The organism is Corallincola platygyrae (genome assembly GCF_039544265.1).
GTDB classification, from domain to species: domain Bacteria; phylum Pseudomonadota; class Gammaproteobacteria; order Enterobacterales; family Neiellaceae; genus Corallincola; species Corallincola platygyrae.
This window is the reverse complement of the sequence record NZ_BAABLI010000011.1, coordinates 115343-173013: the sequence shown is the minus strand read 5'-3', so window position 1 is coordinate 173013 and position 57671 is coordinate 115343. Positions and strand designations below refer to the sequence as shown.

Genomic DNA, 57671 nt, shown 5'->3' with positions numbered 1-57671 from the left:
AGGAATAGCACCGCGACTTGGCTTCAAAGACGCCGTAGCAAGGGAGGTCAATGCAATCGCCTGTCTGTGCTCTGGTGAGGTCAGATTCAAATCGGTAAGTCGGTGCAGGTTACTGCGTTGCTCTTCGCTGACTCGCACCCGCACCGGCACTGTCTCTGTGGTTTCCAGGATAGAGCCACGCTCTGCACCAGTCAGACTGGTCTGCAATTGGTTGGCGATCTGGGCCAAGTTAAGCCCGCTCAGGCGGCTGCTATCTTCATCGACATCAAGCCAAACCTTGGGTGTTCCAGGCTGCAGTGTGGCGCGTGTATGAGTGACATAAGGCGTTGCTAGCATTATCGCGCGCGCTTGATCGCCCAGTTCTTTAAGGGTATCCAGATTGGGGCCAAACAGACGAAGCTCTACAGGCGCATTAAATGGAGGGCCCTGTTCCAGTTTGCGCACCAGGATCTGAGCCTGTGGGAAACGGTCATCCAGTTTATGTTGCAGTTGTGGGATCAGGCTATTGGCCGCGTCCATGTCTGTGGTTGTCACCATGGCTTGGGCATAATTCTGAGCACCTTGCTGGCGCGGCACCATGTTGTAGTAAAACGATGGAGCGTTCTGGCCGATAAACCAGTGCAGGCTCTTAATTCCTTGCTCCTCTTTAACGGCCTCTTTCACCGCTCTTGCCATGGTTGTTGTGGCATCAATACTGGCCTGCGCGGGCAAATAAAGCTCAATCTGGAACATATCCCGATCAGATGGCGGGAAGAACTGCTCGGTCAGTTTGCCTGCGGCATAAAAACCGGAAAATGGCAGCACGGATACAACAGCCAGTGTGATGACCGGGTGTTTAAGACTCCAGCTCAGAGAGTTCTTAAACCAGATACTGGTGCGGGTAAATGCCAGGCCATGTTGCCACCAATGTTGAGTGGTCTCGCCGCTGGTAATAAATCGGCCAGCCAAGCCTGCCACCAGGGTGTGAGAGATAATGTAAGAGCCGATAAGCGATAGGATAACGCTGTAAGCAATGCCGCCGACAAACTCTCCTGCTGGCCCTGGCATCAATACGATGGGGCTGAATGCCAATATCGTTGTGATCGTAGAGCCAAGCAGAGGCAGCCAGAAATGGGTGACAGATGTTTTCACTGCTTGCAGCGCGCTCATTCCCTGCTGACGTCGCTGCTGGACTGCATCTACGATCACAATAGCGTTGTCCACCATGATCCCAAGAGCCACTACCAACCCAGTAACCGACATCTGGTGGATCGGCAGGCCGATGTAGTTCATACAGGCCAGGGTAAACATAACGGTCAAGGGCAGGGCGGCTGCAACAATCATGGCGGCGCGGAAGCCTAGCGTCAGAAAGAGCACGAGCGAGATAATGACAAAGCCCTGCAACACATTGGTGAGCAGCTCTCCTAAGCGCCAGTCGGTATAACCCTGTTGCTCAAACAGGATCTCGGCTTTGATATTGCCGGGCAGTTGCGCTTCGAACTTAGCCAGTTGTTCTCTGACCGATTCGCTCCAATGGTCTACGCGCCATTCCGGCAGCATACGCACGGCTACGACTATCCCGCGTGTGCCATCCAGCAATACCCGTTCGGTATCGGGAACGCGCAACTGGCGGGTGACCTCTGCCAAGTCACCCAGGTGATAGATAAAGCCACGTTCATCGCTTCGCAGAGGAATGCGGCGGATACGCTCCAGTGAATCCAGAGCGCCTGTGAGTTCCACTTGAAGCTTGTTCTCCTCATTAACCAACTCACCTGCGGATATTTTTGCATCGGCAGCACCTATTAGCTCAGCAACTTCTGCGGTTGAATAGCGCATGGCCGAAGCAGTATAGGGGTCGATTTCAACCAGGATCTCTTCTTTTGGTTGACCATAGATTTCAACGTAATCTGTGCCTCTTAGATTACGCATCTGATCCTGCAGTTCTCGGGCATAGCGCTGCAGAAAGGCCAGGTTTGCCGGGCTATCGTCATCCCAGGTCAGGCCGATCTGTGTGGTAAAGGCGTAACCCTTGTCATCATCCAGGCTGGGCGGCTGCACCCCATCGGGTAAGGTCAGCGCGACTTCGCCGATTTCGTCTCTCACCAGGCTCCAAATGGAGGTGACTTCATAGATATCATCTCGGATCTTGAGCTTCACCACCGAAATACCGGGACGGGAGACACTGGTGATCTCATCCATTTCCGGCATGGTTTGCAGTCGATTTTCCAGAGGCTCGCTCACCAGCGCTTCGACCCGTTCGGCACTGGCACCAGGGAAATAGGTGATCACACTGGCTTGGCGGTTTGTGATACGTGGATCTTCGGTACGAGGAAGCTGGTTGATGGCACCCAGGCCTGCCACCACCAGCAATGCGATAGCAAGGGCGACAAAACGCCCGTTCTCAACCATTGCGCGGATCATAATGATGCTCCGCGTTGGTCATCGACGCGAACTTGCTGACCCGGCGCCAGCCTGTGCAAGCCTGCAGCAACAATCTTGTCTTTATCAGAGAGGGCTCCAGCGACATAGGCCTGAGTTTCATTGGCAAACAGCACGGTGACGTCGCGTTTTTCCAGTCGATAGGCGCCTTGCTCATTCACAAGCAAGTACACATTCCACATACCTCGAATGCCGTCAGTTAGAGCTGTTAGTGGGATCCAGAAACCCGTTTTGTTACGCTTTTCCTCTAAGGCCAGATAGGCCAATTGGCCGTTAACCACGCTGGCATCGTCGGGCAGTGCGTACCTCAGTTGCACTGTCCGACTGACGGGGTCGACCTGACCTCCGCGAGTGAGCAGTGTTGCCGGGAATTCCTGTTGTTGGATTTTAAGAGATGGAGTTTTCTTATCCAGAAGAGGCAGAAGTCTGACAGGTACACCGACTTTTACTTCCAGCCCACCTTGCTGCAGCAGCTCAAAAGCTGGACTGCCAGCCATCACCACTTCACCGCGAGAGACCAGACGCTTGTTAACGATGGCATCAAATGGTGCCGCCAGTTCACTCTTGTTTAGTCGACTTTGATTTGCTGCCAGACTGGCTTTTAGACGGCTGAGGCGAGATTTCAGCGCGTTCTTCTGAGAGGTGATTTCATCCAGGCTTTGTGCTGAAGCATAACCTTTGGGTGCAAGTGTTTGCAGACGTTCAAAGTTGGCATCTGCCAGCTCGATTTCTGCCTGGGTTTCAGCGACTTGAGCCTGGAGTTCTTGTCGTTGAATCGCAAGCAGTTCGGTGTCTAATGTCGCCAGTAGGTCGCCCGCTTTAACGCGATCTCCCTCGTTAAAATGCAGTGTTGCGATTTTTCCTGCTTGCTCAAAACCTACATTTGCCTCTTCGTTGTTACTGACCAGACCAACAAACTGGCGGGGGACATTAAATGACAATTGTTGCTGAACTTCGAAGGCTGCGACCTGATGAAGATAGGTCGAATCGGCTTCATCGGCACTGGATCGTCCGCAGCCAGAACTGAATTGGCTGAGTGCAATAACGACTAAAGCGGGAAGCAACCGGGAGCGCATGGCAGTAATTCCTTGGGCATCGATGAATATGATAAACTGGACTACTTAGTCTAGCTTAAGTTAACTAAACTAGACTGTATAGTTTGATTTGTTATGAGTGAGTAACAAAACGTGTGTTGTTGTGATTGTGGAGGTTGTATATGGCAGTAAAAGGGCGCGTTAAGAGTGAAGAGAAGCGCTTGCAGATATTACATGCCGCCATTGCCTTGTTTACCGAGCTGGGCTTCAGTAACACCAGTATGGATCGCATCGCCAAAGAGGCTGGTGTCTCTAAACAAACGGTATACAGTCACTACGAAAATAAGGAACAGTTGTTTGTTGCTGCCGTAGGGCATAAGTGTATCGCTCATGAATTAACCGACGAACTGTTTGATACCGACGCAGATCTTCGTGAGACTCTGGTTCAGGTAGCAATTCGTTTTAATCAACTGATCCTGTCTGAAGAGGCAGTAAAGACGTATCGAACATGTGTTGCACAAGCCGATACTCATCCTCAGTTGAGCCAGCTGTTTTTCGAAGCAGGCCCCAAAAGAGTGATTTCTCAAGTGAGTGGATACTTACTTCGTATGGTGCAAGTAGGTAAATTGAAGATTGATAATATCGACAATGCCTCATCTCAATTTTTGTTGATGGCGCAAAGCCGAGATCGTATGTGCTGTGAACTAGGGGTTCCGCTAGTCCAGAATGAGCAGGAGCGCATCGCTTACCTGCGCTCCTGTGTCGATCTGTTTTTACAGAGCTATGGGGTTTAATTGCTCTCTAAAAAGGGCATACCGCTAGGGACACGGATTAGGGTTATTGGTGTGCGCCTGTTCAATGGCTGCCATCACTTCGTCAGACAGTTCCAGGTCAACACTTTGGATATTCATCTTTAACTGAATCAAGTCAGTTGCACCAATGATATTACTCGCGACAAAAGGCCTTGAATTGACGTAGGCCAGTGCCATCTGCGCTGGATCCAAACCAAATCTTCGGGCGATATCAACATAGCTACGAGTGGCTTCTATGCCTTTGGCGGTAAAGTAGCGGGCAAAGCGTTTGTAAAGGGTCATACGGGCGCCTTCAGGCCAATGCTCTTCCAGATATTTTCCAGAAAGGGCGCCAAATGCCAACGGCGAATAGGCCAAAAGTTCAATACCTTCACGATGAGAAAACTCTGCCAGCCCAACTTCAAAGCTTCGGTTAAGCAGGTTATAGGGGTTTTGAATGGTTATGGCGCGCGGTAGGTCGTACATTTTTGCCAGATTCAGGTACTGCGCAACCCCCCAGGGCGTTTCATTGGATATACCGATGTGCCTGATTTTTCCCGTTTTAACCAAAGCATCAAGCGCTTCCAGCGTCTCTAATATCGAAGTGCCCTCCGCCTCTTGGCTGGCAACGTATCCAAGTTGTCCAAAAAAATTGGTGCTTCTTTCGGGCCAATGGATTTGATACAAGTCGATATAATCTGTATGTAGCCGTGTCAGGCTGTCGTCTATTGCGGCTCGGAGGTTCGACATATCCAACTTAAGGTTGGGACGAACATGGTCCGCCGGACCACCCGGGCCCGCAGCTTTGGTGGCTAAAATTACTTTCTCGCGATTGCCACGATTAGCAAGCCAGCTACCTATGTAGCTCTCTGTTCTCCCTTGTGTTTCTGGCTTGGGAGGTACCGGATACATTTCGGCGGCATCGATAAAATTAACACCGAGTTCCAGAGCCATGTCCAGCTGTTGGTGCGCTTCTTTCTCGTTGTTCTGCTCGCCATAAGTCATTGTACCCAGGCAGATTTTAGAAACGCGCAGATCTGTGTTAGGGAGTGTGTGGTATCGCATCATGTGTCCTTACTCGATTTTCACTTCTCGACACTTTCTCGACAGGAGTGTCGATAACTACGAATCGACTGCTTGATGATAACCCTAGCAAATGACGATGAGATGAATTGAGACACATCTAAGGTTTTTGCAGTCGCTGGTGATACTTGTTTGCTGCCAAAGGGCGAAAACACCTTTGAATTAGATTAGTTAGGACTGCAGAATAGACGCTCATGCTCACAAGTTGTCTGCAGCCGCTTGTTGTTTGGTGAGTATTTTTAACTCAAGGAGAGAAGAACAAGATGAAAATGAATAAAGGGTTTGTTTTGGTTGCAGGGTGTTTACTCAGCTCTGCTGTGATTGCCGAAGAGCTGAACAACATGCCTATGAGTGTAGGCGCGTCTTTGCGCTTTGCTGAAATGGATGATGATCGTGAGCATCAGGGCAACGCTTATGAAGAGGGTATTCTAGGTGGACTGATGTTCGGTATCGATCCATGGGAAGAGGTGGGTCTGCGCGCGCGTGCCGAATATGCCGACATGGATCTGAAAAACGGCCAAGACGATGAGGGCATGTGGTACGCGGCTGATGCGCTGTTCTACTTTGACGACAAGTCAAAATACATAATCACCGGTCTTGACTATATCGACCTTGACGACAGTAACACTGCTGCCCATCTGGGATTGGGGATGCGTCATTTATTTAGCCAGGACTGGGCTTTGGCTGGTGAGCTCATCTTGAATCAGGGCATTGATGAAAACTTCACCGATTTTACTTTGGGTGTGGGCCTGAGCTACCTGTTCGGAGGTGAGCCTGCAATTGTGCCCACAGCAGCACCAGAGCCAGCCCCTGAGCCTGTAGAAGAACCTGTTGCGGTTGTTGAACCACCAAAAGACAGTGACGGAGATGGTGTGTATGATGCGGACGACCAGTGTCCGGATACCCCATCAAACTTTGCAGTAGATGAATCCGGGTGCACTCTTTATCGTGACGAAGTTGTCAGCAAAACCTTGATGGTTAACTTCGACAACAACAAAGCTGTGGTGAAGGACGAGTATCTGCCTGAAATTGCGGAACTGGCTGAATTTATGAAGCAGTATCCTCAGCTGAGTGTCACCATCGAGGGCCATACCTCAAGCGCGGGCGCTGCAGATTACAACCAGATGTTGTCTGAAAAGCGGGCGAAAGCTGTTGCTGCAGAGCTTGTTGAACGATACGGCGTTGAAAGTAACCGTGTCAAAACAGTAGGTTATGGTGAGAGCCAGCCTCTAAATACCGACAACACTAAAGAAGCTGCCGCCGCGAACCGCCGTATTATGGCAACCTTGAGCGTGGTAGAGAAAAAAGAGATAGAGCGATAAGCTTACCCTATCAAAAGGCGGCCACCCGGCCGCCGCTAAGGGAATCATGTTGCGTCGATTACTCGTATTTGTGTTGGCAGCTCTAAGCCTCTCTGGGCTTTGGGCTGCGGCACCTCTCGACTTCACCAATTTGCTTGCACAGCTAAGGCAGGCTTTTGGTGACGACGCCTATGAACGAGGTCAGCGTTGGCAAAGTGCTGTTGAGCGCAGCCGCGACAAATCTCCCGAAGAGCAACTGACAATCATCAATGACTTTTTCAACCAGCTGACGTTCTCAAATGATATCGATGTTTGGGGCCAGGAAGATTATTGGGCCACGCCGATAGAGTTTATTGGTCGAGGCGCAGGAGATTGTGAAGATTTCGCTATCGCCAAGTACTACAGCCTGATTGAGGCCGGCTTTCCTGCTGAAAAGCTCCGGCTGATGTATGTTAAAGCCCTCGATTACAACCAACATCATATGGTGCTGACTTACTATGAGCGTCGGGGTGTTGAACCTCTGGTGCTTGATAATATTGACAAGAAAATCAGGCCCGCCGGTGAGCGGGATGATCTTTTGCCTATCTACAGCTTTAACGCGGACTTTCTCTGGTTAGCCAAAGCACGAAATAGCGGAAAGCACGTGGGTAAATCAGACCGCATCTCTTTATGGAGAGAGCTGCAGGAGCGCTTCTCCTCGCAGGTGAAGCAAGAAGGAAACGAGTGATGAGTTTATACCGCCAGGTCTTTATCGTACTGACGCTTACAATGCTGGCATCGCTGGCTATTGTGATGACGTTGAACCTTCGAAACAACGCTGACTACCTGGAGCAGCAGCTACAAGCCAGTACTGATAATGCTGTCACCAGTCTGGGGATGCGTCTGGCACCACTATTGAAACCACTGGATCGCGTATCTGCAGAAAGTACAGTGTACGCTGCATTTGACGGCACCATGCTTAAACGTATTGATGTTGAGCTGTTTGCGGACGAAAGCCATATCACCCGTGTTAGAGAAGAGATTGCACAGGGAGTGCCTGGGTGGTTTGTATCGCTGTTTGAGATAGACCCTGTCGTGACACAGGCGCCCTTAACTTTGGGCTGGACAGAGGTGGCGATGCTGACCGTCGAAGGGCACCCAGGTGTGGTATACCAGCAGCTGTGGCAGTTGGCGACACGGTTGTTGATGGTTTATGGGCTGCTGTTTGGTGCACTGGCTCTGTTATCTGCCTTGGCATTGAGAGTGTTGATCCGGCCATTGAAACAGATCGAGCACCAGGCACACGCCATTGAACAGCGAGATTATGAGTATCGTATTCCGCTGCCAAGTACTCGAGAGTTTCGTCGTGTTGTCATCGTACTTAATCAGTTAACCGCATTGCTCAAAGGACGTTTCCTGGAGAGTGCTAAGCAGTTGGAAGAGGTACGAAGTAAACTGCAAACCGACCCAGATTCAGGTGTTATGACACGACAAGCCCTGTTGGAAGCAATAAAAACCAAGCAGGAGCAAAACCTGCCTGGGACCATGGTTCTGCTTAAGTTTGGTAACCTTGACGGTGTTCGTAAGCATGCTGGTTTCTTTGCATGGCGAAATCTCATTAATGCCGCAACATCGCTTGTTCGCTCCCACTTTACCGACTCTCAGGGCGAGAGTAGCTTTAAGCTGGGCCGACTCTCCTCACAAGAGTTTGGTCTGGTTTTGGGGGCCGATGAGCTTGCTTACCCGAAAGAGCAGTTGCAAGCGTTGGCGGATGAACTGAATCGATTGACTGTAGACAGTGAACAGGAGCATGGTCTCGACTGTTTTATCGCAGGTGTCAGGTTTTCTATTGAGCCTATCGCCCAGCTGATGACTAGTCTGGATGAAGGCATACGAGGTACAGCAGGCAGTGCTGAGCGGGTTTTCTGGAGCAACCAGATTGTCGCTAACGAAACTTCGCGAACCGCAGAGCAATGGTTAGCTTTACTGAAGCAACGACTGGCAGAGCAGGCGATTGAGCTGAGGAGCCAGCCAGTTGTGGATCGTGATGGAAATAAGGTTCAACAAGAGATTTTTTCAGGATTGGTAGATGAGCAGGGCAAGTTGCTTCATGCGGGGCTGTTTGTGCCTGTCACTGAGCAATTTGAGCTGGGTGGAGTGCTTGACCAGGCTGTTGTTGATGCTGTACTCAACAAAGCTTACACGGTTAAAACCGCGGTTAACTTATCGCTTTCCGCAATGCGGGATACGCGTTTCATCGCTGCTTTATCACGGCTGCCAGAAGCAAAACGTAAGCTACTCTTGTTTGAGCTTTCTGAACTTAATTTGCAGCGTGAACCTGAAACGGTGAAGAACTTTGCACAAGTGCTCAAGCAACTCGGTTATGGCTATGGTGTCGACCAATGCGGTGCCAGTGGTATGAGCCTGGACTACCTGACGAAGGTGCGCCCTGATTACGTCAAGCTAACGCCAGCCTTGTGCAGGGAAGAAGAGGCCAACGAGTTGTTCACCGCAGTAGTGAATACCGTCACCAGTATTGGTGTTCCAGTGTATGCAACAGCCGTTGAAACCCTAGTCCAGGCGGAGCGCTTGTGGCAGCGCGAAATTAACGGTATTCAGGGATTCTTAACTGACGAGAACTAATAACACTTAAAGTTTTTTAGGGCACTACATCGAGCCCCAAAAAACTGTGCCTAAGGCTATGGCTACTCAGGCACTAGCACTTCACAGCGATAGTTACCCTGTCCATTGCTCCCAAGCTTGTCAGCCAACAGGGGCAAACAGGCTTTCATCTCTTTATGCAATGTCCAAGGGGGATTGATAACTATCATGCCCGCAGAAGTCATACCAAAAGCGTCGGAATCGTCAGTCTGAGACAGTTCAAATAGTTGAATGTTTCGGATCCCTGAATCAACCAGCTTTCTTTCTAGCTGGTCAATTCGGTTCCGGTCTACCACTGGGTACCAAAGGGCATAACATCCGGTACTGAATTTGCGGTGGGCCTTGATTAAGGTTTCGGCGCAGCGCTGGTAGTCTTCTTTCAGCTCGTAGGGAGGGTCGATCAATACCATGCCTCGCCGTTCCAGCGGTGGTAGTTTTGCGATAGCTCCCTTGAAGCCATCGGATTGTTCGCAACGAATGCGTCGCTGGTTTGCCACTTCCTGACGCAATATTTTGAAATCAGTAGGGTGGAGTTCGTAGAGCCACAGCTTATCTTCTTTTCGAGTCAGCGCTGCAGCAATGGCGGGGGAGCCTGGATAGTGCGTCAGCTTATCTGAACGGTTGAACTCTTTGATAACCTGCAGGTAATCCTGCAAAGGCTCCGGTAGATCCTCTAGCTCCCATAAACGCGCAACACCATCCAGATATTCTTGAGTTTTGTTTGCGTGTTCCCCGGTAAGTGAGTAACCACCAGCGCCTGCATGGGTATCCAGATAACAGAAAGGTTTTGGTTTTTTACTCAGGTATCTGAGCACTCTGATTTGGACCAGATGCTTTAGCACATCAGCGTAATTACCGGCGTGAAAAGAGTGGCGATAGCTAAGCAAGGGGGTAACTCCGAGTGTTGGGGATCGAGCGCGAGAATAACGCAAATGGGCTTTAGATGATAACTAAATAATCTATCAGTCAGCGCCAGGATTAAGTGTGTCTACTAGGTTTAAGGTTGCACGAAAGAATTGGAGTCAGCTTATGAAATCCAAGTTATCAACCAATAAGCGTGATCGCAGTGTTTCATTAGTAAACTCAGCGCTCCGGCCTAAGCGAACGGGTTCCAATATGCATGAAGGCATTGGAGATTGGTGTGATACCTGTGTTTGTGAAGCCGAGCCTTATTGGGCAGAGGTTGCTGATGAGCTGGGTATTAGCCTGAGTGATTATGAGGATGATGGCGTTTAGTTGAGCCATCATCCAGATAGCAGCGCGTTTTACTTGGGTTCCGCAGACCAGGTATAGGCTGCCTGCTCCGCTTTTGAGCCTTCTCTGGTGCAAGACCAGCACAACCCAGATTTACAATTTACACAGCGGTCATTTACCCACACTTTGTTTTTGAATACACGGCTTTTCCCGAAAGCCAAAGCCACCAAAGCAATAGCGATACAAAGTAGAAGAGGAATGGTGATGACTGTAACAAGTTCTGTTGCGATATCCATGGTACTTCCTTAGCCAGAGAAATCATTGGTGTGATTAATTTACGAACATAATAACTGGACCGACCAGGATTCTGTTGATTCAGATCAGGAAAAACAACACTGGTACGACGAGTTGGGCAGGCTTTTTAAAGAAACATGTAGTTAACTTACAACTTTAATGTTCGCTTTTGCGTCAATTGTTACCGCTTACCCGCGCTCAATGTTGCTTTATCAAGCTGGCTTAAATGCTGCTGAAACTCTTTAGCCCACTGCTGAGTTTCCTCATGCACAAGCTGTTGAGTTTCGTTGAGGTAATCCGTAACGAGCGGCAGTGCCGATTCACGTCCCTTCACCTGTTGCCAATTTAGGCAAAACTGCTGTTGTTTTTGGCGTAGCTGCTGCTCGACCAAGGTGTAACGGATCCAGCCACTGGTGTAACCAGATAATTTGTCTAGCGCAATCAATAGTGCCGCCAATGCCAGTGCGACGCTTGACCAGGCGGGGTGGAGCCAGCTATGGCTTTCAAGGCTGGGGATAGCAGACAGCATGGGAATGATGCCCGCGCCCGTGGTTAACAGGATCGCACCCAGACGGGTAAACAATGCCGCCTTTCTTTTGGTCTTTATCTTCCCCAGATACCAACTTCTAAACTGGTCGCTGCCATCGTTAGCATAGAAATAGAGCGCATTCAGCGATGCCTGCACCTGTTCCGGCTTATCCCAGCTTAATTCCTGAGGAAATCCCATGTCGTTCACGCTATCCATATTCGCTTAACTATTTTGTCGGTAGATAAAAAAACAGGACGCCTTAGCGTCCTGTTTAGATACTTAATTTAGAGATTAAGCGATAGCAGCCTTAGGGTTCGGGCCGTAATCGTTTTCTGCATCAGCACTATTCTGAACCATAAAGATCAGAAGAATGATTGGGCCTACCAGTGGAACCAATTGGATCCACCACCACCAGCCAGAGCGGCCAGTATCGTGAAGGCGACGCACACACACAGAGATGCTAGGAATAATCAGACCCAGCATAACGATGGCTGCGACAAAGCCAAGGCCAAGCAGTACATCAATTACTGCACCAGCGATGACGGACAGGAGGTAGAACAGTACGAAGTACCAGTATTCAGCGCGACGCGCACGCCCTGCAAAGGTTGCATAGTTTTTAAGTGCGGCAATAAACCAACTCATTGGAAAGTCCTTTCTTAAAATAGAGATAGTTAGCGAAAAGACTTTAAACAATCAGGGTTTCTGCATTCAATAGGGCTAATACAAGTGTGTGAACTACTACGCTAATTCAACCATTTTGCGACGCCTGTTGATGCATAAAAGACCGTTATTACCAGATGAGAGGCAACTCAATCGGGCCATTAGCACTATCAGTGCCAATCATTTCGTCGTACGCTGATTTAAAAACAAGCGTCGCTTTCTGGATCTCGACACCATTCAGCGCTTCTTTGGCTGACTCGATACTCTGAAAGTGGATAGGGCGTCCTTGGTCAGTGACCAGTCGACTGCGACCCTGATGGCAATCGAATTCCGCCTGGTACCAACCGCCTTCCAATGAGTGCAGTTCCAGTTTGTCGATACGGCTTACTTGGTCTAGTTCATCAAGAGAGTGCTGCATAACGATCGCTCCAGTATGGTTAGCATCTAATCGTGATACAGCGACTCTTTTCATTTGGATCGATATTGGTCTGCTTTAAGGAGACAGGCAGCATGATTTATCAGCAAAAAACAGTCACGCATTGGCGACTGATAGCCACAAGTTCCCCTGCGCTATCCCAGATATTGGCTTCCAAATGGGCATATCCATTTGCAGCTTGGCGGGTGTATGCCTTGTAGGCAAACCAGTCATCAGGAGCAATAGGTTGGTGCGGATGAATAAACTCAAGATTCCATGCCATGGTACTGGCTGGGGCAAGTTGCTTCATCATCTGAAGCACTGCGGGAGGCCAAGCGTCGATCAGACAGATAAGGTGTGCATCGGTGATACGATTGGGAGGGTTCCTAAATCGCATCCAACCATCCAACGATGATTGCAGAGCGCCTGTATATGGCATGGCACCATCAACGATGGCCAAATCAATATGTTGGATAAACTTAGGCGTTACGTCTGGGATAAATGGCAACTGCTGCTCGATTTTCGGCGAGCTCAACTGATGGTCATCTGTTTGTTTGACCGTGATATCAGAACCTCGTTCTGCGCCAAAACAGGCCTGTTGGATAACCGCAACCTGACCTTGCTGAACTATACGAGCTGATAGCTGCGAGGCACTTTTACCCTCTCGAAGGAGTTCTACCTCAAATGAGAACGACGTATCCGTGAGAAGTGGGCCGACAAAATTCGTAGATAGTGAACGCAAGGGCCTTTCTGCCGCGACCTGGTTTTTAATCACCACGTAGAGTAGGGCTGCCGATAACCCTCCGAAGACCGTGCGTCCCTGCGTCCAATCCTCAGGAAGAGTCATAGTAGTTTGGCTATCAGCAGTTAATACTGCAGCTTCCAGCAACTCATCTATATGCATACCAGTTTCTTGTTGTTTTGAGTATTGCTTATAGGCTATCTGGTCAGACCTCTCTGTTCAAGGTGCTTTGAATCTGACATTAGCGAAGTTCAGTTGAGCGGCTGGCTGTAAAAGAAAAGGCTTATGGATTTCTCCATAAGCCTTTCAATATGGTGGCCCCTGCGTGACTTGAACACGCGACCAATCGATTATGAGTCGACTGCTCTAACCAACTGAGCTAAGGGGCCGTAATTCTGTTTTTTGCGAGGAGTCTCGTCAAAAGCGGCAGCAATTTTATGTGTTGCCGCCGCTCCTGTCTAGCTCTGAGATGTAATAGACAACCTTCTAATATTCAGTTGGTTACTATTTATCCGATGAGCTTATTCGTCCAAGAAACTGCGAAGCACTTCAGAGCGAGAAGGGTGACGCAGTTTACGCAGCGCCTTCGCTTCGATCTGACGGATACGCTCACGAGTAACGTCGAACTGCTTGCCCACTTCCTCAAGGGTGTGGTCAGTGTTCATGTCGATACCAAAACGCATACGCAGTACTTTCGCTTCACGCGCAGTCAGACCAGCCAGAACTTCGTGAGTCGCGCCTTTGAGGCTAGCCATGGTTGCAGAATCTGCTGGCAGCTCGGTAGTAGCGTCCTCAATAAAATCACCCAAGTGCGAATCTTCATCATCGCCAATAGGAGTTTCCATTGAGATCGGCTCTTTGGCGATCTTAAGTACTTTGCGGATCTTATCTTCCGGCATCAACATGCGTTCAGCTAGCTCTTCTGGGCTAGGCTCACGCCCCATCTCCTGCAGCATTTGGCGAGAGATACGGTTCAGCTTGTTGATGGTTTCGATCATATGTACCGGGATACGGATGGTACGGGCCTGATCCGCAATTGAGCGGGTAATGGCCTGACGGATCCACCAGGTTGCATAGGTCGAGAACTTGTAACCACGACGATATTCGAACTTATCAACCGCTTTCATCAAACCGATGTTACCTTCCTGAATCAGGTCCAGGAACTGTAGGCCTCGGTTGGTGTATTTCTTAGCGATTGAGATAACCAAACGTAAGTTGGCTTCAACCATCTCTTTTTTGGCACGGCGAGCTTTCGCTTCACCGATGCTCATGCGACGGTTGATATCTTTAATCGTGGTGATGCTCAGGCCGGTTTCTTCTTCAACCTGCTTAAGCTTCTGAATACTGCGGAGTACTTCGTCACGCTCGGCATCGATAATCGCGCTCCACTCTTTGCCTGCGGCAATCTGAGCTTCCAGCCATTCTTCAGATGCTTCGTTACCACCAAAGGTTTGTACGAAGATCTTCTTAGGCATTGAAGCCTTGGCGATACAGATCTTCATGATCAGTCGCTCTTGAGTTCGTACACGATCCATCATGCCGCGCATGCTGGCAACGATTTTGTCGAACTGTTTCGGAACAAGACGGAACTGCTTAAACAGTTCAGCCAGTTCTGCGATAGCTTCTTTCGCGGCTTTAGAATCGCGAGCCTGTTTGCTTACAACTTTACGGACAGCGTCATGCTTGTCGCGCAGTTGCGAGAACATTTCGCGCGCTTCTTCAGGATCTGGACCGGTTGGGCCCTCTTCCTCGTCCTCGTCGTCTTCGTCGTCATCATCCTCATCATCTAGCTCTTCTTCAGAAAGTTCAGAACCGATGTGAGTCGCCGTTGGCGCAACGTCTTCAGCGTTAGGATCGATAAAGCCTGAGATAATTTCAGCCAAACGGATTTCGCCAGCCTCGAATTGATCGAACTGGTCTAACAGATAGGTGATGGCTGCTGGATATTCAGAGACCGAACTTTGAACGGTGTAGATCCCATCTTCAATGCGCTTGGCAATGTCGATTTCGCCTTCTCGGGTCAGAAGCTCAACCGTCCCCATTTCGCGCATATACATACGCACTGGGTCAGTGGTTCTGCCAAGTTCTGAGTCAACAGAGGCTAATGCCTGAGCAGCCGCTTCTGCGGCTTCTTCATCCGTGGTGCTGTTTTCATTGAGGATCAATGAGTCTGCATCTGGGGCAGATTCATATACCTGGATCCCCATGTCATTGATCATACTGATGATATCTTCGATTTGATCGGAATCGACTATATCCGCCGGCAGGTGATCATTAACTTCTGCATAAGTTAGATAACCCTGCTCTTTGCCTTTGGCAACCAGGAGTCTTAGTTGAGACTGTGGGGTCTGCTCCATATACTCTCTCGGACCTTCTTAGATGTGGATACCGCGCTTACCGTGTGGGCACGAAAGCCCTACAGTATAACCTGTTGCATATTTGCCCGCTAGGGCGTTGTCTCAATTTGCTGCCTTTCTCTTAGCAGCTGTTGAAGCTCTTGCTTCTCATCGGCGGTTAGCCGACCTTGTCTGGCGTGTGCCAATAACTCTTCTGTTCGCTGCTCAACAAACAAACTTAGCAGCTTTTCCAGGGTGTCGAAGAACAATGCTTCACGATGTTCTTCATCAACATGGAGTTGCCAGCCCGCTAACTTAGTCAGGCTGTTGTATTCTGGTCGTCCGCGCCATTGTTCAAGCAGTCTGCCAGTGGTCAATGGGGCGGCTGATGTCTGTGTTAACAACGCTTTTAGCAGATCGATACCTGGTAGCGTTATCTCATCAAACGCATCGATCTCGACTAACTCTTTGACCTGTTCTGTCTGCGCCAGTTCCGGGTGTTGTACCAACATGGCCACAGCAATACGCACGGGTGTCTTCTTCTGTGCGGCCTGCTGTTCTTTCTTGCCATCATTTGGCGCTGGAGTAAGCAGCTTCTGTAGTGACTCCCGCGGCATCGCCAATTTCTGGCAAAGCTGATCGGTGAGTAATTCTCGCATGACACCTTCTGGCAGTTTGCTGATCAGTGGTGTGGCGAGTTGCGCGTACTTAGCGCGACCTTCTTGCTGGCCTAAATCAGCTTGATGAGATAGCTGTTGGAACAGAAAGTCAGCCATGGGAAGGGCATCATCTAGCAAGGCCTCGAATGCTTCTTTACCTTGCGCTTTCACTAACGAATCAGGGTCTTCACCATCTGGCAGGAAAACAAACCTAAGCTGCAGGCCATCTTTTAGCAGTGGCAACGCATTCTCAAGGGCTCGCCATGCTGCATCGCGGCCCGCGCGGTCACCGTCATAACAGCAGATAACCTTATCTGTCAGACGAAACAGAGCCTGCAATTGATCACGACTGGTGGCGGTGCCCAATGATGCAACCGCATAATTGACGCCATGTTGTGACAGCGCCACAACATCCATATAGCCTTCAACGATGACGACTTGTGTCGGTTTCTTTTCAGCGTGTTTAACCTGGTAAAAGCCGTATAGCTCCAACCCTTTGTGAAACAGCGGGGTTTCTGGAGAGTTGAGGTATTTTGGCGTACCGTCATCAAGTACACGACCACCGAACCCAATCACGCGGCCGCGTTTGTCTCGAATTGGGAACATGACACGATCACGGAAGCGGTCGTAGCGACGCTTATTGTCGTTTTCGATCAACATGCCCAAGGTGAGCAATTGGTCTTGCTGTTGTTTGGTATGACCGAAGTGCTTAAAGACGCTGTCCCACTCCGCAGGAGCGTAGCCAATTTCCCACTGTTTTGCTGTTTCGCCACTGAGGCCGCGTTGCTTCAGATATCCAATGACCTTGTCGCTATTAGCATGCTGACGGAGTTGGCCCTGATAAAATCGGCACAACTGCTCCATCAGCTCATAGCCATCCCGCTTCTGCTCAGCACTGGCATGAGGGCCTTGATTCGGCTTTCCCTGTCGCTTCTCGCGAGGAACCTCTAAGCCAAGTTCTCCGGCTAATTCTTCTATCGCGTCAACAAAATCAAGCCGTTCGTACTCCATAACGAAGTCGATGGCGTTGCCGTGCGCACCGCATCCAAAGCAGTGATAGAACTGTTTATCCTGGCTGACAGTGAAAGAAGGGGTCTTTTCGTTGTGGAAAGGGCAACAGGCACTATAGTTTTTGCCACTTTTTTTCAGGCGAACACGACTATCCACCACATCGACAACGTCGGTGCGGGCGAGTAGATCATCAATAAACTCTCGGGGGATATGTCCTGCCATCAGTTGCAACTATCGCTGTTGTTACTCTTTCCGACAAGTAGAAACGCAACAAGCCGTGCCCTGGGGCACGGCTTGTTAACTGGTTTGAGTATTACTCAAAAATATCAGGCGGTTAATTGCGCTTTTACTTGAGCGCTGACCGGGCCCATTTCGGCACGACCCTGAATTTTTGGTTTCAGAATACCCATTACCTTACCCATGTCCTGCATGCCGCTGGCGCCTGATGCTTCAATAGCCTCTGCTACTAAAGCTTGCACCTCTTCAGCAGTTAACTGCTGAGGTAAGAACGTTTCAATCACACTGATCTCTGAACGTTCTGTTTCGGCAAGGTCTTCACGACCCGCAGACTCGTATTGGCTGACGGAGTCGCGACGCTGCTTAACCATTTTGGTCAGCACGTTAATAACTTCATCGTCAGACAGCGTGGTTTGACCATCAATTTCGCGCTGTTTCACCTCTGCGAGGATCATGCGGATAGTACCCAAGCGCACCTTGTCTTTAGCGCGCATGGCATCTTTTTGCTGGTCTTTTAGCTGTGCAACCAATTCACTCATGAGTGGTATAACCTTTTATCCGCTGTATTAGTACAGGCGGGTGCGACGAGCGTTCTCACGGAACAGCTTCTTCGCGTGACGCTTAACAGCCGCAGCTTTTTTGCGCTTACGCTCAGAAGTTGGTTTCTCGTAGAACTCGCGACGACGAACTTCAGACAAAACGCCTGCTTTTTCACAAGAGCGCTTGAAACGACGTAGAGCTACGTCAAAAGGCTCGTTTTCGCGTACTTTAATTACTGGCATGTGCCTCTCACCTCAGAAAACTGATCAATCAGATTTGATCTGAAACGCGGTACGAAATTTGACCGCCGTTTAAAAATGGTGCGGAATTCTAATCTGATCGGTTACCCAAAGTAAAGTAGGATCTGGACTGTTTTTGTATTAAGGCGACGGGTAGAATTCGCCGCCAGATGTTTTTCCATTATATAGAGGCACCGCCAATGCGAATACTGGGTATTGAAACTTCATGTGACGAGACCGGTATTGCCATCGTTGACGATGAGCAGGGTTTGCTAGCCAACCAACTCTACAGTCAGGTTAAGTTGCATGCCGACTATGGTGGCGTGGTGCCCGAACTGGCTTCACGAGACCATGTTCGCAAGATCATTCCGTTAATTCGCGAAGCAATGGCTGAAGCCAATTGCAAGCCTGACGATATTGATGGGGTTGCGTTTACTCGAGGGCCAGGCCTGGTAGGTGCCTTGTTGGTTGGCGCCACGGTGGGGCGCTCGTTAGCTTATAGCTGGGGAGTACCCGCGGTTGGTGTGCATCATCTCGAAGGACACCTGTTGGCACCAATGCTTGAAGAAAACGTACCTGAGTTTCCTTTTGTTGCCCTGCTCGTATCGGGGGGGCACACCCAGTTGATCCGTGTTGATGGCATTGGTAGTTATGAATTACTGGGTGAGTCCATTGACGATGCGGCAGGCGAAGCGTTTGATAAAACAGCCAAGCTGCTGGGATTGGATTACCCGGGCGGACCTTTGCTGGCGAAAATGGCGGAGCAGGGAACCCCGGGACGTTTCAAGTTTCCACGACCTATGACTGACCGCCCCGGGCTGGACTTTAGTTTCAGTGGGTTAAAGACCGCGGCTGCAACGGCAATTCGCGAAGCGGACGAAAGTGCACAAACTCACGCAGATATCGCCCATGCGTTTCAGCAGGCGGTGATCGATACCTTAGCGATTAAGTGCCGCCGCGCTTTAGAGCAAACTGGACTGAAAAGACTCGTGGTTGCTGGTGGCGTAAGTGCCAACATTGAATTACGGGCACAACTGGCCACCTTGATGGCAGAGCGTGATGGCGAAGTCTTTTATCCGGCCCCTCGTTTTTGTACCGATAATGGTGCCATGATCGCTTATGCAGGGTTACAGCGCCTTAAAGCGGGTGAGCATCAACCATTGGCGGTAACCACTCAGCCTCGCTGGCCGTTAGAGAGTTTGTCTGAAATCGACGTTTAGGGGTTGAGTGCCTAGCTGCCATTGGGCTTGGCATCGGGATTACTGTTTTTTTCCCAAATTTTCTTTTCATTGCCGGTGAGCAGGCGGCTGATGTTTTCATGGTGCCGCCACAACATCAGTAACGCCAACATGGCAACGGGAAGGGTATAGAGGGGTTTAATCCAATACACAAACAGCGGTGAGAGGCTGATTGTGACGATCGATGCCAGCGAAGAGTAGCCGCTGAGACGCAGTACCAACGCCCAGCTCACAACAAGCAATGCCCCCAAGTCTAATCCAATAGGCAATAGCGCACCGAATGCAGTAGCGACCCCTTTTCCGCCGATATAGTTAAAAAAACAGGGGTACATGTGGCCAATACAGGCAGCAATGGCGATCACGCCGAGCCAAACCGCAGGTAAGTGCAAAAAGTAGGAGCCCCAAACGGGGATGGTGCCCTTGAGCATATCGCCAAGCAGGGTGAGTGCCGCAGGAACGGCACCGCCTAAGCGATAGACATTGGTAGTGCCGGGATTTTTAGAGCCTTTGGTGCGGGGATCGGGTAGGCCAAACAACTTGCATATCACCACTGCACTGCTGACAGAGCCAAGCAGGTAGGCAACGATTACCATTACTATGCAGAGTAGTTCAGTCACTTATCTTCCCTATATCTATTCTCAACCCATTGAGATCATCGCGACTCCATGTCGAGGATGCTAGCATACGCGTGGATTGAGCTAAGGGTGATTCGACCACCAGTTGTGCAGTGGATCAAGAAATATGACAGATTTAGTATTAATTCAGGGATTGCGAATAGACACAGTTATCGGTGTTTATGGTTGGGAAAAGGAAATTTGGCAAACGTTGGTGCTCGATTTAGATCTCGCCTGTGATATTCGCCCCAGCGCTGAAAGCGATGATATCAGCAAGGCGGTGGATTATGCTGCCATCAGTGAGCGTTTAACTGAAACCATCGGCGAAATGCGTGTCGATCTTATTGAAACTGTCGCCGAGCGTTCAGCCCAGCTTCTGCTCAAGGAGTTTCCTATCAAAGGTGTCAAACTGACGGTGAGTAAACCCGGTGCAGTGCCTCAAGCGGAGTCCGTAGGTGTGCGCATTGTGCGAGGCGAAGGAATTTAATGGCTGAAGTTCTGGTCGGGATTGGTAGCAATATTGAACCTGAAAAAAATGTCATTAAAGCGGTTTCTGCCCTGCGCGAGCAGTTTGGCGTTGTTGCGCTAAGTCCCGTATTTGAAAGTGAAGCGGTCGGCTTCAAAGGCGCCAACTTTTTCAACATGGTGGCAAGTTTTCACTTTGACGGCGAACTGGCTGAGTTAGCTGAACGCATACGTGGCCTGGAGCTTTCGCTCGGTCGTAGCCCGGACGCACGCAAGTTCAGTTCGCGCTGTGTCGATATAGATATTTTGCTTTTTGATGATTTAGTTGTTGATACTCCAGTGCAGTTACCGCGTGCAGAAATACTCTTCAACGCCTTTGTATTATGGCCATTGGCTGAGTTGGCACCCGAGAAAAAACACCCGATTAACGGCAACACCTATCGCGAACTCTGGCGAGCATTTGAGCATCAACAGAAGCTTTGGCAGGTTGAAGTCGATTTTGGTCACGAAAAATAATGTTAGATCCGTCACGTTTTCTTGATAGGATCCCACCAGCTAAGGTCAACACAGGCGGTAACAAGTGAGCACATTGGAAGTCATTATTTTGGCCCTGATCCAGGGACTAACGGAATTTCTCCCCATCTCCTCGTCAGCACACCTAATCCTTCCATCAGCATTGCTGGGTTGGAATGATCAAGGGTTGGCATTTGATGTCGCAGTGCATGTAGGGACATTGTTGGCGGTTATCATCTACTTCAGAGAAGAAGTATGGCGCATGACTCAGGACTGGTTTGCGTCAGTGTTTGGCCGAGGTTTTACGACTGAAGCACAACTGGCATGGTCCGTGGTTCTGGCGACAATTCCCGCTGGTCTTTTCGGTTTGCTGGCGGGTGATTTGATTGAAATTCTGGCGCGCAGTGCAGCGGTTATTGCTGCTACCACCATCGTTTTTGGTTTATTGCTGTGGTGGGCTGATATTAAAGCCAAGCTTCAGCTTGACGAATATGCCGTGGGTTGGAAGAAAGCGCTGATTATCGGCTGTGCTCAGGCGATGGCCCTGATCCCCGGTACCAGTCGCTCTGGTATTACCATCACCGCGGGTTTGATGTTGGGCTTGACCCGCGAGGCCGCGGCACGTTTCTCTTTCCTGATGTCTATTCCAATTATCTTTCTGGCGGGTGGATTAGAAACTAAAAAGCTTATCGAATCAGCTGATCCCGTACAGTGGGACCAGATCGCACTGGGAACAGCTATCTCGTTTTTTGCTGCTTACGCCTGTATTCACGTGTTTCTGAAACTGGTCAGCCGCATGGGCATGCTGCCCTTCGTGATTTATCGACTCGGACTTGGTGCGGTGCTGGTGGCGTTTCTGCTCTGGGCTTAATCTCGTTTGAAAAATGAATTGGTTAAAAACAAAAAAGCGGCTGATGGGCCGCTTTTTTGTTATAGCAATAAAATTGCCTGCTACTGCTTCTTGGAACCCACCATGGCGTGGAATAATGCGGCTTCCCCTCGCAATTCAGCAAGAACTGTGCGACTTTTAGCCGGTTGCTTAAGTTGACGCAAGAAGCCCTCCGGATCTGGATGACCGGTCGCCTCTTCTAATTGCGCCAAACAAGCCTCATATTCTCTTTGCGAACGATACTTTTTCTTCAACAACGTCTTCATCGCCTGTCGAGTTGAATACTGTTTGGTATCGTTTTGGAACCACCACCACATATTGTGTTTGAACCCTTCGCTGTAACCCTATGTCTACTGGTTATAGCAGTTGGTACAGTGTCCAAAATGGATGTTTTATGAATGTTTTGTGAAAAACACTACTTTAGGGGTGGTTTTTATCACACCATGCAGCAATAGCTTGCTGTCGCTCACGTTTTACCGCTTCCCGGATCTCTGGCCCTTTTAATCCCTGTCGGGCGATATCACCCGGATTGACTGTTTTAGCTGCGGCGAATGCACCTCGAAAATAGTCAGCCTGAGGGTAGATTTTCTGCTCGAAGCCGGTACGACCTTTAAAGTCAGCTTCACAGGCATTAAGGAAATGCTCAAAACGTTCTGGCTTGCGCCACACATCCATCGCATCCAACACCTTAAGCAGTGTTTTTGGGCGAAGCTCTAATGCCCGGTGGCAGTGGGTGTGAAATTCACAGACCAACAGCGCTAATTCACGGCAGGCATTTGGCACCTTCAGGCTACGAGACATCTTCTCTACCAGATCCAGGCCTGACGTTTCATGCCCGCGATGACTCGGCCACTGTTCAGGAGGGGTTAACCCTTTGCCTAAATCATGGCTTATCGCGGCATACCTCACTTCGAGCGGCATCTCTGCGAGGGCGGCTTGCTCAAGCACCATCATGGTGTGAATGCCGGTATCAATCTCCGGGTGCCACTTCTCTGGGTTGGGTACACCCCAAAGAGCATCCAGATAAGGCATAAGCAGTTTCAGCGCACCCACGTCACGTAGTACTTCGAAGTAACGTGCAGGCGAGGGGCCCATCATGGCGCGTTCAGTCTCCTTCCAAACCCGCTCTGGCACCAGATAATCAAGCTCGCCGCTGTCAACCATGTCTCTCATCAGATCGCGCGTTTCTTCTGCAACACGGAAGCCGAGGGAGTGGTATCTGGCGGCGAATCTGGCAACGCGAAGCACGCGTAATGGATCTTCGATAAAGGCATCCGAGACATGGCGGAGATACTTCTGCTCAAGGTCCCTCTGGCCGCCGTATGGATCGATAATATCGCCAGCCTCAGATTGGGCCATGGCATTGATGGTTAGATCGCGACGCAAAAGATCCTGTTCAAGTGTCACATCGGGAGCGGCATAACAGGTAAAGCCAGTGTAACCTTGGCCTGATTTACGCTCAGTTCTAGCCAGGGCATATTCCTGCTTGGTTTCGGGGTGGAGGAAAACAGGAAAGTCCGCGCCAACGGCTTGGTATCCAGCCGACAACATCTGTTCAGGGGTAGCACCCACTACCACGTAATCTTTATCCTGTACGTCAATTTTCAGCAGCCTGTCCCTGACTGCACCACCCACTAAATAAATCTGCACCTGTGACCGCTTTCAAAGTTCCGTCATGGGGCCATTATATCTAGGTGGCCTCAGGCCTGCATCGTTTTGACATACTCCCGGTAAAGACTTACCTTGACCCCTACTGCCGTAAAGGCCTTGGACACCCGAATAGACCCATGTACACAGGATTTTTTGCGTTAAGGGAAAACCCCTTTTCAATTGCGCCGAACCCCCAGTATCTCTACATGAGCGATCGCCATCGTGAAGCGCTGGCGCATCTAATGTTTGGTCTCGGAGAGACTGGTGGTTTCGTGTTGCTGACAGGCGAAGTAGGTACGGGTAAAACCACCGTATCTCGTTGCCTGATGGAGCAACTGCCGGAAAATACGGAAAGCGCATTTGTGTTGAACCCAACACTCACCGAGCATGAGCTGTTGGCCACCATTTGCGATGAGTTTCATCTGGAATACCCAGAGCAGCCCACGCTTAAGCAACTGACAGATACTATACATCAGCACTTGCTTCGTAATCATGAAGCAGAAAAAACGACAGTGCTGATTATCGACGAAGCACAACATCTTCGTCCTGAAGTGCTAGAGCAACTTCGCCTGCTTACCAACCTTGAAACACATACCAAGAAACTGCTTCAGGTGATTTTGATTGGTCAGCCAGAGCTGCAGCAATTGCTGCAACGACGCGAGTTGCGCCAGTTGGCACAACGCATCACTGCCAGGTATCACTTACTTCCCTTGACTGAGCAGGACGTGGCTAACTATGTTGCCCACCGATTGCAGGTTGCGGGCAGTAATCACCCCTTGTTTACCCGCAAAGCAATTCGTCGACTGCACCAGCTCAGTGGTGGTATTCCTCGGGTGATTAACCTGCTTTGTGACCGTGCCCTGCTTGGTGCTTACGGCAAAGGTCAGCAGCGCGTTGATCATCACTTAATTTCAAAAGCTGCAGCAGAAGCGCTGGGCCTGCCGGGAGAAGAGGGCACAGTGGCCTCCAAGCGTTGGCCGGGTTATGCCGCCATTGCTGGAACCCTGGTTGCCCTGTTGCTGGCTATGGGGTGGTTGATGTACCAACTCGGGAGATCGGATACCACACCCGATCCGAGTGTGGTGGCTCCGGCTATTGCTGCAGAGGTTTTAGCGCCTGTTGACGACAAAGTGGCGGACCAAGAACCTCTGGAGATGGAGCTACCTTCCAAAAAGCTGATTAGTAGCCTGTTTAGTCAAAGCCGTGAAATTGAAGACGCCTTTGCAGTGGTGTTCAGCGAGTGGGATAAAACTCTGATTACTGGCGTCGATGCATGTGAGCAGGCAAAAAGCAATGAGCTGGCTTGTTACTGGAAGCAAGGTGGTCTGCAAAGTATTTTGCACCTAAATCGCCCTGCCGTTGTGCGTTTAATTGACGACCACGGTGAAGTCGCTTTTGCTGCGTTTGTGGGCTACCAGTCAGGCAAACTAAAGCTGGTGATGGCAGGCAGTGAGTTGGAAGTCAGCGAGCGTTGGTTTGAGACATATTGGCGCGGCGCGTATGCGGTGCTTTGGCAGCCGCCATCAGGCTATGCTGGCCCGATCGGCTGGAGCGCGAAAGGGGCATCGGTTCAGTGGCTGGAGACCTCCCTGGGCCTGCTCCAGGGGGAGCGTCCTCGCAGATTACAAAAGTTTGATGGCGAGCTGGAAGATAAGATCCGCCAGTTTCAACGCGAGCAGCGGTTGGAAGCGGATGGTATCGCCGGTGTACAAACCCTGATCCGCCTGAACCTGATGTTGGAGATGGCGGGCCCAAGATTGCAGAATGAGGCGAGCTGATGTCTTATATTCTGCAAGCGCTGAAACGCTCTGAAAACGAGCAAAAAACGCCTGAAACGCCCGGTATTAATACCGAGCAGCACAGCGAGATGATGTTTATTGAGGAGCCCCCGCAACGACCCGTGTGGCTGCCCATTTTAGCTGGGGCCGCGATAGTGAGTTTGGCCATATTGGGCGGCATGTGGTGGATGTTACAGCAGGTAGCTCCCAGTACATCCGAGCCGAGTACCAAGGTCGAAGTTGTTCAGCCCGTGGTTCAGCCTCAAGCTGAATTGGTCGAGCCAGCTCTAATCGAAGATGTTGGCGGTAGTGATCTCAAGGTCGTAGGTAAACGCGAGGTGAGCAAAGCTGCGAAACCTGCAGCATGGCCTCCTGCCGAATACCAGCCTGAACCCAAAGTGGTCAGAGTTAAGCCAGCAGCTAAACCCTCAACCGCACCAGAGGAGCCTCTGCCGGAGGCCCCGGCTCCAGCGGTAGATCTGACCACGGAAGCAAAACCTCCGGTATCTCCAACAGACGATCCTGAAGTGTCAGATGATGTCGCCCAAGAGCTGTTGCTGGCTCGGTTTGAAGCCGCAATTGCAGCGACTCAGCATATGCATACCGATGGCCTGGATCCTTTGATGCCACTGAATGTGCCGCCACTGACAGAGTATCCTCAGTCTTGGCAGGACGCGGTCCCGAGCCTGAGCTTCAGCCAGCACATCTACTCCTCCGATGCCAATAAGCGTTGGGTTAAAGTAAATGGCAAGACGCTGTACGAGGGTGACAGAATTGAAGGTGGCTTAGTGCTGGAGCGTATTGAGCCCCAAGCGGTCATCATGTCCTTGCAGGGTGAGTATTTTAGTCTGCCAGCGCTGAGCGATTGGTAGCATCTTCCAATAAACCCATTGGATTTAGATGATTAAAAAAGGCCTCAGATGAGGCCTTTTTGATGAGAGTTGTAACTAGCCATCCCCCAGACTCAGCAGAGAAGCATTACCGCCAACGGCAGTGATGTTGTTAGTACGTGTCTTCTCTGTGATGAATCGGGTTAGATAACGTGGCCCACCGGCTTTCGGGCCTGTGCCCGATAACCCCTGACCGCCAAATGGTTGAGTACCGACCATGGCGCCAATCTGATTACGGTTGATATAGACGTTGCCCACATTGACCTGATCGGCAATGGCCAGAGCCAACTGCGTATTGCGGGTGTGAATACCCAGTGTCAGTCCAAATCCGGTAGCGTTTATCTGGCTAAGGATCTCACCTAGGGCTGACTTCTTGTAGCGAATGATATGCAGGATGGGGCCAAACTGTTCTTGTGAAAGCCAGTTGATATGGTCAATCTCAAGCGCGGTTGGAGGGACATAACTACCCAACTTGGTTTCGTCTTGCATGGGAGCTTGTGCCAATAGCTTGCCACGCTTTGCCATCTCATCGATATGAGCAAGCAGTTTTTGCTGAGCCGTTTGGTCGATGACTGGGCCTATGTCGGTATGGTGGTACCAGGTATCACCTATGGTCAGCTCCTGCATAGCGCCCTTCAACAGGTTGATCACGCGATCGGCAATCTCCTCCTGCAGGTAAAGAACCCGGAGCGCTGAGCAGCGTTGCCCTGCGCTGGCAAATGCAGATTGAAGGACATCTTTCACTACCTGTTCGGGTAGCGCGGTACTGTCCACCAGCATCGCATTTTGACCACCGGTTTCGGCGATCAGTGTGGCAATAGCGCCATCACGAGCCGCTAATGAACGATTAATATGTTGTGCTGTTTGCGTCGAACCCGTGAAACAGACGCCGGCAACTCGTGGGTCTGAGGTAAGAGCAGCGCCCAGCTCCTTGCCACTGCCTGGCAGTATTTGAACGACGGCTTCAGGAAAGCCTACCTGATGCATTAATTCGACGGTGCGATAGGCGATCAAGCTGGTTTGCTCAGCAGGTTTGGCGATCACTGTGTTTCCAGTGACCAGCGCCGCAGCGATCTGTCCGAGGAAAATGGCAAGTGGGAAGTTCCAGGGACTGATGCATACGAATACGCCACGGCCCTGCACAAACAGTTCATTAAGCTCACCGGTGGGGCCGGGCAGAGGTGCGCCCTCATGAAACAGCTTTCTTGCCTCCGCGGCATAGTAGCGACAGAAGTCTACGGCTTCGCGTACTTCATCTACGCCGTCGTGTAATTGCTTACCTGCCTCTCGTGTGCACATTGCGATCAACTCGGCCTGATGGGTTTCGAGCTGATCTGCAAGCTGCTCCAGCAATCTGGCACGCTCTTCGACATCTACCCGCCGCCAGGTTAAAAACGCTTCACAGGCCACATCAACGGCATGTTGTGCTTGCGCTTTTCCCGCCCAAGCGACTTTACCGACGATATCCTGATGATCCCTTGGTGATAGAACGTCAACGATCTTGCCCGCGTCTGTCGACGGTTCGCCATTTACCAGCGGGTAAGCGCTCCAGCTGTGTTTCTTAAACCGATTCAGCTGATCAAAAAAGGGCTTGGCCGATGCGCTGAGATCAAGGTTAACCCCGGCAGAGTTTACGCGGTCTGGATAGATAGCATTTGGCAGCGCGATTCGATTGTTCACCAGCGAAGGGGCCTGCCCTAAAACGCGTATCGGGTGTTCAACCAGGCTCTGTGTTGGGGTTTTCGGGTCAACCAGTTTATGTACAAACGAGGTGTTAGCGCCATTTTCTAATAGGCGGCGAACCAAGTAAGGCAGTAGGTCTTTATGTTCGCCAACAGGCGCGTAGATCCGAACGGCTTGGCCCGGATGATTAGCCAGCAGTGTGTCATAAAGTTCGTCACCCATGCCCCAAAGGCGTTGGAACTCAAACTTGCGCTGTCCTGCCATTTGCTGGATCGCCACTACGGTGTGGGCGTTATGAGTCGCAAACTGCGGGAAGATCAGATCCTGAGTGCGATTGCTCAGCAGGTACTTGGCACAGGCTAGGTAGCTGCAGTCGGTAGAGGCCTTGCGTGTGTAAACCGGATAGCTACTGAGACCACGCTGCTGACATAACTTTATTTCACTGTCCCAGTAAGCGCCCTTCACCAAGCGAATAGGGACTAGATCGCCTTGGCTTCTGGCGATTTCAGTCAGCCAGATAAGCGTAGGTAATGCCCACTTAGCGTAAGCCTGCACTACGATACCGAAGTTACCCCAGTCTTTGGCTGCGTCACTGCGATAAACGCGCTCAAATATCGCCAGCATCATTTCGTGGCGATCGGCTTCCTCAGCGTCTAATTGTATTCCTACATCGAGAGAGCGCGCATGGGTGACCAGAGTCGCCAGGCGTGCGCTCATCTCATTAACCGCTCTATCATACTGAGCAGCCTCATAGCGCGGGTGCAGCGCAGACAGCTTCACTGATATGGTTGGTCGTGGCCCGAGAGCGGTATCGAAACTAGTATCACCGAGTGTCGTTATTGCTGCTTTATAGCTATCAAGATAACGATCGGCATCTTCCATCGTCAGCGCCGATTCGCCCAGCATATCGTAAGAGTGGGTGTAGCCTGACTTACGGCTTTTCTGGCTGGCTTTCAGTGCTTCTTTAATATTGCGGCCAAGTACAAACTGTTTGCCCATGATCTTCATGGCGGCATACATGGCTTTGCGTACGACAGGCTCGCCGAGACGGGTCACCATGCGATTTAGCAAATGAGAGGGCTCACCATTGATGTTCTTGTCTAGGTTGATCACCTTGCCTGTGAGCATCAGGCCCCAGGTAGACGCATTGACCAAAAGCGAATCTGAACCTTTCAGGTGTTTGGCCCAATCGGCACCACTGAGCTTGTCTTTAATCAGTGCGTCTGCGGTTGCTCCATCTGGGATGCGTAACAATGCCTCAGCCAGACACATCAAAATAATGCCTTCCTGCGTATCCAGACTGTATTGCTGCAGGAATGCATCCAGGCCTTCGCCACCTCGGTGGCCTTCTCGTACATGGCTGACCAATTGCTCTGCTTTGTCTGTCACTTGGTCCAGCGTGCGGGCATCTTGGTCAACTAACCTGAGAAGCTCTTTCAGATATTGCTCTTCATCAGCAAAGTAGGTGGCACTTATCTGTGGCCAGATGATGGTTGCATCGGGTTGATATTCGTCTTTGAGTAGCTGACTGGGGGTGAACATCTGGTAGCTCTCCGGGGGACTTCTTACGAGTCTTATTTAGGCATTTGTTTCACGTTGTTTGAAGCTGATTTTAGCGCTCGGATGGCAGGATATGGAGTATCAAGAATGAAAAAAAACGGCGCCAAAAGGCGCCGTTTCTGTAAAGCTATGTGTGCTGTATTGCACTGATCAGGCGCAGGGCTACATCCACTGTTCCTGGCGCTTCTTGCGACGGGGCAGGAATGGAATGATGAGTCCTACCAGCATGCCCACACCCAAAACGATTGCGCCGCGCCAGAACCACTCCATCTGAGTCGATTCATCCATGTTGTCCAACTTGGCATTGAGTTGTTCATTGGACGCCATCGTTTTATCGCGTTCTTCAGCGATAGCTTGAGATTGCTCCTGCAATGCTGACAGGTTTTGTTTTAGGGCTGCCAGCTCTTCATTGCGGCTTTGCAGTTCCATTTTCAGGGTAGCAACCTGCTCCTCCAACTGAGGCAGGCGATATTGCAGACTTACCGCGCGACTTAGCATCTGGCCATCTACCCAGCCAGTTTTACCTTTTGGATCTGTCACTTTGATGTAACCAGTGTCACTGGCATCAGGGTGAACCTGTACTCGGCTGCCGGCTTTAATTGTCCCAAGGATGCGATATTGGGTACTGGGGCCAGAGTGCATGAAAATGGTCAGCTCGTCGCTAACGTACTTAAAACTACCTTCAGCGGCATGAGCCGAGAGCAAAGGAAAGAAAAACAGAAGGGATAACAGTAGTTTCTTCACAGCTAAACCTTGGTGATATGCAGGGGACACAATAATTGGAAGCTCATGCTATTGCGTCCCCCGAGAATTGGCAAGCACCTCACACCGGAGGCGCCCTAAATCAGGAGAAAATTCCCTTAAGCATGTAGAAGAACATGATGGACATCACGGCACCTGCGGGCAAAGTGACCACCCAGCTCACCACAATATTGCGGATCACGCTCAAGTTCAGTGCTGCAATACCACGAGCCATACCAACCCCCAGCACCGCACCTACCAATGTTTGAGTGGTGGAGATTGGCAGGCCAGTACCTGATGCGATAACTACTGTAGATGCAGCGGCCAGCTCAGCAGCGAATCCACGACTCGGTGTCAGGTGAGTAATACCACGACCAATCGTTGCCATAACACGATGACCAAAAATGGCCAGACCTGCGACAATACCTACCGCACCAAGAGGCAGGATCCACCATGCAAGAGCGGCTTTCTTGGCGATCTCACCACCACTGTTAACAACAGAAACTACAGCAGCCAATGGACCAATCGCATTTGCTACGTCATTGGAGCCGTGAGCAAACGCCATACAGCAGGCCGTTACTACCATCAAAATAGCGAATACCTTCTCTACATTGGCAAAGTGCATTCGGCGGTCGGCTTTGGGATCAATTTTCAAGCGACTGATGGCCACCATTCCAATGATCGCTAGAACAACTGCGATAGCAACAGCTAGGCTATAGCCTTGAACTGCACTTAGGTGAAGCCCGACGTGCTTGAGACCTTTCTTGATGGTTACCAAAGACAGAACGAAACCTGCCAGGCCCATGTATACAGGCACATATTTCTTGGCATTCTTCAACGGATCTTCGGTATCGAAAATCAGTTTTTGCGCACTCATAAAGATGAGATAAGCAATAAAACCAGAGATCGCAGGAGTGACGACCCAGCTTCCGACGATGCCGCCTACCTTGCCCCAGGCGACCGCATCAACACTTACACCAACCGCTGCGAAGCCAACAATGGCACCGATGATGGAGTGGGTGGTAGAAACTGGCCAACCCAGATAAGAAGCCACTAACAGCCATGTGCCTGCCGCCAGTAGCGACGCGATCATGCCGTATACCAGCAGTTCGGGTACATCGATAAAATAACTACTGTCGATGATACCTTTACGGATAGTTGATGTTACTTCGCCACCAGCCAGATAGGCGCCAGCAAATTCAAAGATCATGGCGACAATAATGGCCTGTTTGATGGTCAATGCTTTGGACCCCACCGAGGTTCCCATAGCGTTGGCCACGTCATTCGCGCCAATACCCCAAGCCATAAAGAAGCCGAACAGTCCGGCCATCAATACCAGTTCAAAGCTGTAATTTACGAGAATTTCCATTACTGCATTACCTTACGTGCGTGCAAGCATGAGTTCGAGGCGCGCACCTACACGCTCAGCCTGGTCGGCCACGTCGCCAACCCATTCAATGATTCTGTAGAGGAACATGACATCAATAGGATTGAGATCAGGCTCCATGTCACGTAACTGCCTGCGAAGCTTGATCTGCATGCTGTCGGTATCATCTTCAATCAGATCCAACTCGTGGATCATTTTTTCAACCAGATCAACTTCACGGCCACGGAAGCCGGTTTCCAGAAGTTCGTCTAATTCATTGATCGCTTTTTTGGCTTGCGCCGTGGCGTCAAGACAGCGAGCAACATAGGCTTCAAAATCATCGGCCATCGCTTCAGGGATAGTCATCTCACGACCGATTACCCGACCTGCGATATCTTTCACGATGTTGGCTATCTTGTCTTGCTGAGTGAGCAGCTCCAGCATGTCGGTGCGCTCTACAGGCATGAACAAGCCACCGGGCAAAGTGAGGCGAATTTCACGCTTAAGGGCATCCGCTTCTTTCTCCATCTTGGAGATTTTTTCGCGAATTTTGCCAGCAGCCTCCCAATCTTGCTGCCGAACAACCTTAAAGAAATTAGGTAGTTCTTCGCAGCAGGCGTGAACTTTATTAATATGCTCTTCTAACGGTTTAATGGGAGACTTAGCAAAAACTCCCATGATGTTATTTAATGGCATAAACGCACTTCCTGAGGTGTGTTGTCATTTGACCGTAACAAATCGGCGCTGAATACTAGCTGAAGTGGCGAACGCATGGAACCTATTCAGTCGCATGTCGGGCAATTTATAGGTCGATACCGACCTGCATCAAATTGAATGTAGTCGATGGATACAGAAATAGAGATCAAACTGGTCATTTCGGGCGAATCGGATGATCTGGTTCAAGCAATTGAAAGTGCAGCAGATGTTTATTTCTCTGCTGATAAGCAGCTGGCCAATATCTACTTTGATACGCCAGATCGGCAACTTCGCGACCTCGATATAGGGTTGCGGGTCAGATCTACCGATGATGTGGCGGTTCAGACCATTAAAACCGCCGGTCGTGTAGTCGGCGGTTTACACCAGCGCCCTGAATACAACTTGCCGATTGAAGGCAGCCGTCCTGATATCACTCTATTTCCGGAAGATATCTGGCCTGATGGTGTGAACAAGAAAAAACTTCAGAAGAAGCTGGTGCCTATTTTCTCGACCAACTTTCGACGTCGCAGTTGGTGTCTCCGATTTGACGATGGCTCTGAGGTAGAGGTGGCACTCGATCTTGGTCTGGTAGAAGCCAATCACCTCGAAGAGCCCATTGCTGAAGTGGAGTTCGAACTGCTTAAAGGCGATCCAGACCACCTATTTGGCCTGGCGCGCACAGTTTCCAACGTGGTACCAGCGAGGCTGGGGCATTTGAGTAAAGCGGCTCGAGGCTACCGACTGGCCAAAGGTGAAGTGGAATATCCCGTGTGCAAACTTCGCCCGGTAAGTCTTGAACGGCAGTCGTCGGTTGAAACCGCTTTCGAGGCAACGGTAAAAAGCGCTCTGGATACCATTCAACATAATGAGCAGAGTTTTCTCACTTCCCCCTCTTTTAGGGCGGTAGAAGCGCTTTATTACGGCTATCTCTGGTTGCAGCAGGTTTTTGAAGCTTATAAAGAAGCTATTCCTCTTGAGGCCAGCGAGACTTTGCGAGATGAGTTGAAGTGGCTGATGTCTTCGCTGTCGTGGGTACGCGAGGCTTCGCATCGACAACACGCATTGGAGGACGATGGCCACTTTTTGCGTAAGCTTGATGACCAGGCGTTGATAGTCAGTGAGCTGCAAATGATCTCAGAACAGTCGCCGGACCAACAGGAAGTGAGCGAATTGCTGCTTTCAACCCGTTATTGCCAGCTGGTACTGTCGTTGACGGAATGGTTGTTCGAGCAGGGTTGGCGGCGTTACATGGTTGGCGACAAAGATGCGTTGGAACAAAGTATAAAAAGCTCCGGTCGGCAGCAACTTACTTCACTTTGGCAGCAGTTGCATCTCAGCTACCAGGGTGATGAGTTCAATGGTCAGTTGTACCAGGAACATTTCGCCCATCTGGAGATAGCATTGGGCTATCGTCTCTGTTTTGCCGACCTATTCAGTGCGGAGCAGGGCGCAGACTGCGCCGAACCATGGCTGGATCTATACCGTGGCAGCAAGGAGTGGCACCAACTGAACTATTTGGAACAGTTGGCAGAATCCTGGCCGCTTAAAGAGCGTGAGCAATTTTTGAAGTGGCTCAAGCGAAAACGCAAGTCTTTGCTGCATGCGCTGGAGCAATCACGTTTTTCTGCCATTCAAAGCCCTATATTCGGCTAACTTTGATAACAGTCTTCCAATTCAGTGCCATGCATGACCTTTCATGTGTGGTGCTGCATTCCCATCTGCACAGGTACTCTTAATGAAAACCGATTTGGCCAAGCTTCCCCCAAACATTGCTGAGTTGGCTGAGACTCGATGGCTGCAGTTTAAAGAGGTCTGCGAGAAGCAAACGCTCAGCTGTCAATATCTGAGCGAACAACACGTTTCGGTGCTCAAATTGGGGCTTGGACTCAGCGATTTTATTGCAGACAGCCTGATGAAGGAGCCTGATTGGGCGTTGCAGGTGCTAGATACAGAGCTGCAGCAGCCGGGGCCACAAGATTACCATCAGTGGCTGGCGCCGAAATTGGGCGAATGTGGAGACAATGAAGCCGCGGTACAAAAATGCTTGCGTGTGCTTCGTCGCCGCGAGATGACATTGATCGCTTGGCGCGATCTGTTGCATCTGGCCACGATAGAGCAAACCATGTCGCGGGTATCGCGGTTGGCGGATGCCATGGTTTGTCAGGCGCTGGCTTGGGCCTATCAGCAGCTAACTAAACAGATGGGTACGCCAACCGGCAGAGTGTCGGGTCAGCCTCAGCCTATGCTGGTGCTGGGTATGGGCAAGCTGGGTGGTGGGGAGCTCAATTTCTCTTCCGACATCGACCTGATTTTCGCCTTCCCAGAAAACGGTGAGACCCAGGGCGCAAGACGCAGTTGGGATAATCAGCAATTCTTTACCAAGTTGGGTCAGCGTCTGATTAATCTACTGTCGCAATCTACCGCTGATGGTTTTGTTTACCGCGTTGATATGAGACTGCGTCCTTTTGGAGACAGTGGCCCGTTGGTGTTGAGTTTTGCTGCACTTGAAGACTATTACCAGGAGCAGGGGCGTGAGTGGGAACGCTACGCTATGGTAAAAGCGCGTACGCTTGGCCCGCGTGGAAGGTTCCATCAAGAGCTTGAAGCCTTGCTCAGGCCGTTTATCTACCGTCGCTATATTGATTACTCCGCAATCGATTCTTTACGACAGATGAAAGCGATGATCAGCCGAGAAGTACGTCGTCGTTCGCAAAACAGCAACATCAAGTTGGGCGCTGGAGGGATCCGCGAGATTGAGTTTATCGTTCAGGTCTGGCAGCTGATCCGAGGCGGGCGAATGCAGATGCTGCAAAGTCACGGACTCCTGGAAACATTGACTCACCTCCGTGAAAACGGACTGCTTTCTCTGGCTGACGCCGATGTCCTTCATCAGGCCTATCTGTTCCTTCGTCAGAGCGAGCAGGTTATTCAGGCTATCGGTGACCAGCAGACTCAAATGTTACCGGAGATTCCACTTGACCAGAGCCGCCTCGCGTTTGCCCTGGGATTTGCTAGCTACGAAGAGTTTCTTGATGCTCTGCGCGTCCATACGGAAGCTGTTCATCATGTTTTCCACCTGGTCATTGGCGAAGAAGAGGAGAACAAAGAAGAGGTCGATGAGCACTACGTTGAGATCTGGCAGCACGACTTGCCACCGGATGAAGTGATCCCCATCTTGGCTGAGCTCGAGGTTACCCCAGACAAGACAGAAAAACTCTGTCGCCTGATAGTGGATTTTCGAACTCAGTGCCAGCAGCGAGCCATGGGCAATCGTGGTCGTGAAACCCTGACTAAGCTGATGCCCAGTCTGCTGCAGCGGATCTGCTGTGCGGACGAACCTGTGATGCTGTTTGAACGGGTAGTCACCGTGCTTACCCGTATTCTTACGCGTACCGCTTACTTAGAACTGCTGCTGGAAAACCCCGGCACCCTGGATCAATTGTGTCGGCTCTGTTCTGCCAGCCCCTGGATCGCAGAGCAGCTGTCACGATTCCCGTTATTGCTGGATGAATTGATCGACCCTGCCCACCTGTATCATCCGCCAAGCCTAAGCCAATACAGGGAAGAGTTGCGGGAATTTGTGCTTCGCATTCCTGAAGATGATCTGGAACAGCAAATGGAAGCGCTGCGCCAATTTAAGCAGATCCAACAGCTGCGTATCGCCGCGTCCGATATCGCAGGCGCACTACCACTGATGAAGGTGAGTGACCATCTGACAGCCCTTGCTGAGGCCTTGATTGAGCAGGTGGTTACCATGGCCTGGCAGCAGATGGTGACACGCTATGGTGCGCCAAGCGGACTAGAAGATAATAGCTACGGTTTTGCCGTGATTGGTTACGGCAAAATGGGGGGCATAGAGTTGGGGTATGGCTCTGATCTGGACTTGGTGTTTCTTCATCATGCGCCTTCAGGGGCCACGCAGGGAGAGAAATCTCTTGATAACCAGCAGTTCTATTTGAAGCTGGGCCAGCGAATTATCCACCTGTTTACCACTCGCACGCCGTCCGGTGTGCTTTATGAAATTGATATGCGTCTGCGTCCATCAGGCGCTTCGGGCCTGATGGTGAGCCATATCGATAGCTTTGCCGATTATCAGCACAAAGACGCTTGGACCTGGGAGCATCAGGCTTTGGTTCGCAGTCGTGTTGTGTTCGGTGACAAGGCGATGACGGACGAGTTTGATCGGATCCGACACGCCGTGCTCAGGCAATCCCGGGACAAGCGTGAATTGGCGGATGATGTGGCCAAAATGCGTGGCAAAATGTATCGCCACCTTAACAAAGGCGATCTGCAGCAATACGATCTCAAGCAGGATCATGGTGGTATTGTCGATATTGAGTTTCTCGCACAATACCTTGTGCTGGCCAATAGCTACGACCATGAACCGCTCGCTATCTGGTCTGACAATGTCCGTATTTTTGAGACCCTGGCACAGCAGGGGCTTATGGATGCAGCGCAGGCTGATGCTTTGACCGAAGCCTATTGCAGTTTGCGTGATGAAAACCATCGGCTGGCCTTGCAGCAGCAACCGGGGCTTCTGTCTGCCGAGCAGTGGCAGCAGACCCGGCAGCAGATTACGTCAGCCTGGGCTGAGCACCTGGCAGACTATCGAGAGATGAAAGAGGATAGCTAGCTCGAGGCGACTTGTTTGCTCGGGTCAAAAAAGCTCATCCTGATGTTGCAGCAGGTAACTGGTACAGGCCTCGGTCGGCAAAGGTTTGGCAAACAGGTAACCCTGTGCTTCGTCGCATTTCATGCGCGTTAAAAATCTTTGCTGCTCGCCTGTTTCGACGCCTTCTGCCAGTACCGTCATGCCCATATTGTGCGCCATAGCGATAATCGCTGAGACAATGACACTGTCGTTGCCGTTGTCGGGAAGGTGCTGAATAAAACGGCGATCAATTTTGAGTCTGTGTATCGGAAATTTCTGCAGGTAAGCGAGCGACGAATAGCCGGTGCCAAAGTCATCGATGGCCAGTGAAATACCAAAGTTGGCGATCTGAGCAAGCAAGCGCTCGGTTTCAACCGCATCCGCCATCAGCATACTCTCAGTCATTTCAAACTCGATATCTTCTGGTACCAGATTGTTTTCCGTCAGTAGCGATTTAAGGTGATCCAGTAGATCGTGCTGATGGAACTGTCTAGCTGAGAGGTTGATCGATAGGCGAGGCGTTTTAATCTGCTTCTTGTGCCATTTTTTCAGTTGTCGGCAAGCGTGTTCCATCACCCAGTAACCCAGTTCATTGATCAGCCCTGTTTCTTCCGCTAATGGAATAAATTCACCGGGGAAGATAATGCCTCGTTTGGGGTGATGCCATCTCACCAGTACTTCGATACCACAGAGCTGGCCGTTTTCGAGAGACACCTGTGGCTGATATACCAGTGATAACTGATCTGAAGCTATCGCCTGACGTAACTCTGTTTCCAGTTGAAGATGGTGGGAGGTGCGCTGGTCCATCTCGCCAGTGAAAAAACGAAATTGACGCCCGCCAGCTTCTTTGGCTTTGTACATGGCGATATCGGCATGTTTGAGCAGGCTTTCAGTGCTGTTGGCATCATCAGGAAACACGCTTATGCCGATACTTAAGGAGGGAGAGAGTTCGTGTCCTGCCACGTTACAGGGTTCACCTAACCGCTCAATAAGTTTTTGCGCCACCTGATTAATATCTGACAGCGCGCCGAACTGCTCTATCAGAATTACAAATTCATCCCCACCCAGGCGTGCTGCGGTATCCATGGTGCGCACTGTATCCGACAGGCGACTGGCAATGACCTTGAGATATTTATCGCCAGTGTCGTGGCCCAGTGTGTCATTAATGTATTTAAACCGATCCAAGTCGAACAGCAGGAATGCGACACGTGTATCTGAGCGTCTGGCCAAGGCCAGAGCATGTTCCATGCGGTCAGCCAGCAGTAAACGATTAGGTAACCCCGTTAATGCATCGTGATGGGCAATGTATTCCAGGTGGGCTTCATGTTCTTTGAGCTTACGCTCTGAGTCTTTATGGGTCGATATGTCGATTAACGACTCTCGTATCAGCCGCCTGCCACTCATAGGCAGTTGCACCATGCGTACTTCGCATGGCACTTGTTCACCCCGACTGTTTAGCACCTGCCACTCAAAATGAGGCACTTCATCTGACAGGGTGCGAGCAATAAAGTGCGCGCGTTGTTGCTTGGAAAGAGATTCATCCGCTTGAAGGTCGGGGGAGAGTTGGTCTGCGTCTATTTGCAGCAGCGCCTTTTTTCTCAGTCCGAACAGCTTTTCAGCATTGCGGTTGGCGTCGACGTAACGTCCTCGGTCGACATCGAAAATAAGGATCGCTTCTGGCGCATATCGCAGCAGAGTTTTTAGCCGCTGTTCGCTTTCTCTCAGCTCGCTTTCCGTTGCTTTGCGTAACGTTATATCCGTTGAGATGGCACAGACACCAAAAATTTCTCCGGTACGGTCGCGAAGTGGGAACTTGTTGGAAAGGTAGGTATGCAGTGTCCCATCTCTATGGTAAACGCTCTCTTCGATCTCGATACCGTTTTTGTTTATCGCTTCAAGATCATTACTCCACAATTGCGAAGCAATATCTTTGGGGAACAGCTCGAATACGTTTTTGCCCACGTATTCTTCGGGCGGTGGGCCTTCTAGTTTAGAAAAGTGTCTGTTAACAAACAGTATATTGCCATTTAAATCCTTTGCAGAAATGGCGGCGGGTGAATGTTCGATGATGGGTAACAGGTCTACTTCGCCACTGCTGAGCGGAGAGTCAGACATGCGAAACTGCTGTCGCTGCAAAATATTCAGATCCCACTGCAGGATCAATAGATCTGCCAAAAACTGAGCCTGAAAGGCGATCTCTGACAGCGCAGAAACATCGTCCTCTATCGCGGCTTCAATATAGATAACCGCTTCGAATGGCTGCGCGCAGGGCAGGGTAAGTGTCCAGGACTGGGTCACCGGAGAATCATTTTCCAAACGGATAAATTGAGGTTGGGCGTCGTCGACCCGACCTAAAGCTGACCAGGGCAGAGGGGGAGAGAGCTTTTCGACGTCCTGGCTATGAAAGATCTGACTGCCGCTTTGCTGATGGTCGAGCACCAGCACTACCTGATCGTCGTCCCAAAGCACCAGGCTTAACCGTTCACAATGGCAGTAGGGAGTGATCCATGAAATAAGGCCATCCAGCCACTGGTTCAGGGTACGGGCTTTGAGCAGTGGTCTCAGTAAATCCATCTCGATGCTGTCACTCCATTGGGGAAACGCATTCGCGGTTTGCCAATCAAGTATAGCAATGACTTAGGATTTGCTGGTCAGCCTCCAAATTAGGTGTAATAAGAGGGCATATCAGGCTCAGGCCGGGTTTTAAAGCGTCGATGCAACCACATGTACTCCTCTGGCTGTTTCAGCACTTCCTCTTCGATCACCTGATTAATCCGAATAGTATCGGCTTCCTGATCACCTGTCGGGAAGTTTTCCAAGGGCGGACGAATCGACAGCAGGTAGCCTTTGTTATTTGGCAGTCGACTCTGGACAAAGGTGATCACCTTGGCGCGACCAAGTTTGGCCAGGTTCGCTGTTGCGGGAATGGTAGGGGCATCCGGCACGGCAAAAAAAGGTACAAAGATGCTGCTGCGGCGCCCGTAATCCTGATCGGGTGCGTACCAGACCCGTCCGCCTTGTTTTAATCGTTTAATCGCGCCCTTGATGTCACGCTTGTCGATTAGATCGCCGCATCCACGAGAACGGCCATGGTATTGGAAATACTCGATGATGGGATTTTTATTGGGGCGGTAGAAACCGGTGCCTTCATGCTCCATCGCATAGATGCGGCCACCAATCTCCAGGGTTTGAAAGTGCATACTTAACAGCACGACACCTTGTCCCTCAGCGCTAGCCTGTTCTAAATGCTCCATACCTTCGATATGGCAAAGCGGACGGGTGCGCCAATCTGGCCACCACCAGGCGATCCCGGTTTCAATCAGAGCCATGCCTGCGCATTCAAAGTTACGGGTGACCAGATTATCGCGCTCTGCCTGCGGCATATCGGGAAAACAAAGCTCTAGATTACGTTCGGCAACGCGCGAGCGTTTTTTTAACAAACGCTGCATCAGCCGGCCCAAACCTCTTCCTAGCGCCATTAGCACTGCGTAGGGAAGCAACTGTACGACCAGCCAAAAAATGGCATAACCGATCCAGGTTAACCAGTATTTAGGGTGGGCCATGCTTAAGGTCAGTTTGGGGGCGTGCTTCACGTGCAACTCCGGATGAGAATTCTATTTATTATTGTTTTTCAGGCTATTCTATTGCCCAGCTTGATATGTGTCGAATGCCGTTAATCATTTCTAACCTATCATTATATCTGTGACGGAACTGGCAAGACGCGGTTGCCGTCATTAGAATACCGTCACTTTATCTCCCCGGGACAAATAGTTATGCGAGTAAGCCTGCCTGATTTTGATACTGCCAGTGTGTTGGTTGTCGGCGATGTAATGCTGGACAGATACTGGCATGGACCCACGTCACGCATTTCTCCCGAAGCGCCTGTGCCAGTGGTTAAGGTTGAGCAGATCGAAGAGCGTGCTGGTGGTGCCGCCAACGTGGCACTAAACGTCGCAGCGCTCGGTGGTGATGCAGTGCTCATCGGAATGACAGGCCAGGATGAGGCTGCAGATGCTTTGGCTGGCAAGCTTCAAGGGGTGAATGTCGAGTGTGATTTTTACCGCTTACCTGACTTTCCTACCATTACCAAACTCCGGATCTTAAGCCGTCACCAGCAGCTTATTCGACTCGATTTTGAAGAAGGGTTTGGCGACGTCGATCCTGCGCCCATGCTGGCGCAAATGAAGGCGCAACTGGCCAATGCCAAAGTGGTGGTTCTCTCTGACTACGCCAAAGGGGCGTTGTCTGCGGTACAGCAGATGATCGCACTGGCCAAAGAAGCCGGCGTACCAGTTCTGGTTGACCCTAAAGGCTCCGATTTTGAGAAGTATCGCGGTGCGACTTTGATGACGCCAAACCTGGGCGAATTCGAAGCCATTGTCGGTAAGTGCAAGGACGAAGCGGAACTGGTCGAGCGTGGTCACGCGCTGCGCGAAAAGCTGGAGCTTGAAGCCTTGCTGGTCACTCGCGGCGAACATGGCATGACCCTGCTGCAAGCTGATGAGCCAGAGCTACATCTGCCAGCATTAGCGCAGGAGGTATTCGATGTCACGGGGGCGGGCGATACCGTCATTTCGGTACTGGCAGCCTCATTGGCAGCACAAAAATCTTTTGGTGAGGCCTGTGCCTTGGCAAACGCGGCCGCAGGTGTTGTGGTTGGCAAATTGGGTACTTCTACAGTCTCTACCATCGAACTGGCCAACGCCATTGGTGAACGTCAGGAAGGCGGCTTTGGTGCTGTCACTGAAGACCAGTTGCTTTATGCCGTAAAAGCCGCCAAAGCCCGCGGTGAAAAGATTGTGATGACCAATGGCTGTTTCGATATCCTTCACGCAGGCCACGTTGCTTACCTTAATCAAGCGGCCAAGCTGGGCGATCGTTTGATTGTCGCGGTAAATACCGATGAATCGGTGGCGCGTCTGAAAGGGCCCGGTCGTCCGGTAAATCCTACTGACCGTCGCGCATCCGTGTTAGCGGGTTTGGGCGCCGTGGATTGGGTGGTGCCTTTTGCTGAAGACACGCCTGCACGTCTGATTGGCGAAGTATTGCCGGATCTATTGGTAAAAGGCGGCGACTATCACCCAGACGAAATCGCTGGTGGTGAAGCGGTTCGCGCTAATGGTGGCGAGGTTAAAGTGCTTAACTTTGAGGACGGTTGTTCGACCACTGAGATTATCAATGCCATTCGTGGCAACTAGATCTTAATTTTTTGTGCTTACCGGGAGAGCTGACGGGTGCGCCTGATTTATTCATTACTGATCTATTTGGCGTTGCCGTTTGGCCTGTTTTGGCTGCACTGGCCAAAAGGTAGTAAACCGGCGGTGGGTAAGCGCTGGCCTGAACATCTGGGATTTGTGCCAGACGTTGAGGGCAATCCGGTTTGGTTTCACGCGGTGTCCGTGGGGGAGGTGATTGCCATTACCCCGCTGATTCAACGTTTGTTAGACACTAAACCTGATTTTCCAGTGATGGTCACCACTACCACACGAACCGGTGCCGATCGAGTGGAAGCGGCCTTCGGTGATCGTGTTATTCATCGTTATGCGCCATTTGACCTGCCCGGTGCAACCAAACGTTTTCTCGCTCGCACTCGCCCAAGACTTGCCGTTGTGATGGAAATGGAGCTATGGCCAAATACCTTAGCAGCATGTCGCCGAAAAGGTGTGCGAGCACTGCTTATCAATGCCCGAATGTCGGCTCAGTCACGCAAAGGCTACGGTCGTTTTAAATCACTGATTTCACCAATCCTTCAAACGTTCGAGCAGATCCAGGCTCAAACCCGAATGGATGCCGCGCGTCTTGTCGAACTCGGTGCGAAAAAAGATGTGGTTACGGTAACTGGCAGTCTTAAGTTTGATATCAAACTATCGGATGAGGCCCGCGAGGCGGGTTCTCAGCTAAGAACTGAACTAGGTAAAGACAGACCTGTATGGATAGCGGCCAGCACTCACCCCAATGAAGATGAGGCCGCACTCGAAGCGCATAAGCTCGTGCGTCAGGATTATCCAGATGCCGCACTGATTTTGGTGCCTCGTCATCCCGGGCGTTTTGATGATGTGATGGCCTTGTGTCAGCGCACCTGTGATAGTGCCGGTGATCTGCTGAATGGCGGGGTTAGACGTCGCAGCCTGCAGCCTGCAGATAACGATTGTGCTGTGTACTTGGCAGATACGATGGGCGAAATGATGATGTTGTTGAGCGCCTCGGATATTTGCTTTTTAGGCGGCAGTTTAATCCCCCATGGTGGCCATAACCTGCTTGAACCTGCGGCAGTGGGGATGCCCACACTGACCGGCCCTTCCGACTTCCACTTCGAAGAAATTACCCAATCGCTTGTTGATGCTGGTAACTGTCAGCGCATCGCCGACGGTGATGAGTTGGCGTTGAAACTGAAAGCATTATTCGGCAATAAGCCCTCCGTGTTAAAAGCCGCAGACGCAGGCCGGCAAGTTGTGTTGGAGAGCCAAGGCGCGTTGGAAAAAATGTTAGATGCTATTCTCGCGGCATACTCGCGCAGATAGTGTGCTGTGATGCCCTTGACGTTAACGTAAAGAAATCTTGTCAAAGCGTGAGATAGTCCAAAGATCTCAGATCCTTCCCTGAACTTGTATGACCAGTAGCCTAGTCTTACAGTAAGTCCACTGATCAAACCCGTGTCAAATGGGTGAGGCGGCATAATCTAATCTCTTTGATACTCGCTTGAAGCGTGGTTTTCCTGAAATGGTTGTGTTGCCACTTGTAGTACTTTGAGGAGGGTCGCAAATGAAAAGAATCGTGCTGGCGGTTTTGCTCTCGCTAATGAGTGTTTCCGCGTTGGCCGCGCCACGCCTGGTGCCCTGGTATGGTGCCCGCATCCATGAATGCCAGACCATGCTGGGTATGAAGAACCTGCAAGAGCTATCGTTTTCTTCAGTAGGTCGCACCTACGATAATATTCTCACTCGCTTGCAGGAGCAGGCTGTTCATCTCTCGAAGAAGAATGGTATCGCTTACGACACTGTGGCGTATAAAGAGCCGATTCTGGAAGGTCGTTATATGATCATCGAGGAATACGCGCTGCTGAAATGTGATTAGCAGTTTCTGCATATCTCGAGAGTAAGAAAGCCGCTGAAGCGGCTTTTTTTGTGTTCGCATTGTCACATAAAGTCGTTAATGATCATTCGCTGTAGCTTTTTGAGCGTTTCCAGTTTGTTAATCCTTGCGGACTCATAATTGAGTTTTTGATTGGCTACGGGATACTTCCCCCTCTATGTGCCCATAGCGGAGCCGAGGCTTAGCGTGAAGATGGGCATGGATGCCCATCTTAGGCTCGTTAAACAGGGATGTTTATCGAGCCGTTAGAAAAGGCGAAAGCGTGAGCGACGGACAAGCACATAGTTGGGGCGCGCGAGGGTTGTTAGGGAGTGAAGGCGTATTCACTCCCTAACTTGGGCGCGAAACGAATAGTTGATTCAGGAAACTTTGCTTTGTTGCGCCCGAACCCACATCAAGTAATAAGACTATCCATCGCTATTAAAAAAGCCGCTATTTGCGGCTTTTTTCTCTCAAGGGGCAGGAAGTGATCACTTCTCAGCGGGTTGTGAACCCTTTTCACTCAAGCTGAGTATCTTGGTGCGACTGATCCTATGACGGTAGATCTCCCGCAGATACCGGATCGTCTTCTTGATGTTTTCAGAGGAAAGACGGATATCGTTTATTGACTGGAACTTGTTATCGTCCCGAATCAACTCGCGGTACTTCTTCTCATACATAGGTTTAATGGCAAACCAGTTGGTATCCAGGATCTTGGCTGGGCTTTCGAAATGATTGACCAGCGCGTCTATCTTGGTTTCATCAAACTCTTCTGACTTGATCAGATCGATTAACACTTTATCCAAGGTGTCGTCGTAGCGATACTTGTCTTTAGCGAAACAGCGTTTGATATAGGAAACGATCAACGTGATAAAGTCGTCGCTCAGGCAAGGGCTCTTAGCTACCAGTGTGGTTAACGACAGGTTAGCCGAGGTCCCAATTACAAGCGCATAGCGTTTCAGCGTGGTGTTGGGGAACAGGGCGTTGAGGTGACTCTTAAGCCTGTTCAGTGCCACGTAGGAAAGCTTGAAGTCTTTTGGCAGCGATACGATGGATACCACGGACGAACAGTTCTTGAAGAAGTGCAGGTCGTTGAGGGCATTGGCATCGTAATTGCCGTTTTTGTATTTCTCCAGAGCGGTGCGGTAACGAGTCGACTCGATTGGCAGCAAGCTGATCCCTTCGATCGCCTGGGTGTCTTTGTTGAAGTGTGGCAGCTCGATTGAACGGTAGAATAGATCGTCGACATCGATACCGTGGTGTTTGTCACCAAACAGCGCCTCGTTATGAGGAACCACGCTTTCTGCGTAGCCAACTGCTACCGGGCCTGCGAGACTCATAAACAGATCGTTGGCATCGAGGCGAATGGTTTCGCCAATATCGATACCAGCACGACGGAAGTAGTTCTCGTCGTAGTCTGTGGTGACGGCTTGGGCGGTCAGGATGTTGAAGATCTGCTGAGAAATATACTGGTTGGCATATTTCTCCATCGAGTTGACGTCAATATCCTCAACTTTGCCATCGTCGGTCTCTTCGGCGTAGCGCATGATGTCATTGGATATCAGCATCATCGCATTCCACGGCCGGATGCGCTGCATCACGCTGGCTTCGCTTTCCGCTTCGTCTTCGTAGTTGTAGGAGAAGTCCCACTCTTCCGACAGGTACTTACATAGCAGGCGGCCGGCATTTATATGCAAGGCTTCAGACACGCTGACCTGTTGATTGGTGATATTTGGCAGAATGCAGATACCACTGGTGAAGATGGGCTCGAATACAAAGGAACGATGACGATCATCATCCAGCGATTCTGTGGGACGCACTTCGAACGTTTTACGCATATAGGCGTATTGTTGCGCCAGGCCAAATTCTGACGCCATACCTGAGCCGGTACCGCCGCCCGCACTGAAGATATAAAAGTAAAGTCTGCTTTGGTTTGCTTTGATGCCGCAGGAGTCAATCAGATAAGAGTGGATAAACTTCCAATCCTGATTGGTGAACTTCTCGGTATCTTTGTTCAAGATGATTTTCGCTAGATACTGGCCGAGGATCGGGGCATTACCTGCGCCGCCGGCATGGACCTCTGACAGGTCCATGATCTTCATCTTGGTGTAGTTTTCGAGGAACTTGCCATCTTCTGTTTGCGATGAATAACGAATACGGCCTGCGATATCTTTATCTAGATCACCGAGCATCACGATCGGTTCGATCAGGAAGATCGGTTTCAGGATATTGTCAGCATTGAGATGTAAGCGACGGCGGATCCAGCGCAGTGGCCGACCATCTTTCTCCTGACGTTGCCGCTCTTGGCTTTTGAATTCGTTCAGGTAGTAGGAGCGTGCCCGGTAAACCAGGGTAGCGACTTCCAGCGCAATATTAGAGCCACAACGGCCCAGTCCAATAAGACAGACCGAAGGAAAACTGTGGTTTGCTGCCGTTCTCTCCTGCTCTGACCCAGTTTGCGGATAGACATCGTCTCGTAGTGTATCCAGGTTGGCCAGGATCTTCTCTAACTCCCGCTCGGTGAAAAAATTATAGGGAGAAGGAGGTGGCACGGGCACCATCTCATCAGCGGTAATGACAACACGCTCAACCACTTCGGTTGATTCAATTGAGTCTATCTCTTTATCGCCTTTGCTACTGTTGGAGCTCATCGATACTCCCCTCACGAACAGATTATTGGGTTTAATCTATGACTCTACTGCAATCTCGTGTAAAAAAAATCGACATATGATCAAGTTTTCTATCTAGATTTCAATAAGTCAGCCATTTATCAAAGATCCCTTGATAAGACCCAGTTAACTATAGCAGGGCATAGCAGGAAGGCAGGCATAGAGAGCAGGCGCAGATAGCAGGAAAAAATGTAAGTATAGGTTAGGCGAGTTGTGGCTGCGATGCGACTTGGGTACAGTTTCGACCCGCGCCTTTCGCTTGATAGAGGGCGTCATCGGCGGCATGCATCAGAGCTGTTAGTGTCGAACAATCCGACTTCAAAGTGCTGACGCCCAGGCTGATAGTTACCTGGATCTTCTGTTTGTTCATATCAAGAGGATGGCATGCCACCGCATTACGCAGCCGCTCTGCCACTTCCAGTGCTTGCTTTTGGCCCGCCGCAGGCAGTACCACCAAAAACTCTTCGCCACCAACACGGCCTAATATATCTCCGGGGCGTAAAGAGCCAATGGTGACATCAGCGATCTGCTTAATCGCTTTATCGCCTGCTTGGTGACCATATGTGTCATTGATCCGCTTAAAGTGGTCAATATCAAATAGAATGACTGACAGGTTATCACCTCGATGTGCAGCGCGATCAATGATGCGCTCGGCCTGCTCCATGATATAACGGCGGTTTGCTACGCCAGTCAGAAAATCGGTTTGTGCTCTGTGTTGAAGCAGTCTGCGCGAGCGAATCAGGAAGAATAAAGCTGCCGATAGGCCCAGTGTGAACACGACAATCACAGTGATGGTCAGGTAGGCGATTTTGCGTTGATCCCGCTCGTTTGCCAGTGCCAGCCGATTGATTTCAACCTCTTTGGTCAATAGCTGGTTTTCAAATTGCGTCAGCTTTTCGGAGTGGCTGTGTGTTGCCCTTAGCGCAGCGTCATTAATAAAGTCGATCTTCTGCTTTCTCTCGCTGTCAGCAATGCTTAAGACTTTTAGCAGTGCTGTTTGACCATCCTGTATTTTGGCGGCAATGATTGCTTCGCAAAGCGCTTTCCAATATCCCAGGTCATCGCTGATATTGGGGTTAGCCAGGAAGGCTTCAGCCTGTTCATTGGCTTGCTCCCAGTCACCACTGCGCAGGTGGGTTTCAGCCAAAGTAGCATGGGTTAACCAGACAAAGAACTTTTCGGCGGTATCTTCTTGTCGAGCCAGTGCGACATTCAGTTGTTCCACTGCGGTGGATAGTTCTCTCTTAGCCAGTGCCGCTCTGCCCGCATTAAAGTAGGCAAAAAAGGTAAAGTCTGTGTGCTCAGGAGAGCGATTTGCCAGTGCGAACATCTCTTCGACATGTTTATCTGCCAACTCCCAGTCGCCAAGCTTAATTGCCGAGGCCACCAAGCCATGCAGCATACTGAGCATATCTATTTTGTCATCGACCGAAGCCCACTTTTGGTATGCCTTGAGCAGGTAGTGATAGGCTTCCGCATTGAGTTCAATTTTTTGATAGATTAGCGCGGTTGCGTTGTAGATCATTGCTATTCGGTTTGGTGTCAGTTCTGCATCATAGGCAATGGCAAGAGCTTCCTGCAGCAGCTTCAATCCAGACTCAAATTGCGCTCGGTTATTGTAACAAAACGCCAACTGGGTCAGGGCTTTTACCAAAGTATCCTGATCTTGGAGTTCGCGGGCATATTCAGCTGCCAGTACCCTGTCAGGGCAGTAAAAGCTTTTGTCATAGGTTTTGATGTAACGAACATAAGAGCGTTCGGTAAGCGCGTGTATCAGCGGTTGAGAAGCGCCGAGTGGTGTTAATATGCCAATGCCTCGGGAATAGTTCTCTTCTGCTTCTGCGAACTGACTAAGTTCTGTTTGGTGATCGGCGAGCTTGATATAAAAGCGCGCCTGCTCTAGCACTGACCATTTAGATAGGTCGCTACGATATCTCTCTAGAGTTTGCACCGATTCCGTATGACTAGTGCTTTTACTTAGTAGTTTTTCCAGCACCGAAAATGAGGAGTCTGCTGCATTTACCGGAAAGCAATAACTGGTTATTAGGCTGATCGAGAGCAGGATGACACATTTAAATGCAGACACGCGAATTGCCTAATAACTGCCGAAGGGGATTGTAAACGAGGCGTGATCTTAACAGATGCACGCCAGTGTAGGAAATTTGTGCGTTAGGACCGCTTTAGTTTTCTCCGATCTCTCACTTTACGGCGTTCGGTGTCGGTGCTTACCTGATAAAGCTCTTGCCTGGTACTGAAGTGATCTCGGCGGTCATTATTTGGATTTCGTCGATCGGTGAAGTGTTTGTATCGGCAGTTACATACCGATTGATCGCAGCCCGGAAGAGGGATTTTAGGTGCCTCGTGGCTTAAGAAGCGTTTATTTTGGAGCTTCTCCGCCTGGGAGCAGCAAATTAATCCATTTTCGATAGAAACAGCGTGAAAGTCTCCGTCGTCAGCATTGATGACGGTTTTGGTTTTTTGCCGATAACGCATTAAAAAGTATACGGAAGCGACGAGTACTAGTATCAGCAATCCTTTTGCCATGGTCACTCTCTGGAAAGTGGGTCAGTGATCCCTACTGCTTAAAGGGGCATGTTGTTGTTATTTTGACGATTTTATCCCTTTCAGCGTGATTGTAAAGTGAGCATTGGTAAGCTTGGCGGCCGGTAGGTTGATAGAGAACAGTTGATAGCAAAAAGCCACCTTGGCGGTGGCTTTTTTTACTAGGTACCCATGCAAAATTATGACGGACGCTGTAGACCTTTGTTGATGTCCTGCAGATCCTGCTCAGTCAGGTTACCAGCTGAGAATTTCAGCTGCAGTACGCTAAGGATGTATGAGTAACGCGCTTGAGACAGTTGGCGCTTAGCATCATAGAGGTTACGAGTCGCATCCAATACGTCAACGATGGTACGTGTACCCACCTCGAAGCCCGCTTCAGTAGCTTCCAACGCACTGACACGAGAGACAACCGTTTGCTCAAACGCGCGAATAGCACTGATTGAGGCAATCACGTTGTTGTAGTTGTTGATAGTGGAACGATTCACTTCACGATAGGTTTCGTTCATCTGTTCACTGGTCGCAACAAACGCGTGTTGTGCCTGGCGCTCTCTCGAACTGATGGCACCGCCAGTGTAGATTGGCACAGACACCTGGACGCCGATAGTGGTGTCGTCGTAACTATCAGGTCTGCCGCTATCAAAATCTGGCTCGACATTTGAGGTGTCATGTTGAGCAAACAGACTGAACGTTGGCATATGGCCAGCCGCTGCCAAATCAATGTTCTGCTTGGCGATATCGGTTGCTACTCGTGAAACAGCTAATGAAAGGTTCTGATCGGTTGCGATTTTTTGCCAGCCATCTGAAGACTCTGGTTGCGGTTTGGTCGGTGAGAACAACTCAGTATTCAACACGTCCAGATCGCGGTGGCTAAGGCCAGTCAGAACACGTAAACCTTCGTAGCTGTTTTCGAGGACGTTCAGCTGAACGATCTCATCCGCTACTGAACGGTCATATTCCGCTTGGGCTTCATGAACGTCGGTAATTGCTGTCAGACCAACAGCAAAACGCTGCTTGGTTTGCTCAAGTTGGCGTTCAATTGCACGTTTCTCTGCGGCGATAAACTCAACGTCGTCCATCGCTTGCAAAACGTCAAAATAGGCTTGTGAGACTCGCAGCATCAGGTTTTGAAGCTGTAAGTTGTAGTTCACATCTGCCTGGTGTGCGCTTTTTTCTGCTAAGTCCAGAGTGATCCAGCTTTCCTGGCGGTATATTTCCTGAGTCAATCCGACGGTGGCACTGGTGCCATCGCTTTCACGAAAATCCCTGTTACTACTGGTATCTGTATACTGACCAGTCACAGATATCTGTGGCAACAATGGTGCTCGTGCTTCGGTAATTGCTTCAAATGCTTCCTGACGCTGGGCTGCCGCGCGAAGGATCACAGGATCTGATTCCAGTGATTTCTCGTAGATCTGCCAGATATTGTCAGCCTGTGCAGCACAGGAGATTCCACCCAATGCCACGGCTACAGCAAAAGAAAGGGGCTTCTTGACCATTGTCTTCTGTCTTCCTTCAAGTCTAAAAAGAGTTGGCCCATCGGCAGAACGCCATATTGGGTCTTATGCTTATCAAAACGCAGTATATCCTTGAGATACCACATATTGTTTGTCTCAAGTGTAACAGAAATTTTTTAGCAGCGAAGTTGTTCACTTGTGATGAGATCAAGCCACGCTGATAATGGCTAAATCACGAACAAGTTTAGTTAAAGGATTGTCCATTGTCGGGATTAAGTTTTAATGCGCAGCGATTTGGCAAAAATGACGTTGAACTGATCGCCACTGAGACCCTATATCAAGGCTTTTTCTCAATGGTGAAGTACCGTTTGCGCCACCGCCTGTTTGCTGGCGGTTGGAGTGAACCTATGGATAGGGAAGTATTTGAACGCGGCCACGCGGTTGTGCTGCTGCCATATGACCCTGTCGCTGATACGGTTGTGATCCAGGAGCAGTTCCGAGTAGGAGCGTTGGCCACCTCTGAGCATCCTTGGTTATATGAACTGGTGGCGGGCATTGTTGAACAGGGAGAATCCAGCGAAGAGGTGGCTCATCGTGAAGCCGAAGAGGAGGCGGGGCTTAAACTGGGCCGATTGGAGCACCTGCATAGCTATCTAGCGAGCCCCGGTGGTACCACCGAAAGACTAGAAATCTATGTTGGTGAGATAGATAGTCACGGAGCGGGCGGTCTTCACGGCTTGGCCGACGAACATGAAGATATCAGGGTGCAGGTAGTGAGTCGAGAACAAGCCATCGACCTGCTTTCATCCGGGCAAGTTGATAATGCAGCGACGATCATTGCATTACAGTGGTTGCAGCTGCATGGTGACAATTTGCGTCAGCGCTGGACGAGCAAATAGCGATGAAAGAGATACGTCGCTATCAACCTGACCTTCCGGCATTTCTCAGATGTTGCGAACGCAACTATGTGACGCTGGGTCTGCTGGTAAAGCGACTGTGTCAACCAGGGGATAGACTGCATTGGGCGCTTGATTCGCACACCCAGGTAGAACTTTCTCTTATCGAAGAAACCAAGTATACCTGCACCGTTGGTCTTGAACAGAAAAGGGACGGTGCAGCCTCCTTTATGCTTCCTCATATGACCGTCAGGTTGTACCACGATGCTCGCGTTGCAGAAGTGTTAACTAGTCAGCAGATTTCCAGGCTCAAGCCAAGATATGATTATCCTAATAAAAATATGCTTCATAAAGACGAAAAAATCCAGGTTAATCAATTTCTTGCGGAATGGCTACAGCACAGTAAACGGTTTGGCTACAGCGCCGCAGATTTGATGCCATCGAGCTCAGTTTCAGGAAAAAGCGACTAAACCCAGTGGAAATGGTAAAAGTTGAGGTTACTCTGCCAGGCGGTCGGCAGTCTCCTCAACTACTTCAGATTACAGATACGCATCTATTTGGCAGCCCGGAAAAGGCGCTGCTGGGTGTTAATACACGTGACAGTTTTCACGCTGTGCTGGACCTTATTGCCGCGAACAATGAATCCGTAGACGCCTTCCTGGCAACTGGAGATATCTCTCAGGACGATTCAGAGCGCTCCTATGCCGCGTTTGCCCATGGCATGGCGCGTTTTCAGACACCTTGTTATTGGATCCCTGGAAACCATGATGATGCCTCTATCATGGCGACGGAGCTGAATAGCCCTACTTTACATTGCGCAAAACAGATCGTGTTTCCGCTGTGGCAGGTTTTGCTGCTGGATAGTCAGGTGAAGAAACATACCTATGGCTTCCTATCCGAACAGCAATTGAAGTTTGTTGAGAATGCGATAGCAGAGTATCCCGCCAAACACTGTTTGGTGATGCTTCATCACAACCCTGTACCCATGGAGTGTCGTTGGTTAGATCAACATAAACTCAAGAATGGTGAGCAATTCCTGTCATTGTTAGCTGGCAAACCCCAGGTCAGAGGCATTGTCTGGGGACATGTGCATCAGGAAATGGAACTAAAACAGCAAGGGTTAAAGCTGATCTCTACCCCGTCAACCTGCATTCAGTTTAAGCCCAAGTGCGACCAGTTCACTCTGGATACGCTGGCGCCCGGATACCGCAAACTTACTTTGCTAGATAACGGTGATATCGAAACTCAGGTGCACAGACTAAAGAAAAACCCATTCGCTCCCAATATGGAAAGCAAAGGGTATTAATGCCTAATCTGCTTTATCTGCACGGTTTTAACAGCTCTTCCCGCTCAGCTAAAGCAGAGGTTCTGCGGGACTATCTGAACGACCAACGGCCTGATTGGCAGCTGATTGCCCCCCAGCTCTCCAGTACGCCTGCCGCGTGCTGGGCACAACTGACTCGATTGGTCGCCGAACAAAAAATTCGTGCCTGTGTTGGCAGTTCGCTCGGCGGTTTTTTTGCGACTCTGTTGTCTGAAAAAGTGGCGATTCCCAGCGTTTTGGTCAATCCTGCGGTGACACCAGCCATGCTATTAAGCCAGGCGCTCGGCGAACACACCAACCCATATACGGGCGAAACATATATCCTGAATCAGACACATATCGAGGAGTTGGTCCAGTTACAGCCCTCCAGTATCTCTGTTGAGCGATATCTTGTACTGATGACATCAGGAGACGAGGTGTTGGATTATCGGCAGGCAGAGAACTTCTATCGTGGCGCCAGGCAGTGTGTCGTTCCGGGAGGAGACCACCTATTCACCATGTTTGAGCAATATTTGCCCGAGATGTTTTCATTTTATGACCTGTACCACGCAGATGAGCAAACCGATACTGGCTGATGATTGACATCTATTGACCCCATCGCCACCATTATCCGCCTTAAGCAGATGAACCCCATTAAAGCCAGAACAGATAAGAGCCAGACAGATGAGTGACCAGCAATATACCGCCGATGCGATTGAAGTGCTCAGTGGGTTAGAGCCCGTTCAACGTAGACCAGGTATGTATACGGATACGACCCGGCCTAACCACTTGGGCCAGGAAGTCATCGACAATAGTGTGGACGAAGCACTGGCTGGTTTTGCAACGCAGGTCCAGGTGATATTGCACCCTGATCAATCGTTGGAAGTGATCGACGATGGTCGCGGGATGCCGGTGGACATTCACCCCGAGGAAGGCGTGAGTGGTGTTGAACTGATCCTTTGTCGTCTGCATGCTGGCGGTAAGTTCTCAAACAGCAACTATCAGTTTTCTGGCGGTTTGCACGGGGTAGGCATCTCGGTCGTTAACGCGCTATCTACCCGAGTGGAAGTGGCGGTACGTCGAGATGGCCAAATGCATGAAATTGCATTCGAGAATGGCGCCAAGGTTAAAGAGCTGGAAGTCACTGGTACGGTTGGTAAGCGCAATACCGGCACTCGAGTACAGTTTTGGCCTGATCCCAGCTACTTCGACAGTTTTAAATTCTCAGTCTCTAAGCTGAAGCACAATCTGAAAGCGAAAGCAGTTCTTTGTCCCGGCCTGCGAATTAAGCTGAATGACAAGGTCAATGGCGAAATAGTTGAGTGGCATTATGAAGATGGTTTGCGTGATTATCTTCGTGAGAGTGTCAAAGCCTTTCCATCTCTGCCTGAAAACCCATTTACCGGCGAGTTCCGCTCAGAACATGAAGAGGTGGACTGGGCTGTTACCTGGCTGCCTGAAGGTGGCGAAAATATTGGCGAAAGTTACGTCAACCTGATTCCAACTGCACAGGGCGGAACCCACGTAAATGGTTTGCGTAACGGGTTGCTTGAATCGATGCGAGAGTTCTGTGAGTTCCGCAACCTGCTGCCACGGGGCGTCAAACTCACTCCAGATGATATCTGGGATCGCTGTAGCTATATCCTATCCGTAAAAATGCAGGATCCACAGTTTGCCGGTCAAACTAAAGAAAGACTGTCTTCGCGGCAGTGTGCGGCTTTTGTTTCCGGTGTGGTCAAAGACTCGTTCAGTCTCTGGCTCAACGAGCATACGGACATTGCGGAGCTGTTGGCAGATGTGTGTATTAGCAGTGCCCAGCGGCGCATGCGTGCGGCTAAAAAGGTGGTCCGCAAAAAGGTCACGTCAGGCCCACAACTACCGGGCAAACTCACCGATTGTGCATCGGATGATCCGGCCCAGAGTGAGCTGTTCCTGGTGGAAGGGGACTCGGCAGGTGGATCTGCCAAACAAGCCAGGGATCGAGAATTTCAGGCGGTAATGCCATTGCGCGGTAAGATCCTGAATACGTGGGAAGTGGACAGTGGCCAGATCCTGGCGTCTCAAGAGGTTCACGATATTTCAGTGGCTATCGGCATGGACCCAGATTCTGTCGATACCTCAGGTCTGCGCTACGGCAAGATTTGTATTCTTGCCGATGCAGACTCTGATGGGTTGCACATCGCCACGCTTTTATGCGCGCTATTCCTGCGTCACTTCCGTCATCTGGTTCAGGAAGGGCATATTTACGTCGCCATGCCGCCGTTGTACCGGGTTGATGTTGGCAAAGAGGTTTACTACGCATTGGATGAGCCTGAGAAGCAGGGCATTTTGGATCGCATCGAAGCAGAAAAAAAACGCGGTAAGATCCAGGTGACGCGATTCAAAGGTTTGGGTGAGATGAACCCGCTTCAGCTTCGTGAAACAACCATGGATCCTAACACTCGCCGCTTGGTACAGCTGACCGTCGATGATGCCGATCAGACGCTGGCAGTAATGGATATGTTGCTGGCGAAGAAGCGTTCTTCAGACCGCAAAGAGTGGCTTGAACTCAAAGGTGACCGCGTAGAGCTTTAGACCTAGTGTAAACAGAGATGGATTTTTATTGTTAGGGCTAATAATTACGCAGGCTTGACTATACTGTGATTATTGGCCGCCGGAGGGATCAAGGAGCGTCCCGTTGCAACAGAAAAGGTTTGAACGAGCATCACTCGCCGCCAGGTTAGGGTGTGACTGTGAGCTGAAGGCATTGCTTAACAGCCTTCCTGGCGTAATTTGTTGCCGTAAGCTTGATAGTGCCCTGTCATTCTCCTTTGTCTCATCGGCAATGCATTCCCTCGTCGGATACCGCTCTGACGAGCTTGTTAATCACCACGCCCGCAGTTTTGATTCACTTCTTCACCCGCAGGAATCTCTAGCTAAACTGCGCCAGAGCATGCTGCAACAGATCCATCAAAAGCAGGCCTACACCCTTCAATACCGCGTATTTCACCGTGATGGCTCTTTAATCTGGTTGTGGGAGTCCGGTCGTGTCGCCAGTAACAACCGGGGCCAGCATGCGAGTGTTGAGTCGATACTGATTGACGTGACTGAGTTACACAAGCATCAGTTACAGCTTGAGTCTACGTTAAATCGGCAGAGCCGAGAATTGCACCAAAGCAAACTGAGATTGGCCGAGTTGGAAGACGAAGTTCGTCATGACGAGGTGCGCCTGAACCAAACCTACACCCGGTTACAACGCCAGGGGGCAAGCCTCAGCCAGTTGTCATTGGACTGTGCTTTGGCCGACAACATGGAAGCGTTGGCGGGACAAGTGTGTGGCACTGTTAGATCGGTTTTAGGCTGCAGCGGTGCCAGTATCTGGGTATTTGAAAGTGGCAAGCAGCTGATGCGCAATATCACGCCAGCTTATTCAGATACACAAACCAAACCCGGAAAAGTTGGACAGCTCAACAGGCATTCGTTTGGCCGGTTGTTTTCTGCCGTTGAGACAGGTATTGCGTTTGCCTCGCCAGATGTTGAAAAGGATTCCCGCGCCTCTGAACTAATACAACTTGGACGGTTGATGTCGCTCAAGTCCGTTATGCTGGTGCCGTTTCAACTTCATAAGCAGAGCTTCGGCATGATGCTGGTTGAGCAAGCTGACCTGGTCAGAAACTGGCAGGTTGATGAGCTTAACTTTGCTATTGCAGCTGGCCTGGCAATGACAACGCGTATGATTGAACTGGAGTCGGATGCCATTCGTCAACGGCTTCATAGCCTTGCATATTTTGACGGCCTGACTCAACTCGAGAACAGACAGTTGTTTAACGAACAGCTGAAAGACTCATTAGCGAGAATCAACCGGGATGGCATGGGCGTGGCTCTACTGTTTATCGACTTGAATGACTTCAAGACGGTCAATGATAAACATGGCCATGCGGCGGGCGACGCGTTGCTCAAGCAGGTTGCCTATCGCTTAAAGAACATGCTGCGAAAAACAGATCACGCTGCGCGCATTGGTGGCGATGAGTTTGTTGTATTACTCCATAACGTCAATGAGCAAGTATATGCCGCGGCTATTGCCGAAAAGCTGCTGAATGGATTAGTTAAGCCCTACACCATGGATGATCAGTGCGTAGAGATAGGTGCCAGCATAGGCATTGCGATGGCGCCAGAAGATGGTGTTCAGGTGGATGAACTGATGCATTTGGCGGACAAAGCGATGTATCGAGCCAAGGGCGCTGGTGTGAGCAGCTATCAGTTTGCTGACCCAACCAAGTCAGTCGATGCAAAAAGCGAGTTTACATTGTTGGCGGAGTTGAAAGAGTCCCTGGCTTTGGAGCAGATGGAGCTGGTGTATCTCCCGCAGATTCGATTGAGAGATGGTAAGATCCAAGGAGCTGAAGCGCTGCTGAGGTGGCGGCATCCAAGGCTTGGCGTTCTGCCGCCTGCCATGTTTATCGAGTTGGCTGAAAGAAACAAACTGCTTAAGCCCATCGGAGACTGGGTTTGTCGACAGGTCGTTGAAGACGCACATGCGCTCTCGCAACACGGTAAAGATATCGAGCTGTCGTTCAACATGTCGAACTCGCAGATGGATGATGCCGGTTTGGTTGGTAGGCTCAAAAGTTTGATTGAAGGGCAGGGAATTCCTAAAGGTAAACTGCGCATTGAATTAAAAGAGTCCACGCTGCTTCAGCATGAACAGGAAATTGAAGCGCTGCTGACCAGATTGCATCAGTTAGGTGTTGGCCTCACCATCGACAATTTTGGAGCCGGCCCGTGCGCCTTGGAGACGTTATCACGGGTGCCAGTTGATTTACTTAAGATAGACCAACGGCTGCTTCGAGATACCGAAAGTGATCCCGCCCGTCGCCAAT

The 57671-nt window shown here is 50.4% G+C and carries 47 protein-coding genes and 1 tRNA gene (2 of these 48 running past the window's edge); 22 read left to right on the top strand and 26 right to left on the bottom strand.

Annotation, left to right across the window (positions count from 1 at the left end; genetic code table 11):
- Together ABEA14_RS09890 and ABEA14_RS09885 are read right to left on the bottom strand one after the other, a co-directional pair.
- A protein-coding gene (locus tag ABEA14_RS09890; protein WP_345339819.1) for an efflux RND transporter permease subunit crosses the window boundary here: on the bottom strand, positions 1-2400 show its 5' portion. 720 nt of this gene lie to the left of the window's left edge; 2400 of the gene's 3120 nt are visible here — the first part of the coding sequence; the start codon lies at positions 2398-2400; its stop codon lies beyond the left edge, outside the window.
- Positions 2397-3494 carry an efflux RND transporter periplasmic adaptor subunit gene (locus ABEA14_RS09885; RefSeq protein WP_345339817.1) on the bottom strand — a complete coding sequence of 366 codons (1098 nt, stop codon included), beginning with the start codon at positions 3492-3494 and terminating at the stop codon, positions 2397-2399. Before ABEA14_RS09885 ends, ABEA14_RS09890 begins: the two co-directional genes overlap by 4 nt.
- A gap of 140 nt (positions 3495-3634) precedes the next feature.
- On the opposite strand from ABEA14_RS09885, the gene ABEA14_RS09880 reads away from it, so the two are divergent.
- Positions 3635-4246 carry a TetR/AcrR family transcriptional regulator gene (locus ABEA14_RS09880; protein WP_345339815.1) on the top strand — a complete coding sequence of 204 codons (612 nt, stop codon included), beginning with the start codon at positions 3635-3637 and terminating at the stop codon, positions 4244-4246.
- A gap of 24 nt (positions 4247-4270) precedes the next feature.
- On the opposite strand, the gene ABEA14_RS09875 is transcribed toward ABEA14_RS09880, so the two are convergent.
- Positions 4271-5308, bottom strand: a complete 1038-nt coding sequence (locus ABEA14_RS09875; RefSeq protein WP_345339813.1) for an NADP(H)-dependent aldo-keto reductase — start codon at positions 5306-5308, stop codon at positions 4271-4273.
- 281 nt (positions 5309-5589) lie between these two features.
- Here ABEA14_RS09875 and ABEA14_RS09870 point away from each other — a divergent pair, with 281 nt between their 5' ends.
- Genes ABEA14_RS09870 through ABEA14_RS09860 form a run of 3 tightly spaced genes read left to right on the top strand, consistent with a single transcriptional unit; the run spans position 5590 to position 9249 of the window.
- Positions 5590-6648, top strand: a complete 1059-nt coding sequence (locus tag ABEA14_RS09870) for an OmpA family protein (protein ID WP_345339811.1) — start codon at positions 5590-5592, stop codon at positions 6646-6648.
- A 46-nt stretch (positions 6649-6694) separates the two neighbouring features.
- Entirely contained in the window at positions 6695-7354 is a 660-nt protein-coding gene (locus ABEA14_RS09865) for a transglutaminase-like cysteine peptidase (RefSeq protein WP_377776231.1), read from the top strand.
- Positions 7354-9249: an EAL domain-containing protein gene (locus ABEA14_RS09860; protein ID WP_345339807.1), complete on the top strand. Its 1896-nt coding sequence runs from the start codon at positions 7354-7356 to the stop codon at positions 9247-9249. The genes ABEA14_RS09865 and ABEA14_RS09860 overlap by 1 nt, the downstream gene beginning before the upstream one ends.
- Before the next feature lie 62 nt (positions 9250-9311).
- Here the strand turns inward: ABEA14_RS09860 and ABEA14_RS09855 are convergent, their stop codons facing one another.
- Positions 9312-10154 (bottom strand): 23S rRNA (adenine(2030)-N(6))-methyltransferase RlmJ, encoded by an 843-nt coding sequence (locus tag ABEA14_RS09855; protein ID WP_345339805.1) that lies wholly within the window; start codon positions 10152-10154, stop codon positions 9312-9314.
- A 142-nt stretch (positions 10155-10296) separates the two neighbouring features.
- Here ABEA14_RS09855 and ABEA14_RS09850 point away from each other — a divergent pair, with 142 nt between their 5' ends.
- Positions 10297-10503 carry a hypothetical protein gene (locus ABEA14_RS09850; protein ID WP_345339803.1) on the top strand — a complete coding sequence of 69 codons (207 nt, stop codon included), beginning with the start codon at positions 10297-10299 and terminating at the stop codon, positions 10501-10503.
- A gap of 29 nt (positions 10504-10532) precedes the next feature.
- Here the strand turns inward: ABEA14_RS09850 and ABEA14_RS09845 are convergent, their stop codons facing one another.
- The 10 genes from ABEA14_RS09845 to rpsU all read right to left on the bottom strand — a co-directional run bounded on the left by ABEA14_RS09845 (position 10533) and on the right by rpsU (position 18126).
- On the bottom strand, positions 10533-10757 hold the full coding sequence (locus ABEA14_RS09845; RefSeq protein WP_345339802.1) for a hypothetical protein: 225 nt from the start codon (positions 10755-10757) through the stop codon (positions 10533-10535).
- 179 nt (positions 10758-10936) lie between these two features.
- Positions 10937-11500 (bottom strand): DUF4231 domain-containing protein, encoded by a 564-nt coding sequence (locus tag ABEA14_RS09840; protein ID WP_345339800.1) that lies wholly within the window; start codon positions 11498-11500, stop codon positions 10937-10939.
- Positions 11501-11575: 75 nt separating this feature from the next.
- Positions 11576-11926 (bottom strand): DUF805 domain-containing protein, encoded by a 351-nt coding sequence (locus ABEA14_RS09835; RefSeq protein ID WP_345339798.1) that lies wholly within the window; start codon positions 11924-11926, stop codon positions 11576-11578.
- 148 nt (positions 11927-12074) lie between these two features.
- Positions 12075-12362 (bottom strand): DUF6482 family protein, encoded by a 288-nt coding sequence (locus ABEA14_RS09830; protein ID WP_345339796.1) that lies wholly within the window; start codon positions 12360-12362, stop codon positions 12075-12077.
- 100 nt (positions 12363-12462) lie between these two features.
- Complete coding sequence (locus ABEA14_RS09825) at positions 12463-13263, bottom strand: acyl-CoA thioesterase (protein WP_345339795.1); 801 nt, start codon at positions 13261-13263, stop codon at positions 12463-12465.
- Between the two features lie 150 nt (positions 13264-13413).
- Positions 13414-13490, bottom strand: a tRNA-Ile gene (locus ABEA14_RS09820).
- Positions 13491-13622: 132 nt separating this feature from the next.
- Positions 13623-15458, bottom strand: a complete 1836-nt coding sequence (gene rpoD, locus ABEA14_RS09815; protein ID WP_345339793.1) for an RNA polymerase sigma factor RpoD — start codon at positions 15456-15458, stop codon at positions 13623-13625.
- Positions 15459-15547: 89 nt separating this feature from the next.
- Positions 15548-17329 (bottom strand): DNA primase, encoded by a 1782-nt coding sequence (dnaG, locus tag ABEA14_RS09810; protein ID WP_345339791.1) that lies wholly within the window; start codon positions 17327-17329, stop codon positions 15548-15550.
- A 104-nt stretch (positions 17330-17433) separates the two neighbouring features.
- The gene (locus tag ABEA14_RS09805) at positions 17434-17883 is read right to left on the bottom strand and encodes a GatB/YqeY domain-containing protein (protein ID WP_345339789.1); all 450 of its coding nucleotides are present in this window, start codon (positions 17881-17883) and stop codon (positions 17434-17436) included.
- A gap of 27 nt (positions 17884-17910) precedes the next feature.
- Complete coding sequence (gene rpsU, locus ABEA14_RS09800) at positions 17911-18126, bottom strand: 30S ribosomal protein S21 (protein ID WP_114337151.1); 216 nt, start codon at positions 18124-18126, stop codon at positions 17911-17913.
- Between the two features lie 197 nt (positions 18127-18323).
- Between rpsU and tsaD the strand changes: the two genes are divergently transcribed.
- Positions 18324-19343 (top strand): tRNA (adenosine(37)-N6)-threonylcarbamoyltransferase complex transferase subunit TsaD, encoded by a 1020-nt coding sequence (tsaD, locus tag ABEA14_RS09795; RefSeq protein ID WP_345339787.1) that lies wholly within the window; start codon positions 18324-18326, stop codon positions 19341-19343.
- An 11-nt stretch (positions 19344-19354) separates the two neighbouring features.
- Here the strand turns inward: tsaD and plsY are convergent, their stop codons facing one another.
- Complete coding sequence (gene plsY, locus ABEA14_RS09790; protein ID WP_345339786.1) at positions 19355-19978, bottom strand: glycerol-3-phosphate 1-O-acyltransferase PlsY; 624 nt, start codon at positions 19976-19978, stop codon at positions 19355-19357.
- A 124-nt stretch (positions 19979-20102) separates the two neighbouring features.
- Between plsY and folB the strand changes: the two genes are divergently transcribed.
- From folB to ABEA14_RS09775, 3 genes are all read left to right on the top strand, one after another.
- Entirely contained in the window at positions 20103-20462 is a 360-nt protein-coding gene (gene folB / locus ABEA14_RS09785; protein ID WP_345339785.1) for a dihydroneopterin aldolase, read from the top strand.
- Entirely contained in the window at positions 20462-20956 is a 495-nt protein-coding gene (gene folK, locus ABEA14_RS09780; RefSeq protein ID WP_345339784.1) for a 2-amino-4-hydroxy-6-hydroxymethyldihydropteridine diphosphokinase, read from the top strand. The genes folB and folK overlap by 1 nt, the downstream gene beginning before the upstream one ends.
- Before the next feature lie 64 nt (positions 20957-21020).
- Positions 21021-21824 (top strand): undecaprenyl-diphosphate phosphatase, encoded by an 804-nt coding sequence (locus tag ABEA14_RS09775; RefSeq protein ID WP_345339783.1) that lies wholly within the window; start codon positions 21021-21023, stop codon positions 21822-21824.
- An 80-nt stretch (positions 21825-21904) separates the two neighbouring features.
- Here ABEA14_RS09775 and ABEA14_RS09770 read toward each other — a convergent pair whose 3' ends face one another.
- The gene (locus ABEA14_RS09770; protein WP_345339781.1) at positions 21905-22159 is read right to left on the bottom strand and encodes a hypothetical protein; all 255 of its coding nucleotides are present in this window, start codon (positions 22157-22159) and stop codon (positions 21905-21907) included.
- Between the two features lie 103 nt (positions 22160-22262).
- Positions 22263-23492, bottom strand: a complete 1230-nt coding sequence (locus ABEA14_RS09765) for a multifunctional CCA addition/repair protein (RefSeq protein WP_345339780.1) — start codon at positions 23490-23492, stop codon at positions 22263-22265.
- A 137-nt stretch (positions 23493-23629) separates the two neighbouring features.
- Between ABEA14_RS09765 and ABEA14_RS09760 the strand changes: the two genes are divergently transcribed.
- The gene (locus ABEA14_RS09760) at positions 23630-25270 is read left to right on the top strand and encodes an ExeA family protein (protein ID WP_345339779.1); all 1641 of its coding nucleotides are present in this window, start codon (positions 23630-23632) and stop codon (positions 25268-25270) included.
- Entirely contained in the window at positions 25270-26142 is an 873-nt protein-coding gene (locus ABEA14_RS09755) for a general secretion pathway protein GspB (protein ID WP_345339778.1), read from the top strand. Before ABEA14_RS09760 ends, ABEA14_RS09755 begins: the two co-directional genes overlap by 1 nt.
- Positions 26143-26217: 75 nt before the next feature.
- On the opposite strand, the gene putA is transcribed toward ABEA14_RS09755, so the two are convergent.
- The 4 genes from putA to ABEA14_RS09735 all read right to left on the bottom strand — a co-directional run bounded on the left by putA (position 26218) and on the right by ABEA14_RS09735 (position 32206).
- Complete coding sequence (gene putA / locus ABEA14_RS09750; RefSeq protein ID WP_345339777.1) at positions 26218-29385, bottom strand: bifunctional proline dehydrogenase/L-glutamate gamma-semialdehyde dehydrogenase PutA; 3168 nt, start codon at positions 29383-29385, stop codon at positions 26218-26220.
- A gap of 180 nt (positions 29386-29565) precedes the next feature.
- A complete protein-coding gene (locus tag ABEA14_RS09745; RefSeq protein ID WP_345339776.1) occupies positions 29566-30147 on the bottom strand; it encodes a TIGR04211 family SH3 domain-containing protein in 582 nt (193 codons plus the stop codon).
- 100 nt (positions 30148-30247) lie between these two features.
- A complete protein-coding gene (locus ABEA14_RS09740) occupies positions 30248-31513 on the bottom strand; it encodes an inorganic phosphate transporter (protein ID WP_345339775.1) in 1266 nt (421 codons plus the stop codon).
- A 12-nt stretch (positions 31514-31525) separates the two neighbouring features.
- Complete coding sequence (locus tag ABEA14_RS09735) at positions 31526-32206, bottom strand: TIGR00153 family protein (RefSeq protein WP_345339774.1); 681 nt, start codon at positions 32204-32206, stop codon at positions 31526-31528.
- 147 nt (positions 32207-32353) lie between these two features.
- Here ABEA14_RS09735 and ABEA14_RS09730 point away from each other — a divergent pair, with 147 nt between their 5' ends.
- Together ABEA14_RS09730 and glnE are read left to right on the top strand one after the other, a co-directional pair.
- Positions 32354-33859, top strand: coding sequence for a CYTH and CHAD domain-containing protein (locus ABEA14_RS09730; RefSeq protein WP_345339773.1), 1506 nt, complete (start codon positions 32354-32356; stop codon positions 33857-33859).
- Positions 33860-33941: 82 nt separating this feature from the next.
- The gene (gene glnE / locus ABEA14_RS09725; protein ID WP_345339772.1) at positions 33942-36839 is read left to right on the top strand and encodes a bifunctional [glutamate--ammonia ligase]-adenylyl-L-tyrosine phosphorylase/[glutamate--ammonia-ligase] adenylyltransferase; all 2898 of its coding nucleotides are present in this window, start codon (positions 33942-33944) and stop codon (positions 36837-36839) included.
- Positions 36840-36863: 24 nt separating this feature from the next.
- Here the strand turns inward: glnE and ABEA14_RS09720 are convergent, their stop codons facing one another.
- Complete coding sequence (locus ABEA14_RS09720) at positions 36864-39431, bottom strand: sensor domain-containing protein (protein ID WP_345339771.1); 2568 nt, start codon at positions 39429-39431, stop codon at positions 36864-36866.
- Between the two features lie 89 nt (positions 39432-39520).
- A complete protein-coding gene (gene lpxL / locus ABEA14_RS09715) occupies positions 39521-40450 on the bottom strand; it encodes an LpxL/LpxP family Kdo(2)-lipid IV(A) lauroyl/palmitoleoyl acyltransferase (RefSeq protein ID WP_345339770.1) in 930 nt (309 codons plus the stop codon).
- Positions 40451-40630: 180 nt separating this feature from the next.
- Between lpxL and hldE the strand changes: the two genes are divergently transcribed.
- From hldE to ABEA14_RS09700, 3 genes are all read left to right on the top strand, one after another.
- Positions 40631-42055, top strand: coding sequence for a bifunctional D-glycero-beta-D-manno-heptose-7-phosphate kinase/D-glycero-beta-D-manno-heptose 1-phosphate adenylyltransferase HldE (gene hldE / locus ABEA14_RS09710; RefSeq protein WP_345339769.1), 1425 nt, complete (start codon positions 40631-40633; stop codon positions 42053-42055).
- A gap of 36 nt (positions 42056-42091) precedes the next feature.
- Positions 42092-43378, top strand: coding sequence for a lipid IV(A) 3-deoxy-D-manno-octulosonic acid transferase (waaA, locus tag ABEA14_RS09705; RefSeq protein ID WP_345339768.1), 1287 nt, complete (start codon positions 42092-42094; stop codon positions 43376-43378).
- Positions 43379-43619: 241 nt separating this feature from the next.
- The gene (locus ABEA14_RS09700; RefSeq protein ID WP_345339767.1) at positions 43620-43931 is read left to right on the top strand and encodes a hypothetical protein; all 312 of its coding nucleotides are present in this window, start codon (positions 43620-43622) and stop codon (positions 43929-43931) included.
- Positions 43932-44419: 488 nt separating this feature from the next.
- Here the strand turns inward: ABEA14_RS09700 and ABEA14_RS09695 are convergent, their stop codons facing one another.
- The 3 genes from ABEA14_RS09695 to tolC all read right to left on the bottom strand — a co-directional run bounded on the left by ABEA14_RS09695 (position 44420) and on the right by tolC (position 50655).
- Positions 44420-46579 (bottom strand): hypothetical protein, encoded by a 2160-nt coding sequence (locus ABEA14_RS09695; RefSeq protein ID WP_345339765.1) that lies wholly within the window; start codon positions 46577-46579, stop codon positions 44420-44422.
- 220 nt (positions 46580-46799) lie between these two features.
- Positions 46800-48683: a tetratricopeptide repeat-containing diguanylate cyclase gene (locus ABEA14_RS09690; RefSeq protein ID WP_345339764.1), complete on the bottom strand. Its 1884-nt coding sequence runs from the start codon at positions 48681-48683 to the stop codon at positions 46800-46802.
- A gap of 655 nt (positions 48684-49338) precedes the next feature.
- A complete protein-coding gene (gene tolC, locus ABEA14_RS09685) occupies positions 49339-50655 on the bottom strand; it encodes an outer membrane channel protein TolC (RefSeq protein ID WP_345339763.1) in 1317 nt (438 codons plus the stop codon).
- Between the two features lie 221 nt (positions 50656-50876).
- Here tolC and nudF point away from each other — a divergent pair, with 221 nt between their 5' ends.
- The 6 genes from nudF to ABEA14_RS09655 form a co-directional block, all read left to right on the top strand.
- On the top strand, positions 50877-51512 hold the full coding sequence (gene nudF / locus ABEA14_RS09680) for an ADP-ribose diphosphatase (RefSeq protein ID WP_345339762.1): 636 nt from the start codon (positions 50877-50879) through the stop codon (positions 51510-51512).
- A 2-nt stretch (positions 51513-51514) separates the two neighbouring features.
- Complete coding sequence (locus tag ABEA14_RS09675) at positions 51515-51979, top strand: DUF1249 domain-containing protein (RefSeq protein ID WP_345339761.1); 465 nt, start codon at positions 51515-51517, stop codon at positions 51977-51979.
- 11 nt (positions 51980-51990) lie between these two features.
- Positions 51991-52815 carry a 3',5'-cyclic-AMP phosphodiesterase gene (cpdA, locus tag ABEA14_RS09670; protein WP_345339827.1) on the top strand — a complete coding sequence of 275 codons (825 nt, stop codon included), beginning with the start codon at positions 51991-51993 and terminating at the stop codon, positions 52813-52815.
- Positions 52815-53408 (top strand): YqiA/YcfP family alpha/beta fold hydrolase, encoded by a 594-nt coding sequence (locus ABEA14_RS09665; RefSeq protein WP_345339760.1) that lies wholly within the window; start codon positions 52815-52817, stop codon positions 53406-53408. Before cpdA ends, ABEA14_RS09665 begins: the two co-directional genes overlap by 1 nt.
- A gap of 88 nt (positions 53409-53496) precedes the next feature.
- Positions 53497-55386 (top strand): DNA topoisomerase IV subunit B, encoded by a 1890-nt coding sequence (gene parE / locus ABEA14_RS09660; protein ID WP_345339759.1) that lies wholly within the window; start codon positions 53497-53499, stop codon positions 55384-55386.
- 103 nt (positions 55387-55489) lie between these two features.
- Positions 55490-57671: the 5' portion of a bifunctional diguanylate cyclase/phosphodiesterase gene (locus tag ABEA14_RS09655; protein ID WP_345339758.1), read on the top strand. 173 nt of this gene lie beyond the right edge of the window; the window shows 2182 of its 2355 coding nt (coding positions 1-2182); the start codon lies at positions 55490-55492; its stop codon lies beyond the right edge, outside the window.

What these genes read in the sequence shown, in the direction of transcription:
- ABEA14_RS09885 (WP_345339817.1), bottom strand. Translation starts at nt 3,494, where the DNA reads ATGCGCTCCCGGTTGCTTCCCGCTTTAGTCGTTATTGCACTCAGCCAA.
- ABEA14_RS09880 (WP_345339815.1), top strand. Translation starts at nt 3,635, where the DNA reads ATGGCAGTAAAAGGGCGCGTTAAGAGTGAAGAGAAGCGCTTGCAGATA.
- ABEA14_RS09875 (WP_345339813.1), bottom strand. Translation starts at nt 5,308, where the DNA reads ATGCGATACCACACACTCCCTAACACAGATCTGCGCGTTTCTAAAATC.
- ABEA14_RS09870 (WP_345339811.1), top strand. Translation starts at nt 5,590, where the DNA reads ATGAAAATGAATAAAGGGTTTGTTTTGGTTGCAGGGTGTTTACTCAGC.
- ABEA14_RS09865 (WP_377776231.1), top strand. Translation starts at nt 6,695, where the DNA reads ATGTTGCGTCGATTACTCGTATTTGTGTTGGCAGCTCTAAGCCTCTCT.
- ABEA14_RS09860 (WP_345339807.1), top strand. Translation starts at nt 7,354, where the DNA reads ATGAGTTTATACCGCCAGGTCTTTATCGTACTGACGCTTACAATGCTG.
- ABEA14_RS09850 (WP_345339803.1), top strand. Translation starts at nt 10,297, where the DNA reads ATGAAATCCAAGTTATCAACCAATAAGCGTGATCGCAGTGTTTCATTA.
- ABEA14_RS09845 (WP_345339802.1), bottom strand. Translation starts at nt 10,757, where the DNA reads ATGGATATCGCAACAGAACTTGTTACAGTCATCACCATTCCTCTTCTA.
- ABEA14_RS09840 (WP_345339800.1), bottom strand. Translation starts at nt 11,500, where the DNA reads ATGGATAGCGTGAACGACATGGGATTTCCTCAGGAATTAAGCTGGGAT.
- ABEA14_RS09835 (WP_345339798.1), bottom strand. Translation starts at nt 11,926, where the DNA reads ATGAGTTGGTTTATTGCCGCACTTAAAAACTATGCAACCTTTGCAGGG.
- ABEA14_RS09830 (WP_345339796.1), bottom strand. Translation starts at nt 12,362, where the DNA reads ATGCAGCACTCTCTTGATGAACTAGACCAAGTAAGCCGTATCGACAAA.
- ABEA14_RS09825 (WP_345339795.1), bottom strand. Translation starts at nt 13,263, where the DNA reads ATGCATATAGATGAGTTGCTGGAAGCTGCAGTATTAACTGCTGATAGC.
- rpoD (WP_345339793.1), bottom strand. Translation starts at nt 15,458, where the DNA reads ATGGAGCAGACCCCACAGTCTCAACTAAGACTCCTGGTTGCCAAAGGC.
- dnaG (WP_345339791.1), bottom strand. Translation starts at nt 17,329, where the DNA reads ATGGCAGGACATATCCCCCGAGAGTTTATTGATGATCTACTCGCCCGC.
- ABEA14_RS09805 (WP_345339789.1), bottom strand. Translation starts at nt 17,883, where the DNA reads ATGAGTGAATTGGTTGCACAGCTAAAAGACCAGCAAAAAGATGCCATG.
- rpsU (WP_114337151.1), bottom strand. Translation starts at nt 18,126, where the DNA reads ATGCCAGTAATTAAAGTACGCGAAAACGAGCCTTTTGACGTAGCTCTA.
- tsaD (WP_345339787.1), top strand. Translation starts at nt 18,324, where the DNA reads ATGCGAATACTGGGTATTGAAACTTCATGTGACGAGACCGGTATTGCC.
- folB (WP_345339785.1), top strand. Translation starts at nt 20,103, where the DNA reads ATGACAGATTTAGTATTAATTCAGGGATTGCGAATAGACACAGTTATC.
- folK (WP_345339784.1), top strand. Translation starts at nt 20,462, where the DNA reads ATGGCTGAAGTTCTGGTCGGGATTGGTAGCAATATTGAACCTGAAAAA.
- ABEA14_RS09770 (WP_345339781.1), bottom strand. Translation starts at nt 22,159, where the DNA reads ATGTGGTGGTGGTTCCAAAACGATACCAAACAGTATTCAACTCGACAG.
- ABEA14_RS09760 (WP_345339779.1), top strand. Translation starts at nt 23,630, where the DNA reads ATGTACACAGGATTTTTTGCGTTAAGGGAAAACCCCTTTTCAATTGCG.
- ABEA14_RS09755 (WP_345339778.1), top strand. Translation starts at nt 25,270, where the DNA reads ATGTCTTATATTCTGCAAGCGCTGAAACGCTCTGAAAACGAGCAAAAA.
- putA (WP_345339777.1), bottom strand. Translation starts at nt 29,385, where the DNA reads ATGTTCACCCCCAGTCAGCTACTCAAAGACGAATATCAACCCGATGCA.
- ABEA14_RS09740 (WP_345339775.1), bottom strand. Translation starts at nt 31,513, where the DNA reads ATGGAAATTCTCGTAAATTACAGCTTTGAACTGGTATTGATGGCCGGA.
- ABEA14_RS09735 (WP_345339774.1), bottom strand. Translation starts at nt 32,206, where the DNA reads ATGCCATTAAATAACATCATGGGAGTTTTTGCTAAGTCTCCCATTAAA.
- ABEA14_RS09730 (WP_345339773.1), top strand. Translation starts at nt 32,354, where the DNA reads ATGGATACAGAAATAGAGATCAAACTGGTCATTTCGGGCGAATCGGAT.
- glnE (WP_345339772.1), top strand. Translation starts at nt 33,942, where the DNA reads ATGAAAACCGATTTGGCCAAGCTTCCCCCAAACATTGCTGAGTTGGCT.
- ABEA14_RS09720 (WP_345339771.1), bottom strand. Translation starts at nt 39,431, where the DNA reads ATGGATTTACTGAGACCACTGCTCAAAGCCCGTACCCTGAACCAGTGG.
- hldE (WP_345339769.1), top strand. Translation starts at nt 40,631, where the DNA reads ATGCGAGTAAGCCTGCCTGATTTTGATACTGCCAGTGTGTTGGTTGTC.
- ABEA14_RS09700 (WP_345339767.1), top strand. Translation starts at nt 43,620, where the DNA reads ATGAAAAGAATCGTGCTGGCGGTTTTGCTCTCGCTAATGAGTGTTTCC.
- ABEA14_RS09695 (WP_345339765.1), bottom strand. Translation starts at nt 46,579, where the DNA reads ATGAGCTCCAACAGTAGCAAAGGCGATAAAGAGATAGACTCAATTGAA.
- tolC (WP_345339763.1), bottom strand. Translation starts at nt 50,655, where the DNA reads ATGGTCAAGAAGCCCCTTTCTTTTGCTGTAGCCGTGGCATTGGGTGGA.
- ABEA14_RS09675 (WP_345339761.1), top strand. Translation starts at nt 51,515, where the DNA reads ATGAAAGAGATACGTCGCTATCAACCTGACCTTCCGGCATTTCTCAGA.
- cpdA (WP_345339827.1), top strand. Translation starts at nt 51,991, where the DNA reads ATGGTAAAAGTTGAGGTTACTCTGCCAGGCGGTCGGCAGTCTCCTCAA.
- ABEA14_RS09665 (WP_345339760.1), top strand. Translation starts at nt 52,815, where the DNA reads ATGCCTAATCTGCTTTATCTGCACGGTTTTAACAGCTCTTCCCGCTCA.
- parE (WP_345339759.1), top strand. Translation starts at nt 53,497, where the DNA reads ATGAGTGACCAGCAATATACCGCCGATGCGATTGAAGTGCTCAGTGGG.